53 protein-coding genes, 5 tRNA genes and 3 rRNA genes are annotated in these 55345 nt (G+C 42.5%); 57 read left to right on the forward strand and 4 right to left on the reverse strand.

The window, feature by feature from the left end; all coding sequences use genetic code 11:
* The first annotated feature begins 175 nt into the window (after positions 1–175).
* The 11 genes from AC623_RS20045 to rsmI all read left to right on the forward strand — a co-directional run bounded on the left by AC623_RS20045 (position 176) and on the right by rsmI (position 7669).
* Complete coding sequence (locus AC623_RS20045) at positions 176–367, forward strand: sigma factor G inhibitor Gin (RefSeq protein WP_049665993.1); 192 nt, start codon at positions 176–178, stop codon at positions 365–367.
* Positions 368–428: 61 nt separating this feature from the next.
* Positions 429–1871, forward strand: a complete 1443-nt coding sequence (locus AC623_RS20050; protein ID WP_049665995.1) for an aminotransferase class I/II-fold pyridoxal phosphate-dependent enzyme — start codon at positions 429–431, stop codon at positions 1869–1871.
* Between the two features lie 13 nt (positions 1872–1884).
* On the forward strand, positions 1885–2538 hold the full coding sequence (gene tmk / locus AC623_RS20055) for a dTMP kinase (RefSeq protein ID WP_049666838.1): 654 nt from the start codon (positions 1885–1887) through the stop codon (positions 2536–2538).
* A gap of 112 nt (positions 2539–2650) precedes the next feature.
* Complete coding sequence (locus tag AC623_RS20060; RefSeq protein ID WP_049665996.1) at positions 2651–2980, forward strand: cyclic-di-AMP receptor; 330 nt, start codon at positions 2651–2653, stop codon at positions 2978–2980.
* A 15-nt stretch (positions 2981–2995) separates the two neighbouring features.
* Positions 2996–3436 carry a YaaR family protein gene (locus AC623_RS20065; protein ID WP_049665998.1) on the forward strand — a complete coding sequence of 147 codons (441 nt, stop codon included), beginning with the start codon at positions 2996–2998 and terminating at the stop codon, positions 3434–3436.
* Positions 3437–3448: 12 nt separating this feature from the next.
* Complete coding sequence (gene holB, locus AC623_RS20070) at positions 3449–4450, forward strand: DNA polymerase III subunit delta' (protein WP_442853546.1); 1002 nt, start codon at positions 3449–3451, stop codon at positions 4448–4450.
* Positions 4443–5270 (forward strand): PSP1 domain-containing protein, encoded by an 828-nt coding sequence (locus AC623_RS20075; RefSeq protein WP_049666001.1) that lies wholly within the window; start codon positions 4443–4445, stop codon positions 5268–5270. Before holB ends, AC623_RS20075 begins: the two co-directional genes overlap by 8 nt.
* Before the next feature lie 13 nt (positions 5271–5283).
* On the forward strand, positions 5284–5652 hold the full coding sequence (gene yabA, locus AC623_RS20080; RefSeq protein WP_049666003.1) for a DNA replication initiation control protein YabA: 369 nt from the start codon (positions 5284–5286) through the stop codon (positions 5650–5652).
* Between the two features lie 146 nt (positions 5653–5798).
* Positions 5799–6545, forward strand: a complete 747-nt coding sequence (locus tag AC623_RS20085) for a tRNA1(Val) (adenine(37)-N6)-methyltransferase (protein ID WP_049666004.1) — start codon at positions 5799–5801, stop codon at positions 6543–6545.
* Complete coding sequence (locus tag AC623_RS20090) at positions 6529–6825, forward strand: GIY-YIG nuclease family protein (RefSeq protein ID WP_049666007.1); 297 nt, start codon at positions 6529–6531, stop codon at positions 6823–6825. The genes AC623_RS20085 and AC623_RS20090 overlap by 17 nt, the downstream gene beginning before the upstream one ends.
* Positions 6797–7669, forward strand: coding sequence for a 16S rRNA (cytidine(1402)-2'-O)-methyltransferase (rsmI, locus tag AC623_RS20095; protein ID WP_049666840.1), 873 nt, complete (start codon positions 6797–6799; stop codon positions 7667–7669). The genes AC623_RS20090 and rsmI overlap by 29 nt, the downstream gene beginning before the upstream one ends.
* 28 nt (positions 7670–7697) lie before the next feature.
* Here rsmI and AC623_RS20100 read toward each other — a convergent pair whose 3' ends face one another.
* The gene (locus AC623_RS20100) at positions 7698–7982 is read right to left on the reverse strand and encodes an AbrB/MazE/SpoVT family DNA-binding domain-containing protein (protein ID WP_049666009.1); all 285 of its coding nucleotides are present in this window, start codon (positions 7980–7982) and stop codon (positions 7698–7700) included.
* A 432-nt stretch (positions 7983–8414) separates the two neighbouring features.
* Here AC623_RS20100 and metG point away from each other — a divergent pair, with 432 nt between their 5' ends.
* The 25 genes from metG (at position 8415) to AC623_RS20225 (ending at position 32505) form a co-directional block, all read left to right on the forward strand.
* Positions 8415–10421 carry a methionine--tRNA ligase gene (gene metG, locus AC623_RS20105; protein WP_269429932.1) on the forward strand — a complete coding sequence of 669 codons (2007 nt, stop codon included), beginning with the start codon at positions 8415–8417 and terminating at the stop codon, positions 10419–10421.
* 89 nt (positions 10422–10510) lie between these two features.
* Positions 10511–11281, forward strand: a complete 771-nt coding sequence (locus AC623_RS20110) for a TatD family hydrolase (protein WP_049666012.1) — start codon at positions 10511–10513, stop codon at positions 11279–11281.
* A gap of 8 nt (positions 11282–11289) precedes the next feature.
* Positions 11290–11847, forward strand: a complete 558-nt coding sequence (gene rnmV, locus AC623_RS20115) for a ribonuclease M5 (RefSeq protein WP_049666014.1) — start codon at positions 11290–11292, stop codon at positions 11845–11847.
* Positions 11844–12719, forward strand: a complete 876-nt coding sequence (rsmA, locus tag AC623_RS20120; RefSeq protein WP_049666017.1) for a 16S rRNA (adenine(1518)-N(6)/adenine(1519)-N(6))-dimethyltransferase RsmA — start codon at positions 11844–11846, stop codon at positions 12717–12719. The genes rnmV and rsmA overlap by 4 nt, the downstream gene beginning before the upstream one ends.
* 135 nt (positions 12720–12854) lie before the next feature.
* On the forward strand, positions 12855–13733 hold the full coding sequence (yabG, locus tag AC623_RS20125) for a sporulation peptidase YabG (protein WP_049666018.1): 879 nt from the start codon (positions 12855–12857) through the stop codon (positions 13731–13733).
* Between the two features lie 185 nt (positions 13734–13918).
* A complete protein-coding gene (veg, locus tag AC623_RS20130) occupies positions 13919–14173 on the forward strand; it encodes a biofilm formation stimulator Veg (protein WP_049666021.1) in 255 nt (84 codons plus the stop codon).
* A 330-nt stretch (positions 14174–14503) separates the two neighbouring features.
* Positions 14504–14680, forward strand: coding sequence for a small, acid-soluble spore protein, alpha/beta type (locus AC623_RS20135; RefSeq protein ID WP_049666022.1), 177 nt, complete (start codon positions 14504–14506; stop codon positions 14678–14680).
* Between the two features lie 167 nt (positions 14681–14847).
* The gene (gene ispE, locus AC623_RS20140; protein WP_049666024.1) at positions 14848–15717 is read left to right on the forward strand and encodes a 4-(cytidine 5'-diphospho)-2-C-methyl-D-erythritol kinase; all 870 of its coding nucleotides are present in this window, start codon (positions 14848–14850) and stop codon (positions 15715–15717) included.
* A 67-nt stretch (positions 15718–15784) separates the two neighbouring features.
* Positions 15785–16618, forward strand: coding sequence for a pur operon repressor (purR, locus tag AC623_RS20145; RefSeq protein WP_049666027.1), 834 nt, complete (start codon positions 15785–15787; stop codon positions 16616–16618).
* A gap of 12 nt (positions 16619–16630) precedes the next feature.
* On the forward strand, positions 16631–17005 hold the full coding sequence (gene ridA / locus AC623_RS20150) for a 2-iminobutanoate/2-iminopropanoate deaminase (protein WP_049666028.1): 375 nt from the start codon (positions 16631–16633) through the stop codon (positions 17003–17005).
* A gap of 231 nt (positions 17006–17236) precedes the next feature.
* Positions 17237–17530 (forward strand): septation regulator SpoVG, encoded by a 294-nt coding sequence (gene spoVG, locus AC623_RS20155; RefSeq protein WP_041101893.1) that lies wholly within the window; start codon positions 17237–17239, stop codon positions 17528–17530.
* A gap of 222 nt (positions 17531–17752) precedes the next feature.
* Positions 17753–19126, forward strand: coding sequence for a bifunctional UDP-N-acetylglucosamine diphosphorylase/glucosamine-1-phosphate N-acetyltransferase GlmU (gene glmU, locus AC623_RS20160; protein WP_049666031.1), 1374 nt, complete (start codon positions 17753–17755; stop codon positions 19124–19126).
* Between the two features lie 16 nt (positions 19127–19142).
* Positions 19143–20102 (forward strand): ribose-phosphate diphosphokinase, encoded by a 960-nt coding sequence (locus AC623_RS20165; RefSeq protein ID WP_049666033.1) that lies wholly within the window; start codon positions 19143–19145, stop codon positions 20100–20102.
* 712 nt (positions 20103–20814) lie between these two features.
* Complete coding sequence (locus tag AC623_RS20170; protein WP_049666035.1) at positions 20815–21441, forward strand: 50S ribosomal protein L25/general stress protein Ctc; 627 nt, start codon at positions 20815–20817, stop codon at positions 21439–21441.
* Positions 21442–21592: 151 nt separating this feature from the next.
* On the forward strand, positions 21593–22159 hold the full coding sequence (gene pth / locus AC623_RS20175) for an aminoacyl-tRNA hydrolase (protein WP_049666038.1): 567 nt from the start codon (positions 21593–21595) through the stop codon (positions 22157–22159).
* Positions 22160–22232: 73 nt separating this feature from the next.
* Positions 22233–22463, forward strand: coding sequence for an anti-sigma-F factor Fin family protein (locus AC623_RS20180; RefSeq protein ID WP_049666040.1), 231 nt, complete (start codon positions 22233–22235; stop codon positions 22461–22463).
* Between the two features lie 113 nt (positions 22464–22576).
* Positions 22577–26092 carry a transcription-repair coupling factor gene (gene mfd / locus AC623_RS20185; protein ID WP_049666042.1) on the forward strand — a complete coding sequence of 1172 codons (3516 nt, stop codon included), beginning with the start codon at positions 22577–22579 and terminating at the stop codon, positions 26090–26092.
* Between the two features lie 131 nt (positions 26093–26223).
* Entirely contained in the window at positions 26224–26760 is a 537-nt protein-coding gene (spoVT, locus tag AC623_RS20190; protein ID WP_049666043.1) for a stage V sporulation protein T, read from the forward strand.
* A 280-nt stretch (positions 26761–27040) separates the two neighbouring features.
* On the forward strand, positions 27041–28627 hold the full coding sequence (locus tag AC623_RS20195; RefSeq protein WP_049666046.1) for a putative polysaccharide biosynthesis protein: 1587 nt from the start codon (positions 27041–27043) through the stop codon (positions 28625–28627).
* Between the two features lie 33 nt (positions 28628–28660).
* Complete coding sequence (gene mazG, locus AC623_RS20200; protein WP_049666048.1) at positions 28661–30124, forward strand: nucleoside triphosphate pyrophosphohydrolase; 1464 nt, start codon at positions 28661–28663, stop codon at positions 30122–30124.
* A 23-nt stretch (positions 30125–30147) separates the two neighbouring features.
* Positions 30148–30408, forward strand: coding sequence for an RNA-binding S4 domain-containing protein (locus AC623_RS20205; protein ID WP_049666842.1), 261 nt, complete (start codon positions 30148–30150; stop codon positions 30406–30408).
* Positions 30409–30656: 248 nt separating this feature from the next.
* Positions 30657–30956 carry a sporulation protein YabP gene (yabP, locus tag AC623_RS20210; protein ID WP_049666051.1) on the forward strand — a complete coding sequence of 100 codons (300 nt, stop codon included), beginning with the start codon at positions 30657–30659 and terminating at the stop codon, positions 30954–30956.
* Positions 30953–31564 (forward strand): spore cortex biosynthesis protein YabQ, encoded by a 612-nt coding sequence (gene yabQ, locus AC623_RS20215; RefSeq protein ID WP_049666054.1) that lies wholly within the window; start codon positions 30953–30955, stop codon positions 31562–31564. The genes yabP and yabQ overlap by 4 nt, the downstream gene beginning before the upstream one ends.
* Before the next feature lie 16 nt (positions 31565–31580).
* Entirely contained in the window at positions 31581–31979 is a 399-nt protein-coding gene (locus tag AC623_RS20220; RefSeq protein WP_049666058.1) for an FtsB family cell division protein, read from the forward strand.
* A gap of 82 nt (positions 31980–32061) precedes the next feature.
* Positions 32062–32505, forward strand: coding sequence for a S1 domain-containing RNA-binding protein (locus tag AC623_RS20225; RefSeq protein ID WP_049666060.1), 444 nt, complete (start codon positions 32062–32064; stop codon positions 32503–32505).
* A gap of 99 nt (positions 32506–32604) precedes the next feature.
* Here the strand turns inward: AC623_RS20225 and AC623_RS20230 are convergent, their stop codons facing one another.
* The 3 genes from AC623_RS20230 to AC623_RS20240 all read right to left on the reverse strand — a co-directional run bounded on the left by AC623_RS20230 (position 32605) and on the right by AC623_RS20240 (position 33535).
* Positions 32605–33021, reverse strand: coding sequence for a VOC family protein (locus AC623_RS20230; RefSeq protein WP_331457013.1), 417 nt, complete (start codon positions 33019–33021; stop codon positions 32605–32607).
* 249 nt (positions 33022–33270) lie between these two features.
* A tRNA-Glu gene (locus AC623_RS20235) sits at positions 33271–33342 on the reverse strand.
* 119 nt (positions 33343–33461) lie between these two features.
* Positions 33462–33535: transfer RNA gene (locus tag AC623_RS20240), tRNA-Met, on the reverse strand.
* Between the two features lie 198 nt (positions 33536–33733).
* Between AC623_RS20240 and spoIIE the strand changes: the two genes are divergently transcribed.
* From spoIIE to AC623_RS20340, 21 genes are all read left to right on the forward strand, one after another.
* Complete coding sequence (gene spoIIE, locus AC623_RS20245; RefSeq protein ID WP_049666067.1) at positions 33734–36229, forward strand: stage II sporulation protein E; 2496 nt, start codon at positions 33734–33736, stop codon at positions 36227–36229.
* Between the two features lie 85 nt (positions 36230–36314).
* Entirely contained in the window at positions 36315–37049 is a 735-nt protein-coding gene (locus AC623_RS20250) for a VWA domain-containing protein (RefSeq protein WP_049666068.1), read from the forward strand.
* A complete protein-coding gene (locus tag AC623_RS20255) occupies positions 37024–37983 on the forward strand; it encodes a protein kinase domain-containing protein (protein ID WP_049666069.1) in 960 nt (319 codons plus the stop codon). Before AC623_RS20250 ends, AC623_RS20255 begins: the two co-directional genes overlap by 26 nt.
* A 77-nt stretch (positions 37984–38060) precedes the next feature.
* Positions 38061–39440, forward strand: coding sequence for a tRNA lysidine(34) synthetase TilS (gene tilS / locus AC623_RS20260; RefSeq protein WP_049666071.1), 1380 nt, complete (start codon positions 38061–38063; stop codon positions 39438–39440).
* Positions 39441–39452: 12 nt separating this feature from the next.
* The gene (hpt, locus tag AC623_RS20265) at positions 39453–40007 is read left to right on the forward strand and encodes a hypoxanthine phosphoribosyltransferase (protein WP_049666072.1); all 555 of its coding nucleotides are present in this window, start codon (positions 39453–39455) and stop codon (positions 40005–40007) included.
* Between the two features lie 114 nt (positions 40008–40121).
* A complete protein-coding gene (gene ftsH / locus AC623_RS20270) occupies positions 40122–42119 on the forward strand; it encodes an ATP-dependent zinc metalloprotease FtsH (RefSeq protein WP_049666074.1) in 1998 nt (665 codons plus the stop codon).
* A gap of 287 nt (positions 42120–42406) precedes the next feature.
* A complete protein-coding gene (locus tag AC623_RS20275; protein ID WP_049666078.1) occupies positions 42407–43171 on the forward strand; it encodes a type III pantothenate kinase in 765 nt (254 codons plus the stop codon).
* Between the two features lie 18 nt (positions 43172–43189).
* Positions 43190–44071 (forward strand): Hsp33 family molecular chaperone HslO, encoded by an 882-nt coding sequence (gene hslO / locus AC623_RS20280; RefSeq protein ID WP_049666080.1) that lies wholly within the window; start codon positions 43190–43192, stop codon positions 44069–44071.
* 153 nt (positions 44072–44224) lie between these two features.
* On the forward strand, positions 44225–45151 hold the full coding sequence (gene cysK, locus AC623_RS20285) for a cysteine synthase A (RefSeq protein ID WP_049666084.1): 927 nt from the start codon (positions 44225–44227) through the stop codon (positions 45149–45151).
* Positions 45152–45251: 100 nt separating this feature from the next.
* Positions 45252–46067, forward strand: coding sequence for a dihydropteroate synthase (gene folP, locus AC623_RS20290; protein WP_049666088.1), 816 nt, complete (start codon positions 45252–45254; stop codon positions 46065–46067).
* Between the two features lie 4 nt (positions 46068–46071).
* Complete coding sequence (folB, locus tag AC623_RS20295; RefSeq protein WP_049666090.1) at positions 46072–46446, forward strand: dihydroneopterin aldolase; 375 nt, start codon at positions 46072–46074, stop codon at positions 46444–46446.
* Positions 46436–46963 carry a 2-amino-4-hydroxy-6-hydroxymethyldihydropteridine diphosphokinase gene (gene folK / locus AC623_RS20300; protein ID WP_049666093.1) on the forward strand — a complete coding sequence of 176 codons (528 nt, stop codon included), beginning with the start codon at positions 46436–46438 and terminating at the stop codon, positions 46961–46963. The genes folB and folK overlap by 11 nt, the downstream gene beginning before the upstream one ends.
* Positions 46915–47127, forward strand: coding sequence for a helix-turn-helix domain-containing protein (locus tag AC623_RS21305; RefSeq protein ID WP_077247261.1), 213 nt, complete (start codon positions 46915–46917; stop codon positions 47125–47127). The genes folK and AC623_RS21305 overlap by 49 nt, the downstream gene beginning before the upstream one ends.
* 13 nt (positions 47128–47140) lie before the next feature.
* On the forward strand, positions 47141–48139 hold the full coding sequence (gene dusB, locus AC623_RS20305) for a tRNA dihydrouridine synthase DusB (RefSeq protein WP_049666096.1): 999 nt from the start codon (positions 47141–47143) through the stop codon (positions 48137–48139).
* A gap of 36 nt (positions 48140–48175) precedes the next feature.
* Complete coding sequence (lysS, locus tag AC623_RS20310; protein ID WP_049666101.1) at positions 48176–49660, forward strand: lysine--tRNA ligase; 1485 nt, start codon at positions 48176–48178, stop codon at positions 49658–49660.
* A gap of 325 nt (positions 49661–49985) precedes the next feature.
* Positions 49986–51539 (forward strand): 16S ribosomal RNA (locus AC623_RS20315).
* A 335-nt stretch (positions 51540–51874) separates the two neighbouring features.
* Positions 51875–54806, forward strand: a 23S ribosomal RNA gene (locus AC623_RS20320).
* A gap of 108 nt (positions 54807–54914) precedes the next feature.
* Positions 54915–55030, forward strand: a 5S ribosomal RNA gene (rrf, locus tag AC623_RS20325).
* Together the 16S, 23S and 5S rRNA genes with 3 tRNA genes alongside form the textbook arrangement of a ribosomal RNA operon.
* 9 nt (positions 55031–55039) lie before the next feature.
* Positions 55040–55115, forward strand: a tRNA-Val gene (locus tag AC623_RS20330).
* Positions 55116–55134: 19 nt separating this feature from the next.
* Positions 55135–55207, forward strand: a tRNA-Thr gene (locus tag AC623_RS20335).
* A 31-nt stretch (positions 55208–55238) separates the two neighbouring features.
* A tRNA-Lys gene (locus AC623_RS20340) sits at positions 55239–55314 on the forward strand.
* Positions 55315–55345 lie beyond the last annotated feature (31 nt).

The following is a 55345-nucleotide window of genomic DNA, read 5'->3' on the forward strand; positions in this document are numbered from 1 at the left end:
ACGTTGCCAGTGAAAAAAGAACAGCATTTAGCTGTTCTTTTTTTGTGTTTAGGTCCTGTTAAAGGGGTTCCTCGGAAAGCGATTTAAAACGTGCTCTTAAGAATCTATAGAAAATCACTAGATTCGTATATTTTTAACAAACAAAGGACATACTAGCTTTCAGGAGGTGGAGAAGTTGAAAAAATTGTATAAAGGGAAGACTTGTGTAGTATGTGAAGAAGAGAAAGAAGACGGTATGTATGTATATACTGCTTTTGTTTGTTGGGAATGTGAAAGAGAAATTGTTCAAACAGAACCTGGAACTGAAAAGTACGAACAGCTTGTGAAAAAACTGGGCAAAATAAGAAAGCCTTCTGTTTTCTCGTGATCTCCTCGCTCTAGTATGTTAGGCTAAGAGAAAAGTATAGATAGAAAAGGCAGGATATTCATTGAAATTAAAGCAAACACATACCCCACTTATTCATGCATTACAACAACATATAAAGCAGCAGCCGTTGTCTTTTCATGTACCTGGCCATAAAAATGGTATGTTAACGAAGGAATGGCTGCCTGCAGATTTTCGAAACTTTTTACCTTATGACGTAACTGAAATTACAGGTCTGGATGATCTTCACTCACCCGAAGGCTGCATTTTAGAAGCGCAGCAGTTGCTAACAGACTTATATAACACGAGAAAAAGTTATTTTTTAGTGAACGGCAGTACAGTTGGGAATCTAGCAATGGTGATGTCTGTATGCGAAGAAGGAGATATTGTTTTCGTACAGCGTAATTCCCACAAATCCATTTTTCATGCCTTGAAATTGGCGAAGCTAAAGCCAGTATTTTTAGATACTGCATATGATAGCCGTATACAGGCGGCTGGACAAGTTAGTTTAGATGCGATTAGGGAAGCGTATAGCCGTTTTCCTTCTGCAAAAGCGGTTATCTTCACGTATCCTACTTATTATGGAATGACAGGAGAGCTTGAAGAAATAATTAGACTGGCAAAGCGGCACGGTTCCTTTGTCCTTGTCGATGAGGCTCATGGTCCTCATTTCACACTGCGCTCTCCTTTTCCAAAAAGTTCTTTAAGATTAGGGGCAGATATTGTTGTTCATTCCGCCCATAAAATGCTTCCAGCCATGACAATGGGCTCTTACCTTCACGTGCAATCAGAGAAAGTACCGATTGCGAAACTAGAGTTTTATCTGCAAGCGTTACAATCGAGTAGTCCCTCTTACCCTATTATGGCTTCATTAGATGCAGCCAGGGCTTATTTAGCGAGTATAACTGAAGAGGATCAATCTTTTATGCTGCAAATGAGAGAAAAGCTGTCTTTGCAGTTTCATAAGAAAGGAATAGTAGTTATGTTTTCTGATGATCCTTTAAAATTATTGCTTAGAAAGCGGGGATATAGTGGTTATGAATTACAAAAAAGATTAGAAGAGGCAGATATCTACACAGAGATGGCGGATCCAGTACAAGTGCTATGTATACTTCCTTTAGTGAAACAAGGAGAAATTGGATTTTTTAGTGACGTGGAGAAAAAGTTATCAAAGTTTATAATAGAGGAGAGGGAAGAAAGTTTTCTCTCTACTGTACCAGTGCCCAGTCAGAAGAAAGTTTCTCCTCTTGCTTTGTCGTATAGAGAGCAGGAGAATTATCAAATTGAGTGGATACCTGTACGAAAAGCAGCAGGCAGGATTGCAGCAGAAACCATTATTCCTTACCCTCCAGGTATTCCGTTAATTATAGCGGGAGAAAAAATATTTACAGAACAGGCGGCTGCAATGGAGAAATTGCTCGCGGAAGGGGTACATATACAGGGAGGGCAGCAATTGCAAGAAAAGAAACTAGCTGTTTTTGCTGGGGAAAGTGACAATCATGAATAATGCGGAGGATTATATGAGACAAGGCGTTTTTATTACTATTGAAGGACCAGAGGGAGCCGGCAAAACAAGTATTATCCAAAAGCTCAAACAAGGGCTTGAAGAAAAAGGACAAGTCGTTATGGCAACCCGGGAGCCAGGCGGTATTGCGATTGCTGAACAAATTCGGGAAGTGATCTTAAATAAAGAAAATATTTCAATGGATGGGCGAACGGAAGCTTTATTGTATGCGGCAGCGAGAAGGCAGCATCTCGTCGAGAAGGTGAGTCCTGCCCTTAAGGAAGGACACATCGTGCTTTGCGACCGCTTTATCGATAGTTCCCTTGCTTACCAAGGATATGCGCGAGGGTTGGGAATAAAGGCCGTATATGAGATCAATCGATTTGCGATTGGCGAGCTTATGCCTCATTTAACCTTATTATTTGATGTTCGCCCGGAAGTGGGGCTAGAGCGCATTAAAGCGCATAAGGAGCGGGAGGTAAACCGTTTAGACTTAGAGGCCTTGTCATTTCATGAGAAGGTAAGAGAAGGATATTTGCAGCTGGCAGATAAATTCCCTGAACGTATAGCCGTTATAGATGCAGAGGCTCCTATTCAATCAGTTTATCAGGAAAGCCTAAAATTGATTTTGGCTAAAGTTGAAGAACAATCTCTCGGCCAGCAATGTTAAAAGAATTCCTGTAAAAGGAGTTCTTTTTTATTAATATTGTTTGTACAATTCAAAAAAACACTCTTTTTCTTGGTATAATAGAAGAAAGAGGAAAGAAAGAGGAGGAAGAGGAATGAAATTAATTTTGGCAGTGGTACAGGATCAGGACAGCCATCGTTTATCACAAGCTTTGATAGAAAATAACTTTCGGGCCACAAAACTTGCTACGACAGGCGGGTTTTTAAAAGCTGGAAACACAACCTTTATTATTGGGACAGATGATATTCGGCTTGATCGGGCACTTGCTATTATTAAAGATAATTGCCAGTCACGGGATCAGATGGTAGCACCTGTTTCCCCAATGGGAGGCAATGCGGATTCTTATGTTCCTTATCCTGTGGAAGTTCCGGTAGGCGGAGCGACTGTATTTGTCTTGCCAGTGGAGCAATTTCATCAATTCTAACAGGGGAAATATTCAATGAAAATCAACAAGGATCTAAATTTTAATATAGATAAACCGTGGACAGACCAGAAGCCTGGACAAACAGGCCAATCAAAGTTTGCAGGACTGGTTCAGCACCAAGGCCAACAGATGAAAACAGAACAGCTGACGAAATTGCTTGTTGATATCGAGGGAGCGGGAGAAAGATTAGCCCGCTCGCGAACATTTCAAGATATGGCAAAATATAAAACACTTGTACGACGCTTTATTAAAGAAGCTGTAGACTTTGGCATGAATTTAAAAAATTCTCATACGTGGAATCAATTTGGTGAAGGACGTAAATTAAAAACAGTTGAAACAATTGACGAGAAATTGATTGAACTGACAGAGGACGTCATGAATCGGGAAAAATCATCCGTCGATTTATTAGACAAAATTGGCGAAATTAAAGGACTCATTATAAATTTATACACATAGGCGGGGATGAAAGTGTCCGATATATGGAAAGATTTAAATGAACTGCAGCCTATTGTACTCAAAATGATAACCAATAGCCTGACAAAAGATCGAGTGGCTCACGCTTATTTATTTGAGGGCGACCCGGGAACAGGCAAGAAGAAAACCGCTTTTTATTTTGCAAAAAGCTTACTTTGTGAAGAAGCAGGTGACAGGCCTTGCAACGAGTGCACCAATTGCCGTCGGATTGATAGCGGCAACCATCCGGATGTCCATATGGTCGAACCTGATGGTCTATCGATAAAAAAACAACAGATTGTGTACTTACAGCAGGAATTTAGTAAAACAGCTGTAGAATCAAACAGAAAAATATATATTATCAATCACGCAGATAAAATGACAGCTAGTGCCGCTAATAGCTTGCTGAAGTTCTTAGAAGAGCCAGCAGCCGACACAGTGGCGCTGCTCTTAACTGAACAGGCGCAGCGAATGCTTCCAACGATTCTGTCCCGTTGCCAGCTCCTCTCTTTTAAACCGCTGCCTCCCGCTCTCCTAAAAAATAAATTAATTGAAAAAGAAGTTTCCCTGCCGATGGCTGCACTGGTTTCAAGGCTGACAAACAATTTTGACGAAGCGTTTCGTCTGGGTACCGAAGAGTGGTTTGCACAGTCACGTAAGATAGTGTTAAAATTATACGAAGTCCTGCTAAAAAACCCATTAGAAGCAATGGTGAAATTACAGGAGGACTTTAACGGGCATTTTAAAGATAAACAACAAGTCAGCGTTGCACTCGATCTTTTGTTGCTGCTTTTCAAAGATTTGCTGTCTATCCAGACAGGAGAAGAGCAAGGTCTTGCTTATCCTGACCAGCTTGCCTTGCTCAAGAATACGGCTCTTCATTCTTCCATTGTAAATACAACAGAGCAGATAACTGCTATTTTAGAAGCAAAGCGGAAACTTGATGCTAATATGAATCCACAGCTGCTAATGGAGCAGCTTGTGCTAAAATTGCAGGGGGGAGCATCCTTTGTATGATGTAGTAGGAGTACGCTTTAAAAAAGCGGGTAAAATATATTATTTTGATCCAATGGATCTAGGCGTTGAGAAAAATGACCATGTCATTGTGGAAACTGCCAGAGGTGTAGAACACGGCGAAGTAGTTGTAGGGCCGAAGAAGGTGGATGATGATGATATCGTCCTTCCTTTAAAGAAAGTCATCCGTAAAGCTGACCAGAAAGACCGCTTAATTGTGGAAGAGAATAAGTCAGCAGCAGCAGAAGCTTTTGAAATATGCTGCCAGAAAATTTCTGAGCATCAGTTGGATATGAAGCTTGTTGATGTTGAATATACGTTTGATCGCAACAAAGTGATCTTTTATTTTACAGCAGATGGAAGAGTGGATTTCCGGGAGCTTGTAAAAGATTTAGCCGCTATTTTCCGAACAAGAATTGAACTTCGGCAAATTGGGGTCCGTGACGAAGCTAAAATGCTTGGTGGAATCGGGCCATGTGGCAGAATGCTTTGCTGCTCGACTTTTCTAGGAGATTTCGAGCCAGTTTCAATAAAAATGGCGAAGGATCAGAACCTCTCATTAAATCCGACTAAAATTTCAGGTTTGTGTGGTCGTTTAATGTGCTGCTTGAAATATGAAAACGATGAATATGAAGCAGCAAAAGAGCTTCTTCCTGATATAGGTACGAAAGTGAACACCCCTCATGGTGCTGGAAAAGTTGTCGGTTTGAATATTCTAGAACGGGTGCTTCAAGTAGAGGTATTCAATCACGAACGAATCCTTGAGTTCACCATGGATGAAATTGGGGCGGAAGGTGCCGTGTCAGTACAAGCCACAGAGTGATGGGGTGGAACGGGTGGAAAAAAAAGAATTTCTTGATTCGGTCAGCGATATGGAAATGCAGATTGGCCAGCTGTATAAACAGCTGGGAGAGTTGAAAAAAGGTTTAGTAAAAATGATGGAAGAAAACCATTCATTACAATTGGAGAATGAACATTTACGACGCCGCCTTGAAGAGATTGAACTTTCTCATGATCAAGCTGGACAAGAATTGGACAAAGAGACTAGCAGCAAAAGCTTCTCAAAACTAATGGATATAGGCGAGGGATATGATAACCTGGCAAGGCTTTATCAAGAAGGTTTTCATATTTGCAATATTCATTTTGGAAGTCCGCGCAAAGACGAAGATTGCTTGTTTTGTTTATCGTTTTTAAATAAAAAATAATAGAGCATGTTGATGAGGCTGTCCACGGAGGCCGGTACCGGAACTGTCAATCATTTAAGAAGAGGTGACATCCTTCCTAAGTGAAGCAGCAGTCAGGCCTGTCGGGACAGTCTTTCTTTTTTGTAAAAACAGGAGGAAAGAAGGAAATGGTTCTATTAAAAGGTGATGAAAGGCTCGATTATTTGCTGGCGGAGGAACTGCGAATTATTCAAAGTCCGTCCGTCTTTGCTTTTTCTCTTGATGCTGTACTCCTTGCGAGATTTGCCTATCTTCCTGCTAAGAAAGGCTCGATTGTTGATTTATGCTCGGGAAACGGAGTGGTGCCGCTCCTAATGAGCGCTAAAACAAAGGTACCGATCATTGGCGTGGAGATTCAGGAGCGATTGTACAATATGGCTGTTCGCAGCATTGAGTACAACGGGTTAGAAGACAGAATTTCTATGGTACACGGCGACTTAAAAGAGGCTCCCGCACAATTAGGGTACGAAAAGCACAGCGTGGTGACGTGCAATCCTCCGTATTTTGTCACACCATCTGACAAAGAGTTAAATATGAATGAACATTTGGCCATTGCCCGCCATGAAATCTATTGTACGCTTGAGGATTGTATCCGCTCGAGCAGCGAGCTTTTAAAACAAGGAGGAAAAGCGGCATTTGTTCACCGTCCGGGAAGATTATTAGATCTAGTGACGCTCATGAGAAAATATCGCTTAGAGCCAAAGCGCCTTCGCTTTGTTTATCCGAAAAAGGGAAAAGAAGCCAACACGGTACTGATTGAGGGCATGAAAGATGGAGCGCCCGACTTAAAAATATTACCGCCATTGTTTGTGTACGATGGGCAAGGTGAATATACAGCAGAAGTAAGAGAGATGTTATATGGAGAAGAACAATGAACATTTTTTCTACGTGTTAGAGTGTAAAGATCACTCATTATATGGGGGCTATACGACCGATTTAGAAAAAAGACTAAAGGCCCATAACTCTGGAAAAGGGGCAAAGTATACACGAGGAAGAGGACCTGTGCGTCTGATTCATTCGGAAAAGTTTGACACCGTGACAGAAGCGATGCAGGCGGAATATGCTTTTAAACAGCTGACACGAAAGCAGAAGATTCATTATTTGCAAAGGGAGGGCTGCCACTATGATCAGGAAACAAAAAAGTTTTATCCATGAGGAAGGAGCTCTTTATTTAGTTCCTACACCAATTGGGAATTTAGAGGACATGACGTTTCGAGCGATTCGAATCATGAAGGAAGCGGATGTCATTGCTGCTGAAGATACCCGTAATACAAAAAAATTATGCAATTACTTCGAAATAGCTACTCCCATAACAAGTTATCATGAGCATAATAAAGAAGTGAGTGGCAAACACCTTCTTGAACGCATTAAGCAGGGAGAAAAAGTAGCCCTAGTAAGCGATGCAGGAATGCCATCTATTTCAGATCCAGGCTATGAACTGACCGCCGCTGTAATCAGAGAAGGCTTAACCGTTGTTCCGCTGCCTGGCGCAAATGCTGCGCTGACCGCTCTTATTGCTTCAGGTCTTGCTCCTCAGCCATTTTATTTTTACGGCTTTTTAAGCCGGCATAAAAAAGAAAAGAAATGGCAGCTAGCTGAGTTGAATAAAGTGCGTGACACGTTTATTTTGTATGAATCACCGCATCGCTTGAAGGATACCCTCTCCCTTATGGCTGAAATATTAGGAGAGAGCCGAAAAATTGTATTGTGCCGGGAACTGACAAAGAAATTTGAAGAGTTTCTGCGAGGAACCATTTCAGAGGCACTCGTTTGGTCAAAAGAAGAAGAAATTCTAGGGGAATTTTGTTTAATCGTTGAAGGGAACGAAGAGGCGGAGGAAGAGGAAGCCGATGAATGGTGGTCCTCTTACTCTGTGGTTGATCATGTTGACTATTACATTAATGAAAAGAATCTGTCTTCAAAAGAAGCTATTAAACAGACGGCTGTTGATCGGAATATGGGAAAACGGGATGTGTACCAAACTTATCATATAAAATAAAAAAACGAGCCGCACCGGCTCGTTTTTATTATTTTGTAGAAGCAAATGACTCGGAAATTTCTTTCATCAATTGTTCTGCACCTTCACGGCTAAGAATTAATTTTCCGCCTGCAAGCTTGATATTATCATCAGAAACTTCACCTGTAATGTGGCAAGTCATGCTAGGTTTATATTTTTTAAGAATGATTTTGTCGTCGTCTACGTAAATTTCTAACGCATCCTTTTCAGCAATCCCTAATGTACGGCGAAGTTCGATTGGGATAACCACCCGTCCTAATTCGTCAACTTTACGAACAATACCTGTTGATTTCATTTTTTTTGCTCCTTCCAAACTAATTTATTTAAAATATAAAGCTTAATCGTCAATTTTCGACATATTTTTCACTTATGATCTTATCATACCAGCTATTCCCAACGTCGTCAACAAGAAAATGTAATTTTACCAGGGAATGTAAAGCGCTTGAAATGCTGATATAACAAGGTTTTTAAGTTTTGAGTAATAAATTGGAAATGAAAAATAAAAAAAATGTCGAATTAATTGAGTTCCATGTCGAATCCTTTAAAATTAACTAAGATAAGAGAGTTTAATATTTACAATTGTCGTTGAATAAGAGAAAATAAAAGAAGTGGCTCTTTAACCATATCTTATGTATATTTTTTTTGTATAATAGTCATAATGTCAATAAAATTTAGTATGAATTGTCCGCTAGGGGCATGAATGTAAAAGAAAGCTCTCAACCGCCGGGTGAGGGCTTTTCTACATAAGAATCAGCGTTTTGAGGAGGGGTACAAGATGAATGATCAAAAGAACACATTTTATCTAACGACACCGATTTATTATCCGAGTGGAAATCTTCATATCGGACATGCTTATACAACGGTAGCAGGTGACGCTATGGCGCGTTATAAGAGACTTCGCGGATTTGATGTCATGTACTTAACAGGTACAGATGAGCATGGACAAAAAATTCAACGCAAAGCGGAAGAAACAGGCGTAACTCCGCAGCAATATGTCGACAATATTGTCTCTGGCATTCAAGAGTTATGGAACAAGCTAGACATCTCTTATGATGATTTCATTCGTACAACACAGACTCGTCACAAGGACATTGTCGAAAAAATCTTTAAACAGCTATTAGATCAAGGCGATATTTATCTAGACGAATATGAGGGCTGGTACTGTACACCGTGTGAGTCTTTCTTTACAGAACGCCAATTGGAAAATGGCAACTGTCCAGACTGCGGCCGCCCTGTTGAGAAGGTAAAAGAACAATCTTATTTCTTCAAGATGAGCAAGTATGCAGATCGTCTGCTAAAGTATTACGAGGAGAATCCAGACTTTATTCAGCCGGAATCTCGTAAAAATGAAATGATTAATAACTTTATTAAGCCAGGGCTAGAGGATTTAGCTGTATCCCGAACAACTTTTGACTGGGGTATCAAGGTGCCAGGGGATCCAAAGCATGTTATTTACGTATGGATCGATGCGCTTTCTAACTATATTACTGCTCTTGGATATGGAACGGATCATGATGAGAAGTACCAAAAATATTGGCCGGCTGATGTACACCTTGTCGGCAAGGAAATTGTGCGCTTCCATACAATTTATTGGCCAATTATGCTGATGGCGCTTGATTTGCCTCTTCCTAAAAAGGTATTTGCCCATGGATGGCTGCTCATGAAAGATGGAAAGATGTCGAAGTCAAAAGGCAATGTAGTCGATCCAGTTACGTTGATTGACCGTTATGGACTCGATGCTCTTCGTTATTATTTACTGCGTGAGGTGCCATTCGGTTCAGATGGCGTCTTTACACCAGAAGGCTTCGTTGAACGCATTAATTACGATCTAGCTAACGATTTAGGTAACTTATTAAATCGTACTGTTGCCATGATCAATAAATATTTTCATGGTGTAATCCCAACATACAAAGGGTCAACTGGAGAGTTTGATCAACAGCTTGAGCAAATGAACATGGAAACAGTGAAACAATATGAAGAAGCGATGGAGAAGATGGAATTTTCCGTTGCATTGTCAGCCCTCTGGCAGCTTGTTAGCCGTACGAATAAGTATATTGATGAAACACAGCCATGGGTACTTGCTAAAGCGGAAGAGAAAGAGAAACTCGGCGATGTCATGGTTCATTTAGCAGAATCTTTACGCAGAATGGCTGTTATGCTAAAACCATTCTTGACACAAACACCGAAGAAGATTTTCGAACAGTTGAACATTCAAGATGAACAGCTGCAATTATGGGACAGCCTGTCTCAATTCGGATTGATACCAGAAGGAACAACAGTCGTGAAAAAAGGAGAGCCAATTTTCCCTCGCCTTGATATTGAGGAAGAAATTGCCTACATCAAAGAGAAAATGCAAGGCACTCCCGAGAAAAAAGAAGAACCGAAAGAAGAGCCAAAGGTTGAACTAGCTGATGAAATTACCATTGATGACTTCATGAACATTGATTTAAGATCCGCAACGGTTATTGCTGCAGAGCCAGTTAAAAAAGCTGATAAATTATTAAAGCTTCAATTGGATCTTGGCTTTGAAAAGCGCCAGGTCGTTTCCGGGATTGCTGAATTTTACAAGCCAGAAGAACTAGTCGGCCGTAAAGTAATCGTCGTCGCTAACTTAAAGCCAGTTAAATTACGTGGGGAATTATCACAAGGCATGATCCTTGCTGGTAAAGCTGATGGCGTATTATCATTAGTTAGTGTGGATGAAAACTTGCCAAATGGTTCGCGGATTAAATAAATGAGTCGATTGAAAAACATAGAATGTTTCACGTGGAACAATTATTCGACGGAAACGTCTATGTTTTTCTTTTAGAAAGGATGAAAAGATTGTTATTCGATACACATGTTCATTTAAATGCTGAACAATATAAAGAAGATATAGCAGAAGTAATTGAACGGGCTCAAGAAGCAGGCGTAGAAAACATGGTCGTGGTCGGCTTTGATCGCCTAACAATTGAAAAAGCACTTGAACTAATTGAAAAGTATGACTTTTTATATGCAAGTGTCGGCTGGCATCCGGTTGATGCAATCGACATGAAAGAAGAGGATCTCGCTTGGCTGGAAGAGCTGGCGGCACATCCGAAAGTCGTTGCCTTAGGGGAGATGGGGCTTGACTACCATTGGGACAAGTCGCCCAAAGATGTTCAGAAAGAAGTATTTCGCAAGCAAATCCAGCTAGCTAAAAAAGTGAAGCTCCCCATCATTATTCATAATCGGGAAGCCACACAGGATATCGTTGAGATTTTGAAGGAAGAAGGAGCCGAGGAAGTAGGCGGCATTATGCATTGCTTCAGTGGCAGTGTTGAAACAGCCCGTGAATGTGTAGATATGAACTTTTACATCTCTCTTGGCGGTCCCGTGACCTTTAAAAATGCCAAAAAGCCAAAAGAGGTGGCAGCCGATATTCCACTTGATAAGCTGCTAATTGAAACGGACTGTCCGTATCTCGCTCCCCACCCTTATCGCGGCAAGCGCAATGAGCCGGCTTATGTAAAATTAGTAGCAGAACAAATTGCTGAACTGAAAGGAATAAACTACGAAGAAGTGGCACAAGCAACAACAGAAAATGCCCGTAAGCTGTTTCGTATTGAGCGGTGAGTGATAAGATGAAAATAAAAGAAATTATTGTTGTAGAAGGAAAAGACGATACAACAGCGATTAAGAGGGCAGTGAATGCCGATACGATAGAAACGAATGGTTCGGCGGTGTCAGATGCTGTGATTGAGAGAATTAAGCTGGCACACGAGACGAGAGGGGTTATTATTTTTACGGATCCCGATTATCCCGGAGAACGGATTAGGCACATTGTTGCCGAGCAGGTGCCCGATTGCAAGCATGCTTTCTTGCCAAAGCACGAAGCCATTGAAAAGAGAGGGAGAGGTGTTGGGGTCGAGCACGCATCTGTAGAAGCAATCCGCAAAGCCCTAAAAGATGCCCAGACGGTAGAAAAAGAAGCCGCAGAGCAAATTTCAAAAGAAGATTTGGTGGATGCTGGACTTATTGGAGGGCCTCAGGCAAAAGAAAGAAGGCAGAAGCTCGGCGAAAAGCTTCGGATTGGCTATACGAACGGCAAGCAGTTATACAAACGCCTGCTGATGTTCCAAATTACACAGGAACAGTTTGCTCGCGCTTTAAAAGAAGTGTTGCAGGAGGAAAAAACATGAAAGATATTGCCACCCCTACGCGAACGAAAGAGATCTTAGAAAAATACGGTTTTTCTTTCAAAAAGAGCCTAGGACAAAACTTTTTAGTCGACCCGAATATTTTGCGTAGAATTACAGAAACAGCTGAGCTGACAAAAGAAACAGGAGCAATCGAAATTGGCCCTGGAATTGGCGCTTTGACTGAACATTTAGCTCGTACGGCGGGAAAAGTAGTAGCCTTTGAAATTGACCAGCGGCTTTTGCCGGTTCTATCTGATACGCTTTCTCCTTATGATAATGTAAAAATCATTCACGAAGATATATTAAAAGCAGATGTGGCGCAAATCACGGAGCAAGAATTTTCCGATTTTGAACAGCTGATGGTAGTAGCTAATTTGCCTTATTATATTACAACACCCATTATCATGAAGCTGCTTGAAGACAAAGTCCCTTTTAAGGGGATGGTGGTGATGCTTCAAAAGGAAGTGGCTGATCGCATTTCAGCTAAGCCGGGCACGAAAGATTACGGCTCGCTTTCGATTGCTATTCAATATTATATGGAAGCAACGACCGCTTTTATCGTACCTAAAACCGTCTTTATGCCGCAGCCAAATGTTGACTCTGCCATTATTAAGCTGCTTAGAAGAGAGCGTCCGGCTGTAGAAGTGACGAATGAAGAGTTTTTCTTTACCGTTACCCGCGCTTCTTTTGCCCAGCGCCGGAAGACCATTTTAAATAACTTAACGAATCAATTGCCTGCCGGAAAGGAAAAAAAAGAGCAGATCTTAGAGGCGCTTCAGCAAGCCGAAATAGAACCGTCGAGGAGAGGAGAGTCCCTTTCACTTGAGGAATTTGCCCGACTCGCCAATGCTCTTTATCCTGTTTTTGATTAAGAAGTATCCGCCTCATTATCGGGGCGGATATTTTATTTTCAGGGCTGTTTTTTATCAGCTATATATCTGTATTCCCCAATTATACTTCTCTTGCATAGGATAACTAGAAGAGTAAAAATTAACGGGGATGATCACATGGTGATTCGTATTAATTCTATTGTTAGCCGCCCGTCTTATGGGAATGACATATTGTTCCGGGTAATGGAGATTAAAGAGACAGAGGAAGGCAAAATAGCGATTTTATCAGGAGAAGATTATCGGCTGATTGCAGATGCCCCGTTCTCCGATTTATTAGAAGTAGACCCCGATGAGCAGCAGAGAATGACACGTGATACGAGGATGCGTGAAGAACAATCGCTGCATTTATTTAGACAAGAACTAGAGCTAATTAAGGAAAGACAGGAGTACAGGGCAACAAAGTGTTATCGGAATGAAAATGACGTTTTTCAAATACCAGGCAGGGTACTCCACATGGACGGCGATCCTAACTATTTAAAAAAATGCTTAGCTGCTTATGAAAAAATCGGCCTTCCCGTTTATGGAGTACACTGCCTGGAAGAAGAAATGCCGCAGAAAATTTTATCGTTAATTGATGAATATCGTCCAGATATATTAGTCATCACTGGTCATGACTCTTATTCGAAAACGAAGGGAAGTAAATCAGATATAAATGCATATCGTCACTCAAAATACTTTGTTCAAACTGTTCGGCTGGCGCGAAAGAAAATTCCGCATCTAGATCAGTTAGTTATTTTTGCCGGGGCCTGTCAATCGCATTTTGAGTCCTTAATCCGGGCGGGGGCCAACTTTGCCAGTTCGCCCTTTCGTGTAAATATTCATGCACTCGATCCTGTTTATATTTCATCTAAAATCGGTTTTACGCCGTTTAACGAGCTTGTAGATGTACGCGAAGTACTTAGAAACACACTGACAGGAAATAAAGGGCTCGGCGGAATTGAAACGAAGGGATTGCTTCGGGTTGGCATGCCTTTTCAGCCTCCTGAAGAGGAATAAAGAACGCTAAAAAACAATTTTGTCATGGTTATTGAATTATTGGGCACGCTAAAAATATGATGAAAAAAGCAGGTTTTTGTAAAATAAAAAACGTTGACAAAAGGGGGCACTGGTTGATAAAATATTTTATTTATTTGACTTGCTATTTAAATCATGGTATTATAAAAATAGTGAGGTGGAAGCGGATGCCAAAAACATTAGCCGACATTAAAAAATCTCTTGATTCAAATTTAGGAAAAAGACTGTTGTTGAAGGCAAACGGGGGACGCCGAAAAACGATTGAGCGATCTGGTGTTCTAGCTGAAACATACCAAGCAGTCTTCGTAGTAGAGTTAGATCAAGATGAAAACGCATTTGAAAGAGTGTCATACAGCTATGCAGATGTGTTGACAGAAACAGTAGAATTAACATTTGAAGACGCAGCAGGAAGCGCCGTTTAAGTTTGCAGTAAACAATATTGTTTACTGCTTTTTTATTTGTTTTAAAAATAAAGGGATGTATTCTAATTTACTTTTGAGTCAACTAAGTGCTCCAGGAATACTTAACTTTTCCCTGTAGACGCCAAAAACAAACTTTTTGAGAGAGGAACATGGTCTGTCGGGACTGGTCAAGGCCTTCTGGATTGGTTGTCTTCCAGTTCTTCAGCCAGCTTGTCTTATGTTTGACGTCGATAATCGGTGCTCTCCGCATTTGATGCTTCCCTTCATTTTCCGCTAATCGTTTTAAACGGGCTGGTTAAGCTATAAATGGCGGCAGAAGGAGGAAAACGAATGGGCAGAAGAAGAGGGATTATGTCTGACCAATTGAAGGAAGAGCTTGCGAAAGAGCTAGGGTTTTATGACACTGTTCAACGGGAAGGCTGGGGCGGAATTACAGCTCGTGATGCTGGCAACATGGTAAAGAGAGCAATTGAACTTGCAGAAAACCACCTCGTTAACAAGCGCTGACACGGTAGTTGACTTCTAACTGAAACGCCGCTAAGAGATCGGGGAGGAAACCCGGTCTCTTTTTATATAGAAAATTACTCCATCCTACATCATATTTACAACTCCTAATCGACTTTATGATAAAATAAGCTAAACTAATTGTATTGTGCACAAAGTAGGTGGCTATTGTGAAGATAATGATGAAAGCACCAGCGAAAATTAACTTAACGCTTGATGTGCTGCATAAACGTGCGGATGGATACCATGAAGTTGAAATGATTATGACAACGGTGGATCTGGCGGACCGCATAGAACTGGAACCGCTCGCAAAAGATGAAATTAAAATTATATCCCATAACCGTTTTGTTCCGGACGATAAACGGAATTTAGCTTATCAGGCAGCCATGCTGCTGAAAGAAAGATACAGCATTCGTTCAGGTGTAGCAATCGGCATTGAAAAGGTTATTCCAGTAGCTGCCGGTTTAGCAGGAGGCAGCAGTGATGCTGCGGCGACATTAAAAGGGTTAAACCGAATGTGGAATTTAGGATTAAACCTGGATGAATTAGCAGCGCTTGGATCAGAGATTGGTTCCGATGTTTCTTTTTGTGTGTATGGCGGCACAGCTTTAGCAAAGGGACGTGGAGAAAAAATACAGCATCTTCCGTCTCCGCCAAACTGTTGGGTGGTCCTGGCCAAGCCGACCATTGGAGTATCAACAGCAGAAGTATATAAAAACTTAAAAATCGATGGGCTCCGTCATCCTGATACAAAAGCGATGATGACTGCGATTCAAACGAAGGATTATCAAAAGATGTGCGCTAACCTTGGCAATGTTCTAGAATCTGTTACCTTAAAGCTCTATCCGGAAGTGGCGCAGATTAAAGAACAGATGGAACGCTTTGGGGCAGATGCGGTACTGATGAGTGGAAGCGGACCGACTGTTTTTGGACTCATCCAGCATGATTCTAGAATGCACCGGGTTTGCAACGGCTTAAGAGGATTTTGTGACCAGGTATACGCAGTCCGACTGTTAGGAGAAGGGATTCCTGTTGATTGAATCCGTATATTAAGTTATATTTAAAATTAAATATTCGGATTTACTCCTTAGGAGGGTAGAGTAAAACATGAAGTTTCGTCGAAGTGAACGGTTAATTGATATGACACATTACTTATTAGAACATCCGCAGCAGCTAGTTTCACTTACTTTTTTTGCTGAACGGTACGGATCAGCAAAATCGTCTATTAGTGAGGACTTGTCTATTGTGAAGGAAACGTTTGAACAGCGTGGCATCGGCTCGCTTCAAACTATTCCCGGAGCAGCTGGCGGTGTGAAGTATTTCTCGAAAGTCAGTGAAATGGAAGCACGAAAGTTTATCGCAGAGCTCTGTGAGCAAATTGAAAATCCAGAAAGGCTGCTTCCGGGCGGTTATCTATATATGATGGATTTGCTTGGTCATCCGCAAGTTATTCACCAAGTTGGCAAGCTCCTTGCCTCAGCGTATGCAGGAATGGACATCGACGCCATTATGACAGTTGCCACGAAAGGCATCCCTATTGCCCATGCTATTGCTTCGCATTTAAATGTTCCAGTCGTTGTGGTTCGCAGAGACAGCAAGGTAACAGAAGGTCCAACTGTAAGCATTAATTACGTATCAGGATCTACGAAGCGAATTCAGACGATGGTGCTGGCGAAGCGTAGTTTGAAGGAAGGTTCCAAAGTGCTGCTTGTCGATGATTTTATGAAAGCAGGCGGAACCATTAATGGAATGATCAGCCTGCTCGCTGAGTTTAATGCATCAGTAGCGGGAATTGCTGTGCTAGTGGAAGCGGAGCATGACGAGGAAAGACTCGTGGAGGACTACATATCTCTTGTTAAGCTTCAAGATGTAAATGTTCGTACGTCTGCTATTTCTGTAGTAGAAGGAAATTATTTTTCCGAAAATATACAGTTTTCATAAGGAGAGGTTAACATGAAAGTAGTAGCAACAAACCAAGCACCAGCGGCTATTGGGCCATATTCTCAAGGGATTATTGTCAACAATATGTTTTACAGCTCTGGTCAAATTCCATTAACACCTGCAGGGGAACTAGTGAATGGAGATGTAACAGAGCAAACTCACCAAGTATTCAAGAATCTTCAAGCTGTACTGGCTGAAGCAGGCGCTTCACTAGATAGCGTTGTAAAGGCGACAGTTTTTATTGCGGATATGGAAGAGTTTGCGGCAGTAAACGATGTGTATAGCCAATACTTTGGCGATCACAAACCAGCTCGCTCTTGTGTAGAGGTAGCAAGATTGCCGAAAGATGTAAAAGTAGAGATTGAAGTCATCGCACTCGTAAAATAACAGCAAGTATGAGCTTTAAGACAAACGCTCTCTTTCTTTATTGTTTTTTGATCAGGCAAGCGTTTTCAAAACAAACATAGAGATAATCTGTATTCTGACACTCGTGAAACAATCACGAGTGTTTTTTATATAAAAAAAAGTAAAATTTTTTCAAAAAAAAGAAGGAATATTTAAAATATTATTGAATAGTTAGTTTAGGCTTTTTATATAGGGGAAAAAGGGGTGAACAGAGTGGAAGTAACTGATGTGAGACTAAGACGTGTAAATACGGACGGCCGCATGAGAGCGATTGCATCTATTACGTTGGACAATGAATTTGTTATTCATGATATCCGTGTAATTGATGGCAACAATGGTTTATTCGTAGCCATGCCAAGCAAACGCACACCAGATGGAGAATTTCGTGATATTGCTCATCCGATCAACTCCAACACACGCGGTAAAATCCAGGATGCTGTTTTAGCTGAGTATCACCGTTTGGGAGAATTAGAAGAAGTGGAATTAGAAGAAGCAGGAGCTTCATAAAATTAAATGCAACAAGAGCCTACTTCAAATGTATGGCTCTTTTTTAGTGCGGAAATTTCCTCTTTTTCCACTCTTTTTATCCTCTTGGAATCTTCTTTCTTCGCTTCCTTTAAAAAATTCGAATATTCATTGACAAAAATTTGTCGTTTTTTAAGCTGTCTTGAAATAAGAGCCCTTTTAAGATATAGTCAATAAGGATAAAAAGTTATAGGGGGACCCTCAATGACGAATATTTATGCTGTCATTCTTGCAGCAGGAAAAGGCACGCGTATGAAGTCTAAGCTTTATAAAGTGTTACACCCTGTCTGCGGTAAACCGATGGTAGAACATGTAATTGATCAAATATCCGATTTACATACACATAAAATTGTTACAATTGTTGGCCATGGAGCAGAGAAAGTCAAAGGCTATCTTGGAGAGAAAAGCGAGTTTGCTTTGCAAGAAGAGCAGCTTGGCACCGCTCATGCAGTCATGCAGGCGGAAGAGATCCTCGGTAAAGAAGAGGGTTGTACACTTGTTGTTTGTGGTGATACACCTCTTATTAAGTCTTCCACTATGGAGGCGCTTGTAAACTTTCACACGGAACAACAGGCAAAAGCGACTATTTTAACAGCTTATACGGATCGGCCTGATGGTTACGGGCGAATCATCCGCAATGAGCAAGGAATGGTTGAGAAAATCGTTGAGCATAAAGATGCAACAGACGAGGAACGGAAAGTGAAAGAAATTAATACAGGCACTTATTGTTTCGATAATCGTTATTTATTTGAGACGTTGAAGAAAGTATCGAATGATAATGCCCAAGGCGAATATTATTTGCCAGATGTTATTGAAATCCTTCAGAAGGCCGGAGAGAAAGTAGCCGCCTATCAAACAGACGATTTCAATGAAACACTTGGTGTAAACGATCGTGTAGCTTTAAGCCAAGCAGAAAAAATTATGCGTGAACGTATTAATGAGCAGCACATGCGCAATGGAGTGACTCTCGTCAGTCCAGAAAATACATTTATCGGTCCAGACGTAGTGATTGGTTCAGATACTATTATTCATCCTGGAACAGTATTGTCTGGAAACACTTCTATTGGTGCTGATTGCGAAATCGGTCCAAATAGTGAGATTAACAATTGCCAAGTTGGAGATAGCACCGTTATTCGCCATTCTGTGGCTGCTGATAGTGAAATTGGATCTCGTGTGGCGATCGGGCCATTTGCACACATTCGTCCAGCATCTCAAATCAGCGATGAAGCGAAGATCGGTAATTTCGTTGAGATTAAGAAATCTGTCTTTGGAAAAGGCAGCAAAGCCTCTCACTTAAGCTATATTGGCGATGCTGAAGTGGGAAGTGGCGTTAACCTTGGCTGTGGTTCTATTACAGTGAATTACGACGGAAAAAATAAATTCTTAACTAAGATTGAAGACGATGCATTCATCGGCTGCAATTCTAACCTTGTAGCTCCTGTTACGGTAGGCAAAGGGGCATATGTAGCAGCCGGCTCTACTATTACGAACGATGTGCCTGGTGAAGCTTTAGCCATTGGCCGCGCTCGTCAAGTGAACAAAGAAAAGTATGTAGAAAAGTTAAATCTTAAAAAATAAAGGCGGAGGTCCACCCATGCATAATCAGTATTTAGACCCTAAGTTGAAAATCTTTTCTCTCAATTCTAACCGCAAACTCGCTGAAGAAATTGCCGAAATTATTGGCGTAGAATTAGGGAAATGTTCAGTGAAACGTTTTAGCGACGGAGAGATACAAATTAACATTGAAGAGAGCATTCGCGGCTGCGACGTATACGTTGTTCAATCAACGAGTGCACCGGTCAATGAAAATCTAATGGAACTACTCATTATGATTGACGCTCTAAAAAGAGCTTCTGCTAAAACGATCAATATTGTTATTCCTTACTATGGTTATGCACGTCAGGACCGCAAAGCCCGCGCTCGCGAACCAATCACTGCAAAATTGGTAGCTAACTTACTTGAAACAGCTGGAGCAACTCGCGTAATTACGCTTGATCTACATGCACCGCAAATTCAAGGATTCTTTGATATGCCAATTGATCACTTAATGGGTGTACCAATCTTGTCTGATTACTTTAAAGGGAAAAACTTCAGCGGAGATGACGTTGTTATCGTTTCCCCAGATCATGGTGGAGTAACACGTGCACGTAAAATGGCCGACCGTTTAAAAGCACCAATTGCTATTATCGACAAGCGCCGTCCAAGACCAAATGTAGCTGAAGTAATGAACATCGTTGGGAATATCGATGGAAAAATTGCTATCTTGATTGACGATATTATCGATACAGCTGGTACCATTACACTTGCAGCTAATGCGCTGGTCGAAAACGGAGCAAAAGAAGTATATGCTTGTTGTACGCATCCTGTACTTTCAGGCCCAGCGATCGAACGTATTCAAAACTCTAACATTAAAGAACTTGTTATTACAAACTCAATTGCTCTCCCAGAAGAGAAAAAGACTGACAAAATTGTAGAGCTTTCCATTGCACCATTAATCAGTGAAGCCATCATTCGTGTTCACGAAGAACAATCCGTCAGCACATTATTTGATTAATAGAAAAGCGGAGGGCGCTTGTTCAGCACGATAGCGGATTGGAGCTCTCGACGAGAAGTTGTTTTCCAAACTTCGACAGAGAGAGCGAAATCAGCGTACGTGCTAGCGTCTGCAGCTGGACAATAGAAAAGTGGAAGGTGCTCGATCAGCACGATAGGAGGTTGGAGGAATTTCTGTTGGAGTCGTTCTTTGACTCCTGCAGAAATTCCGAAACCGCCGTACGTGCTAGCGCCTGCAACTGGACAAGGAAAAGCGAAGGGCGCTTGTTCAGCGGCGTATGGACTGGACGGCTCCGCATGAGATAAAGGAAATACGAAGAGCGACAGCGATTCGATGTTGACTTATCGCAAGAAGGAGCAGGAAGTCCACTGGCCGCTAAGCACCTGTAGCTGGACAATAGAAAAGCGGAGCCGACTGTTCTGGGGCGACAAGCATAAGCCAAGCCGAATACTCTCGCTCTAATAAATAGCCTTTCCTTCAAAAATCCATTTTTTGGATATAAGGGGAAAGGCTATTTATTTTGACTTTGTAGGAGACTAGAGTAGTCAAGCGATGGGGGTACTGCCAATATGTATATAACTGAAAGAACCGTCAAGCAATAAAAAGGTCTTATCTACGCTTTTTATGTTTAGCCACGACACAATAAGGGAATAGATGGTTTAGGACAGAAGTTTCAGACAGAGATCATAATACAGGAAGGTGAGTTTCTCTAATGAGTTCAGTACTTGAAGCAAGAAAGCGTAATGAATTTCAGCGATCGGCTAAAACCGAGCTGCGAGAGAGTGGAAATTTCCCTGCTGTTGTTTATGGGAAAGATGTTGAGTCAGAGTCCGTTTTTGTGAATGAAGGAGATTTCTTCAAAGTGATTAAAGAAGTTGGCCGTAACGGGGTCATTGCTTTAGCCGTAGACGGAAAACAACATAACGTTATTTTACACGATTATCAACAAGACCCAATTAAAAATTATATCGTTCACGCTGATTTCCTGGCAGTAGATTTATCATCTGAGATGACGTCCAATGTTCGAGTTGATTTAGAAGGAGAAGCCGCTGGGGCAAAAGAGGGCGGAGTCGTTCAGCAGCCGCTATTCGAGCTTTCAGTGACAGCAAAGGTTAGTGAGTTTCCTGAAAGTGTGGCAGTGGATGTTTCTAATTTAAATATCGGTGACAGTCTGTCTATCAGTGATATCCGCAATAGCCAGCCATTTACTATTAATCATGAAGATGATGAAGTCATCGTATCTGTGCTTGCTCCGCGTGTCGAAGAAGCGTCTGAGGAAACTAATCAGGAAGCTTCAGAAGCAGAGACTGAAACGGAAGCGAAAGCTGAGCAAGAATAATATAAAGAGAGAGGTCCCTCCTTTCCGTAATGGAGCGGGCCTCTTTTTTGCGAAAGAAAGAAGATAGGGTTTATAATTAAGCGTATAATTTCTGACTCATGTGCGTTATACTTAAATTAATTTATTGAAGAAAAAATTCGAGGTGCGCAAAATGAAGCTAGTCGTTGGTCTCGGCAATCCGGGAGCAAAATATGCAGGTACGAGGCATAATATCGGTTTTGATGTAATTGAAGAGTTAGCCGAGCGGTTTAATTCACCCCTTACAGAAGCAAAGCATAAAGGCATTTATTCCATTGTGCGGAAGGGGACAGAGAAAGCTATTTTACTTAAGCCGCTTACATATATGAATCTGTCAGGAGAAAGCATTGGAGAGGTCATGCGCTATTACGACGTGGCAGCAGAAGAGGTAGTCGTGATTTACGATGACTTGGACTTGCCGGTCGGTCGTATTCGTCTCCGTCAAAAAGGCAGTGCAGGCGGGCACAATGGAATTAAGTCGACCATTGCTCATCTTGGCACGCAGAATTTTAATCGTATCCGTATTGGCATTGACCGTCCAACTCCGCCTATGAAGGTTGTTGATTACGTATTAGGAAGATTTACAGAAGAAGAACAAGAGAAAATGAAGCAAGCCGTTTCAAAAAGTGCAGACGCAGTAGAAGCATGGCTGGAAAAACCGTTTCTTGAAGTAATGAACGAATATAACATTCAGATATGAATAAATGCTTTCTTCTTTGCCTATACTAACGTTAGCCATACATAACAAAAGTGAGCAGCAAAGGAGGAGGCACATGGCCATTCATTACGTTTGCCGCCATTGCGGAACGATGGTTGGAAGCCTTAAGCAACCAGTTGTATCTAGCCGCCGGCTTGGCATCAATGCACTGACGGAGGACGAAAGAATAGAGATGGTTCATTACGACTCTGAAGGAAACGTAAAGATCATGACAATATGTGAAGATTGCGAGGAATCTCTTCAAAGAAACCCTGATTTTCACCAATATGATTACTTTATACATTAAAAACAGCTTTGGACAGCGATCCAAAGCATTTTTCTGTTTTCTGCCGGGGCAACAAATAGAAAGCCTTGGTTGGAGGGGCAGTAAAAGTGTCCATTTAAGGGGAGGAAGAAAGCGTGAATAGTTTACAACAAATTCTCTTACGGAATCATGATATTCAATCTATTCTTGATGGGGTATCAGGCGGGCTAAAAGAACAATTAGCTGCCGGTCTTTCGGGATCATCTCGAGCCCTTTTTATAGCGGCTGCTTATGAGAAAACAGGCAGGCCTACCGTCGTCGTAACGTATAACCTGCTTCAAGCTCAAAAGCTGTACGACGATTTACTTCAGTTTGTTGACGAGCGAGAAGTGTATTTATATGCAGCGAATGAGTTAATAGCCGCTGAAATTAGCGTGGCAAGTCCTGAGCTGCGAGCGCAGCGAATTGAAGTGCTAAATCATATGGTTCATCAGGCAAAAGGGATTTATATCGTGCCTGTTGCTGGACTGCGAAAACTGCTGCCGCCTAAAGAGAGATGGGCCAGCTTGCAAAAAACAATTGAACTTGGAAAAGAAATTGATTTGGACGAAACGATCCATCAGTTCGTGCAAATGGGTTATCAACGCACGGATATGGTATATGCACCTGGAGAATTCAGTGTGCGCGGCGGTATTATTGATATTTACCCATTGACGATTGAGCACCCTGTTCGCATTGAGCTATTTGATACAGAAGTAGATTCGATTCGTACATTTTCTATGGAGAACCAGCGCTCTATTGAAAATAAGAATAAGATTGATATTAGCCCTGTTACAGAAACGCCGTATTCTTCGGAACAGCTTTTAGTATTATCACAACGGTTAGAGGAAGTTTTACAAGACTCACTGAAAAAAGTTAAAAAGGCTGAAACGAAACAGCTGATGAAAGAAAATATCGGCTTTGAAATTGACCGTTTAAAGCAAGGCATCCTAATAGAAGGATTAGCTAAATACACGGCCTTAATGTATGAAAACCCAATGAGTTTAACCGATTATTTACCAGATGACGGCCTTGTATTCTTCGATGAGATTAGCCGAATTAATGAAATGAATGATTCCCTGCAACAAGAGGAAGCTGAATGGTATACATCGCTGTTAGAAGAGGGGAAAATCCTCCATGACATTAAATTGTCTTACCATTTTGGAGAGTTGTTATCCACTATCCGTCAGCCAATTATTTACCTTGCGCTGTTTTTGCGTAAGGTTGCTCATACGCGCCCTGAAAATATTGTTAATTTTTCCTCGCGGCCAATGCAAGATTTTCACGGTCAGATGAATGTGCTTCATGCAGAAGTAGAGCGCTGGAAAAAGCTTGGAATGACCGTTGTATTTCTTGGCGAAAGTGAGGAGCGGATAGCTAAAATTCAACGTGTTTTAGCAGATTATGAGATTGAAGCCTCTAGTTCACTAGAGAAAAACAGTATTATAGAACAGGCTGTGCAAGTCAGCCGCGGAACTTTAACAGCAGGGTTTGAATTTCCTGCGCTACATCTTGCGGTTATTACAGAGAAGGAATTATTCAATAAAAAACCAAAAAGCAGCAAGCGGCGTCAAAAACTGTCTAATGCCGAGCGAATTAAAAGCTATTCGGAACTAAAGCCGGGAGATTACGTGGTTCATGTGAATCATGGTATCGGAAAATATTTAGGGATTGAAACGCTTGAAATTAAAGGAGTACACAAAGACTATTTAAATATTAAATATCAGGGAACAGACCAGCTGTATGTTCCGGTTGAACAAATTGAGCTCGTTCAGAAATACGTAGGTTCAGAAGGAAAAGAGCCAAAAGTATATAAATTAGGCGGCAGCGAATGGAAACGGGTTAAGAGCAAAGTTCAATCATCCGTTCAAGACATTGCAGATGATTTAATCAAACTTTATGCCGAGAGAGAAGCGGCTAAAGGATACGCATTCTCGCCTGATGGAGAAATGCAGAGGGAATTCGAAGCAGCTTTTTCCTATGAAGAAACAGAAGATCAAATTCGTTCAATTAACGAGATTAAAATGGACATGGAAAAAGAACGGCCAATGGATCGCCTTCTTTGTGGAGATGTTGGATATGGAAAAACAGAAGTAGCCATTCGAGCCGCTTTTAAAGCCATTGCTGACGAGAAACAAGTCGCTTTTCTTGTGCCAACCACTATTCTGGCTCAACAGCATTTTGAAACGTTAAGCGAGCGTTTCCGGGACTTTCCGATTGAGATTGGTCTACTGAGCCGCTTCCGTTCCCGAAAACAACAAACCGAGACGATTAAAGGCCTTAAAAATGGCACGGTAGATATCGTTGTCGGCACACACCGCTTGTTATCGAAAGATATTCAATACCATGATCTTGGGCTGTTAATTGTGGATGAAGAGCAGCGTTTTGGTGTGACACATAAAGAGAAAATCAAACAGCTGAAGACAAATATAGATGTCTTAACACTGACAGCGACACCGATTCCACGGACTCTTCATATGTCCATGCTTGGTGTTCGGGACTTATCTGTTATTGAAACGCCACCAGAGAATCGTTTTCCTGTACAAACATACGTAGCAGAACTGAATCCTGCCTTAATTAGAGAAGCGATTGAGCGAGAGCTCGCCCGGGAAGGACAAGTATTTTACTTGTATAACCGTGTAGAGGATATTGAACGAAAAGCAGATGAAATTGCTATGCTTGTCCCAGATGCCAAAGTGGCTTACGCACACGGCCAGATGACGGAAAGAGAGCTTGAAACAGTGATCTTAAGCTTTTTAGAAGGGGAATATGATGTCCTTGTCACGACGACGATTATCGAAACAGGCGTTGATATTCCGAATGTTAATACACTCATTGTCCATGATGCAGACAGGATGGGACTATCCCAGCTTTATCAAATTCGCGGGCGCGTTGGGCGCTCCAATCGGGTAGCCTATGCTTATTTTATGTATCGTAAGGACAAAGTATTATCTGAACAGGCTGAGAAGCGCTTGCAGGCGATTAAAGAATTTACTGAGCTAGGTTCCGGCTTTAAAATTGCCATGCGCGACCTGTCTATTCGTGGGGCAGGAAATTTACTTGGTTCCCAACAGCATGGATTTATCGACTCCGTCGGATTTGATTTATATTCTCAAATGTTGAAGGAAGCCATCGAACAAAAACAAGGAGCAGACAAAAAAGAGACAAAGTCATCGTTTGAAGCGGAAATTTCTATTGATGCTTACATCCCTGATTCTTATATTAAAGACAGCCGTCAGAAAATTGAGATGTATAAACGGTTCAGAAGTATAGAATCATTAGAAGAAGTAGAGGAGTTAAAAGAAGAAATGGTAGACCGTTTTGGTGACTATCCACGTGAGGTGGAAGATCTCTTCAAGGTGGCAGAGATGAAGGTTTATGCGGTTGCTGCTCAACTAGAGTTAATTAAACAAGAAAAAGACTCTGTGTATATATTGATGAATGAAGACGGAACGAAACAAATTGATGGCTCAAAAGTATTCAATATTTGCAATAAACATGGACGAGCAGTGGGGCTTGGAATGGAAGATAGTAAGCTCAAACTGACTATCGATATTAAAAATATGGCAACGGAGACGTGGTTTGGAATTGCCTTCGATATTATAAAAAATTTAGAAACAGCGAAAAAATAGTGGGAAAAACACAACAAAATGTATAGAACTTCCCAGATGATAAATAATAACAATCACAAGGGCAATATCATCGGTCAGGTATCGTTGATTCATTGTCAATCCATCATCTGAGGAAAGTGAGGCAACATAAGATGAAAGCAACTGGTATCGTTCGTCGAATCGACGATTTAGGACGGGTCGTTATCCCAAAAGAAATCCGCCGCACGTTAAGGATCAGAGAAGGGGATCCGTTAGAAATTTTCGTTGATCGCGATGGAGAAGTTATTTTAAAAAAATATTCCCCTATTAGTGAGTTAGGCGATTTCGCTGAGGAGTATGCAGAGGCACTGAATGACAGCTTAAACACGGCTGTATTAATTTGTGACCGTGATGCCATTATTTCGTCTGCTGGAGTATCGAAGAAAGAATATGTAAACAAAAGCATTGGAGAAGTTATTGAAAAAGCAATGGATGATCGGCAAAGCGTACTGCAGCATCCACAATCTCAAGTATCATTTGTAGATGGCCGCGAAGAAAAAGTTCAATCTTACACACTCGCCCCTATTATTGCAGGCGGTGATCCAATTGGAGTAGTCGTTATTTTCTCTGATGAACGCTCAATAGGTGAAGTAGAGAGAAAATCAGCAGAAACGGCTGCCAGCTTCTTAGCTAAACAAATGGAAAGTTAATTGGGAAAGGAAGCAGGAGAAGCACTGCTTCCTTTTTTATGGACAAAAACGTTGAGTGGAGAGAGCGTGTGCTAGTCCGGGGCTAAACAAGGCACTTGCACTTTTCTTGTCCAGTTCCAGTGCCTAGCCCCTCGAGGTCAAATGTTCTGCACCCAAGGAAGTCAAAGAACGACCTCCTGGGTACAGAACATTTGCTAGTCGGGTCTAAACAAGGCACTTGCACTTTTCTATGTAAATATATTAAGTTGGAAGCAGCATGTTTAGAAGGGCAGAGTGCTATATGTTGCCATGGAGAGAGAAAAATTCATTAATGCAGGGAGCAGCCATCTTAACGATAGCGGCTGTGTTTATAAAAGTGTTAAGTGCGGTATACCGGGTCCCATTTCAAAACATCGTTGGTGATATTGGTTTTTATATTTATCAGCAAATATATCCTTTTTACGGAATTGCGAATGCATTAGCTACATATGGGTTTCCTGTTGTTATTTCCAAATTAATAGCTGAATCGGCGGGTGATCCGCGGCGCAGACAAGAAGCTATCCGTCTTTCTTATTATGTAACAAGCTGTACGGGCATTTTACTATGGGGAATTGTTTTTTTCGGGTCAGGCTTTATATCCGGTAAAATGGGAGATCCGTCTTTGCAGCCGCTCCTCCAGATTGTTGCTTTTTCTTTTTTATTCATTCCGTTATTAACAGTGTGGAGGGGCACATTCCAAGGAGATGGAAATATGGTTCCGACAGCTGTTTCACAAACGGTGGAGCAATCAATACGGGTTGGAGCTATTTTATTATTCTCTTATATTCTAATCGGAAGAGGTGCCTCGCTTTACATGGCAGGATCAGGTGCCTTTGCAGGATCGATAGCCGGCAGTTTCGCTGCGATGGCGGTTCTGTTGTACTTCGTGCACAAGAGCGGTTTGATCTCTGAAAGAACAATAAGGCTTGAAAGTACTATAAAGAAGAAAGAAATTCAGCTGCTCTTCATTCAGGCAGCCGCTATTTGCCTGTCGAGTATGGGAATTGTATTATTTCAATTAATTGATTCATTTAATCTATATCATGGATTAATAAAAGAAGGCATGGGGGAATGGGAAGCTAAAATGGCTAAAGGAACGTATGATCGCGGTCAGCCACTTTTGCAGCTTGGCACGACAGCGGCTGCTTCCCTTGCCTTGACCATTGTACCGCTCGTGACATCGGCTTATCGCAGAAACTTTCGTCAGGAGCTGGACAATTATATTCAGCTGGCATTGAAGGTAAGCTTTACATTCGGGCTGGCGGCTACAGCAGGACTCATAAATATTATGGAATCGGTTAATACGATGCTTTTTGAAAACAGCAATGGCTCCTTTGTGCTGTCTGTTTTTTGCACGTCCATTCTCTTTAGTTCGCTTGTGCTTACATTGACGGGGATATTGCAAGGGTTCGGCAAAGACTTTGCACCTGCTTTGGCTGTGTTAACAGGTATGCTTTTTAAATATATTGGCAACGTCGTTCTGATTCCTCTGTTTGGAACAGCTGGAGCAGCTGCTGCTACGTTGTTAGCCTTTGCTTGGATGTCTGTCTTTTTAACCGTTGTTCTTCGGAAAAAGTGGAAAACCGCCTTCATAAAAAAAGAAGCAGCAGGCAAAGCCTTGTTTGCCGTTTTTTGTATGACAGCTGTCTTGCAGGCATGGAGAGTGTTATGGGAGTACATTTTGCCTCTAGAAGAGAGCAACCGAGCAGCAATGGTCGGAATGGCGTTAAGCAGTGTCGCTATCGGAGCATTTATTTTTATTTATTTAATTTTAAAATTAAAGCTTTTTACGGAAGAAGAACTTCAGCAAATTCCTTTCGGCAGCAGACTGAGTAAAAGAATCAGTTAAGCTAAAAAATTACAATAGAAAGAGAGAGGGAACATGACGCCATCTATTACGATTGCCGGTCTCGGCGCCGGAGATATAAACCAGCTGCCTCTTGGTATATATCGTCTATTATTACAATCTGGGAAGGTTTTTACCCGTACACTTGAGCATCCAGTTATTGACGAACTGGAGAAAGAAGGAGTTCGTTTTGAGAGCTTTGATCACATATATGAAAAGCATGATCAATTTGAAGCTGTCTATGAAGAGATTGTTTCCTTATTAATCACGCAAGCTCGGGAACAAGGAAATATTATTTATACAGTTCCAGGGCACCCTATTGTGGCTGAGAAAACAGTGCAGCTTTTACTTGAGAAAGGGCACGTAGGTGAACTGGAAGTCAACATCGCGGGGGGCCATAGTTTTCTTGATGACTTGTTTGCTTCGGTTGGAGCCGATCCAATAGAAGGGTTTCAGTTTCTTGACGGTACAGCCTTAAAAAAGGAAGACATCAATATTTTTCAGCACATTGTCATTGCGCAAGTGTATGATGCATTTGTTGCTTCCGATGTGAAATTAACCTTAATGGAAAAGTATCCAGATGATTATGAAGTGACGATTGTGACAGCCGCAGGAAGCGCACAGCAGCAAACGCAGACGCTGCCTCTTTATGAGTTAGATCGCCAGGTCACGCTGAATAACCTCACGTCCTTATACGTGCCGCCTGTGCGAAAAGAGGAAGACACGTACAAAGAGTTTTCTGTGTTGCGTCAAATCATCGCCACGTTACGTGGACCAGATGGCTGTCCATGGGACCGGGAGCAAACACATACGTCTTTAAAGAAATACTTGATTGAGGAAGCCTATGAATTGCTGGATGCGATTGATCAAGAAGACGATGATCATATGATTGAAGAGCTGGGGGATGTGCTGCTGCAAGTTCTGCTTCATGCGCAAATTGGTGAAGATGAGGGCATGTTCTCCATCGAGGATGTAATCGAATCAATTTCCCGGAAAATGATTCGCCGTCATCCACATGTATTTGGTAATGCAGAGGCAGAAAATGCCGAAGCGGTGGTTTCAAACTGGCAAAAGATCAAGAGTGAGGAAAAAGGAGAAAAACAAGCTTTCCGACTCGATGAAGTAGAAAAAGGACTGCCTGCTTTGCTGCGCGCCTACGAATTCCAAAAGAAGGCGGCCAAAGTAGGATTTGATTGGGATGATGCCAACGGAGCGATTGAGAAGGTATTAGAAGAGTGGCAGGAGTTTCTGGATGAAGTGAAGAATGAAGACAGCAGCAAACAGCTCGATGAATTCGGCGACGTCCTTTTTGCGCTTATTAACGTGGCGCGGTTTTATCATATTCATCCGGAAGAAGCACTCGCTAAAGTGAATGAAAAGTTTTACCGTCGTTTTTCTCATGTAGAAAAACGGGTAAAAGAGAGCGGACGTTCATTTGATGATTTTACGCTAGATGAGCTGGATGCATTTTGGGATGAAGCTAAAAATATAGGTTTGTAAAGGGAGAGAGAACCATGTCGACGATGAGACTCGATAAGTTTTTAAAAGTTTCACGATTGATTAAACGGAGAACATTGGCAAAGGAAGTAGCCGATCAAGGAAGAATTACCATTAATGGGACTACCGCGAAAGCGAGCTCTAATGTGAAGGAAGGGGACGAGCTGTCTATTCGGCTCGGACAGCGTGTTCTAACTGTAAAAGTACAAAAATTGCAAGAAACGACAAAAAAAGAAGAAGCCGCCGGTATGTATGAGTTATTAAAAGAAGAGAGAATCAATGAATAAAAGAGCAGGCTGGTAAATAAAAAGTACTCATAGAGCAAGCCTTTGTGAGTACTTTTGTTTTTGCTAAAAAGTTGGGAGCGAGGAACAAATAGGTGTGAACGTGAATAAAAAGCTGAGAGAGATAAACAAAGCAGAACGATCGTAAACACGGCCCGGCGCTTTTAAATTTTTTCTTCCCTCTCATAGTTTTGCTATTGGCTGCATACATTTAGTGGCAAAGCTTGTACTTTGCAGTGAGGGGGAGAAAAATGAATCAGATGTATGATTCTACTAATAGTCGCTCAGCTGACGGTCATGATATTGTCATGCAAGGCAGAAAGATCATGGAGATCACTGGAGTAAAGCAAGTAGAAAGTTTTGATAGCGAGGAATTTTTACTGATGACTGTTATGGGCATGCTCGTGATTAAAGGTGAAAATTTGCAGATGAAAAACTTAGATGTAGACCGTGGTCTCGTAGCGATTAAAGGGCGCATCTCTAGTTTGGTTTACACAGATCAGTCTGCGGGCGATAAATCAAAAGGATTGTTCAGTAAGTTGTTCAAATGACATTAACTGTTCAATTTGAAACGTTATTGTCGATGATCGCTATGGGAATCTTTTTCGGCGCCCTGTTGGACACTTATCAAAGATTTTTAAAGCGGCAGACCCGCCCGCGAGTTATCTCTTTTTTTACAGATATTTTGTTTTGGTGTGTGTTTGGTTTATTAATATTCTATTGCTTATACCAGGTTAATTTCGGTGAAGTCCGTCTGTATCTTTTTCTCGCCTTGCTTTGTGGGTATTCAGCTTACCAGGCTTTATTTAAAGGGTTTTATATGCGGCTTCTTGAGCAGATCATCTTAACAATAGTGAATATTTTCCTTTTCTTAAAAAAGTGTTTTTATTTTCTTATTATCCTCCCTATTAAGTTGATGATAAAAGCAGTTATCACCATTGCCACCATAGTGGGCCAGTCTTTTCTACTTCTTGCCAAAACTACCCTTTCCCTATTATTATGGATAGGAAAGATTGTTTTTTCGCCTATTCTTTTGATTTGGCGCTTTTTTCCTGAAAAATTACAAAAAAAAGCAACTACTTTAAAAGGGAAACTGGCAGGATTTTTCTTATCAATCAAGAATAAGGTTAGGAATCAAGCAAATCGTTGGAAAAAATGAGCCGGGAGGAAGGGAAATGAGCGGTTTGAACAAAAGTAAAGTAACTGCCTTGAAAAACGCCTTTGTCTTCAGCCGTGCGAGAAAAGACTTATTTATGGCAAGGCACAAAAAGAAGCTGTACAGGAGGCTGATTGCCTTTGTTGTCGTAGCTCTGATGATTTCTGTGGGCTTAATGTCGACTCTTTATTCACGGACGGCCCATCTAGAAGAACAAAAGCTGGCGAAAGAAAAAGCAGAAGCATCGCTGGCAGAGCTGAAGCAGCAACAGAAACGATACGAGGAAGAATTAAAGAAACTAGAAGACGATGAATATATTGCGGAACTCGCAAGAAAAAAGTACTTTTTATCTGATGATGGAGAGGTTATATTTAACCTTCCTGAATCAGAGGAAAGCAATGGGAAAAGTAAAGAATAAGAAGGGTTATATTGACACCTTTTTTTTTCGTAATATAATAAAGGTTAAAGTTTGATCATTTCTAAGGAGGAACATTTTTTTTATGTCAATCGAAGTAGGCAGCAAGTTACAAGGTAAAGTGACAGGGATCACTAAATTTGGAGCGTTTGTTGAACTGCCAGAAGGCTCAACTGGATTAGTACACATTAGTGAAGTAGCGGACAACTATGTAAAAGACATCAACGACCATTTAAAGGTCGGCGATGAAGTAGAGGTAAAAGTCATTAATGTGGAAAGCGACGGAAAAATTGGTTTGTCCATCCGCAAAGCGAAAGACCAGCCGCAGCAACAGCAATCCTATCGTCCCCGTCCAAGAAATAATGATTTCCGTTCTAAAGGACCAAGAGGAGGAGGAAGCTATTCATCTCCGAAAGAAAACTTTGAACAAAAAATGGCCCGCTTTCTCAAGGAAAGTGAAGATCGTCTGTCTACCTTGAAACGCCAAACAGAATCGCGCCGCGGCGGTAGAGGAGCGAAAAGGGGTTAATTGCTGTCTATTTAACTATAATTATGAACTGATCGGAAAACATTCAGCAGCAAAAAAGCTGCCTTGCAAGGCCTTATAAGCCTTGCAAGGCAGCTTTTTTTATTGTTTAGGGCAGTCTAGCTGCCAGATAACGCCAAATTTATCCTGTAATTTAGCGTATGTAGAGCCCCAAAATGTATCTTGCAATTCCATTTGAATGGTTCCTTCTTGCTGTAACTTCTCATATACAGATTGGATTTCTTCTTTGCTCTCAAAAGTTAATGCCAGAGAAATATGGTTTCCGATCTGAACATCTTGTCCTGGAAAAGTGTCGGAGACCATTATAAGAAAATCTCCTTTACTTAAACGAGCATGCATCACTCGATCTGCCGCTTCCGGAGGCGTTGGATAATCTGCTTCTCCAAATGTTTGAAGTCTTTGTATTTCAGCTTGGAAGGCTTGTGCGTAAAAAGTAAGTGCTTCTTTGGCGTTGCCGTTAAATGTTAAATAAGGCGTAGCTTGTCCCTTCAATTCCATCACCTCTTTTTATTTTAATATGGAAAATATAGATGCACAGCTGAACATTGTCAACTTTAAAAAGAGAAAGACGTCAATAAACCGAGCAAGAAATTGCATAAAAAGCGATAAGATAAGAGGATACAAGAAAAAGCGGCAAAAAGAGCCGCTTTTTTTATAACGTATAGAAACTGACAAATGATAGGCAAAATAAAAAACCAGATCTCTGACAGACCGCTTGGATCCGTAGAAATCTGGTTTTTTTGCCGATGACCCGTACGGGATTCGAACCCGTGTTACCGCCGTGAAAGGGCGGTGTCTTAACCGCTTGACCAACGGGCCAATGTAAAAAATAGAATGATAAACATAGATTACGAGTTTGAATAGACAAGTAAAGCATAGCTGTCTACTTTTTCTAGAAGCTGATACAAAAACTCTATTAAATAAAATTTGGTTTTTAATAGCGGCGGAGGGGATCGAACCCCCGACCTCACGGGTATGAACCGTACGCTCTAGCCAGCTGAGCTACACCGCCATGATAAATAGAAATTCAAACACAATGACTATAATACTGAGGATAAACTGAGTTGTCAATCTCTTTTTTATGGTTTCTGAAAAAAGTGGCTTTTCTTGCTGTCGAACGGTTTTTTGACAAGCCTTCTCTTTTTGACAAACTTTGAAACTGTTGTTTTGTATAATGACAGCAAAGAAACGTGGATGGGAGTTGTTAACTGTGGAGAAAGCGGAAAGAAGTTTAACAGAGCCGGTCAATCATGTGGGATTAGAAGAGACGAAGGTGGAGGTATTCAAAGGGCTTAAACAGTTTTTTACTCATTTGCAAGTACTGCTGCTTGAAAAAGGGTTTATTTTACTGATTATAGGCTTTTTGTTAGGCCGAGCATTAATCTTGTCTCATTTAACGCCGTTTGGCCTTCCTTTTTTTGCCGCTGCTTTCATGCTAAGGCGTGACTGTGCACCACTTGCTTTGATAGGCTTGCTTGCCGGATCTTTAACCTTGTCCATTGAGCAAATGAGCTATTCCTTTTTTTCTATAGCTGTCTTCCTAGTCGTCTATCGAATGCTAAAAAACTTTCATAAAGAAGATATAGTGTCACTGCCATTTTTTGTTTTTTTTACGGCTATGGGGGTGAAAATAGGCTTTGCTTATTTTCAAAATGCCCAGCAATTTGTCCCTTATGATTTGTTAATGGCTGTAATTGAATCTTCTTTGGCCTTTGTACTTACACTCATCTTTATGCAAACGATTCCTTTTTTATCACTGAAAAAGCGAATTAAAGCATTAAAAACTGAAGAGATTGTCAGTTTGATTATTATGCTTGCTTCCATTACATCGGGTACGATCGGCTGGTCTCTCTATGGTTTATCGATTGAACACATCTTTTCTAGATATTTGGTGCTTATTTTCTCGTTTATTTCCGGCGCTGCGGTCGGGTCTACTGTCGGTGTAGTCACCGGACTGATCTTTAGTCTCGCCAGTGTTTCTAGTTTCTTTCAAATGAGCCTGCTTGCTTTCGCTGGTTTGCTTGGCGGATTGTTAAAAGAGTGGCGGAAAGCAGGAGCGGCAGGAGGGCTTATCATTGCCACCTTGCTCGCGGGAATGTACGGGGAGCAAGGTGTCCCTCTTACCCAAACATTGTATGAATCATTAGTGGCTGTGGCGCTCTTGTTTTTAACGCCTAAAATTCTTACCGATCAGCTCGCAAAGCTTATACCGGGGACAGCTGAGCATTCAAATGAACAGCAACAATATTTAAGGAAGATGCGGGATGTAACAGCGAGCAGGGTAGAACAATTCTCCGAAGTGTTCCAAGCGCTGTCAAAAAGTTTTTCTCAGTACAATATTGAAGCGCTGGATAATTACGAAGAGCGGGAGTTAGATATGTTTTTAAGCCATGTAACAGAAAAAACATGTCAAACATGCTTTAAGAAAGAACAGTGTTGGACAAAAAATTTCCACCACACTTATCATTTAATGAAAGATGTTCTGTATGAATTAGATGAAGGACAAGCAGGGTTAAGCCAAAGACTGGCAAGAGAGCTGGATACTCATTGTTTCCGCCCAGGCCGAGTGGAAGAAGCCATTAAGCAGCAGCTAACTTATTATCAGGCCAATCAAAAGTTAAAAAAGCAAGTTCATGATAGCCGGAAGCTTGTGGCAGAGCAGCTGCGAGGGGTTTCTGAAGTCATGAGTGACTTTGCGGATGAAATTCAACGGGAACGAGAAAATCATTACAATCAGGAAGAACAAATATTAGAAGCCATCGAGTCATTTGGATTGGAGATTGATTACGTCGATATATATAGTCTGCAAAAAAGCAATGTAGACATTGAAATTAGCCTGCCCGCTTCTTGCAATAACCATGGAGAATGTCAAAAGGTGATCGCCCCTATGCTCTCTGATATTTTAGGCGATAATGTCATCGTTCATAAGGAAGACTTTGAAGGGGGACCTGCTGGCATGTGCCATGTGATTTTCCGTTCTGCTAAAGCTTTTGCTGTACAAACGGGAGTAGCTCATGCGGCTAAGGGCGGCGGATTAGTTTCGGGAGACAGCTATTCCACCATTGAGCTCGGGGCAGGGAAATATGCTGTTGCGATTAGTGACGGAATGGGGAATGGAGAAAGGGCCCATTATGAGAGTCATGAAACGCTTCGGCTGCTGCAGCAAATTTTAAAATCAGGTATCGAGGAAAAGGTGGCTATTAAATCGGTCAACTCTATTCTGTCTTTGCGAACAACCGATGAAATTTTTTCCACTCTTGATCTTGTAATTATTGATTTGCAGGATGCCGTAGCTAACTTTTTAAAAGTAGGGTCGACACCAAGCTTTATTAAACGAGGCAGCAAAATAATGAAAATAGAAGCAAGCAATCTGCCAATCGGTATTTTACAGGAATTCGAAGTGGATGTAGTCAGTGAACAACTTAAGTCTGGAGACTTAATTATCATGATGAGTGACGGAATCTTTGAAGGGCCAAAAAATGTAGAAAACAAGGACCTGTGGATGAAGAGGAAAATACAAGAAATGGAAACGGATGACCCGCAAATGATTGCTGATTTACTTATTGAAGAAGTTATCCGGACAAGATCTGGAGAGATTGAAGATGATATGACGGTTGTAGTGGCAAAAGTAGAACACAACCTGCCAAAATGGACATCCATTCCAATGCAGTTCGGTTTTTCAAAAAAGAAAAAGAAAATTTCTTAAGATAGTGAATTTGCCCCTCTATAAGTATAATTTTCCTTCTTTGTGGCGAGGCTGGTCATAACTCGTGAAGGTTGGAGGGGTTATGATGAAACAAGGGACAATTAAGCAAATTTTGCTGCTAACGGATGGCTGCTCAAATCATGGAGAAGATCCAGTTGCTATGGCTGCTTTAGCCCGGGAGCAGGGAATTACCGTTAATGTTATTGGAATGATAGATGATCAAGCTACAGATCAGCGAGGACTTCAGGAAATTGATCAGATTGCTCTTTCAGGAGGAGGGATCAGTCAAACTGTTTATGCCAAGCAGCTTTCCCACACAGTGCAGATGGTGACAAGACAAGCTATGACGCAGACGCTGCAAGGAGTAGTGAATGAACAATTAAAGAAGATATTGAATAAGGATACTGGTATGGAGTCGTTGCCGCCGGATACGCGTGGCGAGGTAATGGAAGTAGTGGACGAGCTCGGTGAAACAGCTAACTTAGAGGTATTGATCTTAGTTGATACGAGCGCCAGTATGAAAAGCAAGCTGCCGACTGTAAAAGAAGCGTTGCTTGATTTGTCACTAAGCATGAATGCGAGAATGGGGAGCAATCTCTTTTCCTTATCAATATTTCCTGGGAAAAGAAAAGATACGGAACAGCTCCTTGACTGGACACCTAAGTTAGACTCCTTAACATCTCTGTTCTCGAAGCTGTCTCCGGGAGGATTAACACCAACTGGACCTGCTATTCGCGAAGCTATTTCCCAATTTAAAAAGAAACGAAGCAGGAAAGGCTGGTTATCAGGTGGCGATGAATACATCGAGAAATCAGTTTAATATTGGCCGGGGAGCTGTCATACATGGGAAATGGCATAGTCAAGCTTACTTGGTGGAGCGGCTGCTCGGCCGGGGAGCTACCGGTACAGTCTATTTAGTGAATGGGCCAGACGGGGCTGCTGCGCTGAAATTCAGTAACTCATTATCCATCACAGCTGAAATGAACGTTTTGAAGGCGTTTGCTAAGGTCCAGGGGTCTTCCCTTGGACCTTCTTTGTTAGATGCTGATGATTGGGAGAGCGGGTACGGAGTGCAGCCATTTTATGTGATGGAATACATACAGGGACCAACACTGTCTGCTTTTATTCGGATGAGAGGTTCATCATGGATTGGTGTTTTGCTGTTACAGCTGTTAGAAAACTTACAGACGCTTCACGAAGCTGGCTGGATCTTTGGTGATATTAAACCGGATAATTTAATCGTCTCAGGTCCGCCTTTTGCTCTCCGTTGTATAGATGTGGGCGGCACAACTAAAATGGGGCGGGCTATCAAAGAGTATACAGAATTTTTTGACAGGGGTTACTGGCGTGCAGGATCTAGAAAAGCAGAGCCTTCTTATGATTTATTTGCCGCTGCGATGGTAGCCATCAACCTAGTGTATCCAGAGCGATTTTCACGAAATGAGGAAGGCATAAAACAATTAGAAGCTAAAGTTAGGCAAAAGAGGGAGCTGCAAGCTATTGCTCCTGTATTAATAAAAGCGCTGCAAGGAAAGTATTCTTCCGCCAGTGCTATGCGAACAGAGCTGCTAGTTTCTCTTAATAGCGATACAAAGAAAAAAGAACCGGTAAATAGGAGGTCAGCTGTCCGTAAAAACAACGGAAGAGCGATTTATAAACAAAAGAGGAAAGAGCGGGGCTTATTTACTTTAGCGGCTGTTTTGCTTATTGCCGTTGTGTATGTCCTCTACGTGCTGACAGAACTGCTTATTTAAAGATAAACTTTTTCTTTTTGTTTGTTATCTTTAGAAAGTGTTAATATAGTCAATAAAAAGAGCAGGAAGAGGAATAGATGCTGGCATATGAAGAGAACGTTAAACAATTTATTACTCATCACGAATTAATCAGCAAGGGCGACAAAATTGCTGTCGGTGTATCAGGCGGTCCAGATTCTTTATCGTTGCTTTCTTATTTGGAGAGAAAACGTAAAGAGTTCAATATTGAAGTGTTTGCTCTCCATTTGGATCATATGTTCAGAGGAGAGGAGTCTTACCGGGAGTTACAGTTTGTTGAACAATTTTGTGAAAGCAGAAAGATTCCTTTTTATGCAGAAAGAATTAATATAGCAAAGGAATTGGAGGAAGAAGGCGGGGGCTTACAGGAAGTATCTCGTCGAGTACGATACGAATTTTTTGAGCGAGGCTTAGAGAAGTTTTCAGCTAACAAGCTGGCACTTGCCCATCATGGAGATGATCAGATAGAAACGGTTATGATGCAGCTCGTGAAAGGATCAAGCAGCCGAACAGGAATTCCTATTTGCAGAGCTTTCGGAAAGAGAGAAATTATTCGGCCGCTGCTTTCTGTAAACAAGGATATGATTGAAGAATATTGCCTTCATTATCAACTTAATCCACGCAGGGATCCAAGCAATGAGAAGCCTGTCTATACCCGTAACCGTTATCGACTTGAGCTGCTTCCTTTTTTAAAAGGGGAAAACCGCAAAGTTCATGAGCATTTCCAGAGATTTAGTGAAGAATTGAATGAAGATAACAGTTTTTTGGAAGAATTAACAAAGGAGAAAATGAAGAATATATGGCAAAAGGATGACAGTATGTCCTCCCTTGAAATTGAGAGCTTTCAGTCAATGCCTTTGCCTTTACAAAAAAGAGGGATTCATCTAATATTAAACTATCTTTATAAAGGAAAAAAGCCCTTCTCTTACATACATATTCAACAGATTTTACAGCTTTTAAAGGAAGACAAATCCTCATGGAAATTGGACTTGCCGCATGGGCTGAAAGTCTGCCGGGAATACCAATTATGTGTCTTTAGATTTAAGGCTTCAGAAAAAAGGGAATATACTTTTAAGCTGAACTGTGGAGACCAGGTTTCTTGGCCGTATGGAGGCCAGTTTCTATTGACTGATAAAGCCCCCGAAGTGACGGGTGAATATGAATACATGATGCTTGAGGAGAAGGTGAAGCTCCCACTTTATATTCGAACAAGGAAAAAAGGCGATAAAATTCAGCCAAAGGGCATGAACGGGTCGAAAAAATTGAAAGACTTATTTATCGATGAGAAAGTGGTCCTTGCAAGGCGTGATCAGTGGCCAATCGTAACAGATAACGAGGGGAAACTGCTCTGGGTGCCTGGGTTGAAGAGATCTAGGTATGAAAAAGCCGGTTCTAATGGCAACCATTTAATATTAATTTATATACGCAATCACTTCTAGGAGGCTAACAAATTGTTAAATCAGGATATCGAGAAAGTACTGATTACCGAGGAAGAAATTCAAGAGACAGTGAAGGAGCTTGGTCGTCAGCTTACAGAAGAGTATAAAGATAAGTTTCCCCTCGTTATTGGAGTTTTAAAAGGGGCTTTGCCTTTCATGTCTGATTTGATTAAGCGCATGGATACTTATTTAGAAATGGACTTCATGGACGTTTCGAGTTATGGCCGCTCCACTACTTCATCAGGGGAAGTAAAGATTGTAAAGGATTTAGATACTTCAGTAGAAGGCAGAGATATACTAATCATTGAGGATATCATTGATAGTGGCTTGACGCTGAGCTATCTAGTGGAGCTTTTCCGATACAGAAAAGCAAAATCCATTAAAATTGTGACGCTTTTAGATAAGCCAACGGGCAGAAAGGCAAAGATTGAAGCTGACATCGTTGGGTTTAATGTGCCTGATGAATTCGTTGTCGGTTACGGACTTGACTTTGCAGAGAAATATCGAAACCTTCCTTATATCGGCGTTTTAAAACCGGAAGTATATACGGAAGAGGATAACGGTTAAGAAAGGTTGATCAGCATACATGAATAGGCCGATCTACATGCCAAATAGTTGTAATACCAAGATTTTCTATGATAGTATTGAATACAGTATTTTTACCGTGGGAGGAGGTAAGGGATGAGCCGAATTTTTCGTTACACCATATTTTATTTATTAGTTTTCCTTGTCATTATTGGGGTTGTCAGTTATTTCAATAACAATAATGAACCGAATAAGAATATAACGTACAATGAGTTTGTTTCCTATCTGGAAAAAGATCAGGTAGACTCATTCTCCATGCAGCCGGAAAGAGGGGTCTATGAAATTCGCGGGCAACTCAAGGGTGCACAAGAAGGTGAATTTTTTCTTACTTACGTAATGAACAGTGAGAATATGCTGAACCGCATTGATAATGCAGCAAAGGATTCTAAAGTAGAAATCTTGCCTGCCAAAGAGACCAGCGGCTGGGTATCTTTCTTCACAACAATTATTCCTTTCTTAATTATTTTCCTTTTGTTCTTCTTCTTATTGAATCAGGCGCAGGGCGGCGGCAGCCGAGTGATGAACTTCGGAAAAAGCAAAGCCCGCTTGTACAATGATGAAAAGAAAAAAGTACGCTTTAAAGATGTAGCAGGGGCAGATGAAGAAAAGCAAGAACTCGTAGAAGTAGTTGAGTTTTTAAAAGACCCACGTAAATTCTCCGAGTTGGGTGCAAGAATTCCAAAGGGAGTTCTTTTAGTTGGACCTCCGGGAACTGGTAAAACGTTGCTTGCACGAGCAGCAGCAGGAGAAGCAGGGGTACCGTTTTTCTCCATCAGTGGTTCTGATTTCGTAGAGATGTTCGTCGGGGTCGGGGCTTCCCGTGTACGTGATTTATTTGAAAACGCGAAAAAGAACGCTCCTTGTATCATTTTCATTGATGAGATTGATGCAGTAGGCCGTCAGCGTGGCGCCGGACTTGGTGGCGGACATGATGAACGCGAACAGACGTTGAATCAGCTTTTAGTTGAAATGGATGGGTTTAGTGCCAATGAAGGAATCATTATTATTGCTGCAACAAACCGTCCTGACATCTTAGACCCTGCCTTATTGCGTCCAGGTCGTTTTGACCGTCAAATTACAGTTGATCGTCCGGATGTAAATGGCCGTGAAGCGGTATTGCGTGTTCATGCGCGCAACAAGCCGCTTGATGACTCAATTGATTTAAAAGCTATTGCGATGAGAACACCAGGTTTCTCAGGTGCAGACCTTGAAAACTTACTAAACGAAGCAGCACTTGTAGCTGCCCGTCGCAATAAGAAGAAAATTGATATGCGTGATATTGACGAGGCGACAGATCGAGTGATCGCAGGACCTGCTAAAAAGAGCCGTGTTATTTCTCAGAAGGAGAGAAAGATTGTTGCTTTCCATGAAGCAGGGCATACTGTGATTGGTCTTGTGCTTGATGAAGCCGAAATGGTTCATAAAGTAACCATTGTTCCACGCGGCCAGGCTGGCGGCTATGCTGTTATGCTGCCGAAGGAAGACCGTTACTTTATGACAAAGCCGGAGCTTCTTGATAAAATCACCGGCTTGCTAGGTGGCCGTGTAGCCGAGGATATCATTTTTGGTGAAGTATCTACTGGTGCCCATAATGACTTCCAGCGCGCGACAGGCATCGCCCGCCGAATGGTAACTGAATTTGGAATGAGTGATAAACTCGGTCCGCTTCAATTTGGCCAGACTTCAGGCGGTCAAGTATTCCTTGGACGCGACTTTAATAACGAACAAAACTATTCAGATGCGATTGCGTATGAAATCGATCTTGAAATCCAAAGAATTATTAAAGAGTGTTACGAACGTGCGAAGAATATCTTAACTGAGAACCGCGATAAATTAGAGTTAATTGCTAATACTCTTCTTGATGTAGAAACGTTAGATGCTGCTCAAATTAAACATCTCGTTGACCATGGTACATTGCCAGAGCGCAAGTACGAAACGGATGAAGGAGCAGAAACGCTCAAGCTTTCTAAAGACGAGCAAATGGTTGTTAATGTACAGAAGAAGGAAGAACCTTCTGAAACTGACCATACTACACCTGTCTCGGAAGAGAAAGAACAGCAGCCGAATGATCGGGAAGATGACCCGAGAGTTTAATCGAAAACGTCGATTTCAATCAGCCTAATGCTGTACAGAAAAGATTTTTTGTATACTTTAGAGCGCCGATTGAATCGGCGTTTTTTTATTTTATGGGGAATGATAAACTAAAATAGGTTTTTTTATTTCGCAGGTTTGACCGTCTCTCGATTTTCACAGGATAAAATCGGGCCTATACCTTTTTAAAAAAATCCTTTGTTCTGGAAGGCATGACATAATGATGTCACCGCTTTTATGTGATATGATGAATGGCAGCAATAAAAGTTTAAATGAGTGTGGTGAGAGTCTTGATATTTGTGTTGGATGTAGGGAATACAAATACTGTGTTGGGCGTTTATGAAGAGGATGAGTTGAAATTTCACTGGCGGATTGAAACGAGCCGTAATAAAACAGAAGACGAATACGGCATGATAGTCAAAAATCTTTTTCAGCATGAGGGAATTACGTTTGATCAAATTGAAGGAATTATCATTTCTTCTGTAGTACCACCCATTATGTTTTCATTAGAACAAATGTGCCAGAAATATTTTAATATAAAGCCGATGATTGTTGGTCCGGGAATGAAAACCGGTTTAAATATCAAATATGAAAATCCGAGGGAAGTAGGGGCGGATCGGATTGTTAATGCAGTGGCCGCTATTCATGAATATGGCAGCCCTTTAATTATCGTAGATTTTGGAACTGCTACTACTTATTGTTATGTTGATGAAGAAGGCAACTATATGGGCGGTGCGATTGCCCCAGGAATTAATATTTCTACGGAGGCCCTTTATTCAAGAGCGGCTAAATTACCCCGTATAGAAATCATCAGACCCGATCATATTGTTGGTAAAAATACTGTAGCGGCCATGCAAGCTGGGATTCTGTATGGATACGTAGGCCAGGTAGATGGCATAGTGAACCGAATGAAAGAGCAGAGTAAAAAGCAGCCGACTGTAGTAGCAACTGGAGGACTGGCTCCTTTAATTGGAGAGGAAGCACAGTCAATTGATATTATTGATCCGCTATTAACGCTTAAAGGGTTATGCCTAATTTATAAACGCAACCTTTAAGAAGAAAGGAGTTTTCCTATGAAAGATTATTTAGTAAAAGCATTAGCCTTTGATGGCCAAGTGCGTGCTTATGCGGTAGATACAACAGAAACGATAAATGAAGCACAAAGAAGACATCATACATGGCCGACTGCTTCTGCTGCCATGGGCCGAGCGATGACAGCTGGTGTTATGATGGGTGCGATGCTAAAAGGTGAAGAAAAAATCACCATCAAAATAGAGGGTGGCGGTCCTATTGGAGCGATCCTTGTGGACGCCAATTCGAAAGGTAAAGTTCGTGGATACGTGACGAACCCGCAAACTCATTTTGACTTAAATGAGCATGGCAAGCTGGATGTACGCCGTGCAGTTGGAACAGATGGGCTGCTTACAGTCGTGAAGGATCTTGGTCTCCGTGAACACTTTAGCGGCCAGACTCCGATCGTTTCGGGAGAGCTTGGAGAGGATTTTACTTATTATTTTGTCGCTTCAGAACAAGTTCCGTCTGCTGTTGGGGTAGGGGTGCTTGTTAATCCAGATAACTCCATTTTAGCGGCAGGAGGGTTTATTGTTCAAATTATGCCAGGGGCAGAAGAAGAAGTGATTTCTTTAATTGAAGAGAAAGTTTCCAATATGACTCCGATTTCGAAGTTAATTGAACAAGGAATGTCTCCTGAAGAAATTCTTTATTATGTGTTGGGAAAAGAAAACGTAAAGATTCTTGAGCAAATGCCAGTCAGCTTTGAATGTACTTGCTCAAAAGAACGGTTCGGCAATGCAATGGTTAGTCTTGGAAAAGAGGAAATCCAAGAAATGATTGATGAAGACGGACAAGCAGAGGCCCAATGCCATTTCTGTAATGAGAAATATCTTTTCACAAGAGAAGAACTTGAAGAATTAAAAGAAGCTGCTTCTATTTAATCGAATAAACGGAAAAAACCTGCTGACAAAGAATGTTTTGCAGGTTTTTTCATAATTTGCTCGTATATTAAGAAGTAAAACGATTGACTTTTAGCAAAAAAATTGGTAAATTCTATATAACCAATAAAAATACTCGGTATTGAGGTGGATGAAATGGTACGTGTGGCAAATTCAGTGGCTGAACTAGTCGGCCAAACTCCTATTGTGAAATTAAATAATGTAGTAAGTGAAAATAGTGCAGATGTGTATTTAAAGCTAGAATACATGAATCCGGGAAGCAGTGTAAAAGATCGGATTGCCTTGGCAATGATCACAGCAGCAGAGAAAAGCGGCGGTCTTAAAAAAGGCGGAACGATCATTGAACCAACGAGCGGTAACACAGGAATCGGGCTCGCGATGATCGCAGCAGCAAAAGGATATCGTGCTATTTTAGTAATGCCGGAAACGATGAGTATGGAACGTCGTAATTTGCTTCGTGCTTATGGAGCAGAACTTGTGCTAACACCTGGCCCTGAAGGAATGAATGGAGCGATTCGCAAAGCAAAAGAACTTGCTGAAGAGCACGGTTATTTCATGCCGCAGCAATTTGAAAACGAAGCGAATCCAGAAATACACCGGAAAACAACAGGGAAAGAGATTGTTGAACAGATGGATCAATTGGATGCTTTTGTTTCCGGTATCGGTACAGGCGGAACGATCACAGGAGCCGGCCAAGTGTTGAAAGAAAAGTTTCCTGAAATAAAAATCTATGCAGTTGAGCCAGCTGATTCTCCAGTTCTTTCTGGTGGAAAGCCAGGTCCTCATAAGATTCAAGGGATCGGCGCTGGATTCGTTCCAAAAGTGCTAGACACGGAAGTGTATGATGAAGTCATTACAATCGAGAACGAACAAGCGTTTGAAACAGCTCGAAAAGTTGCTCGCGAAGAAGGAGTTCTAGGTGGAATTTCTTCAGGTGCGGCCATTGCTGCTGCATTGCAAGTAGCTGAAAAGCTAGGAAAAGGAAAGAAGGTACTTGCCATCATTCCAAGTAACGGAGAACGTTATTTAAGTACTCCATTGTATGATTTTGAGGAAAAGTAAAGAAATCGAAAAAGCAGGCTGAGAAATCAGCCTGTTTTTATTTTTGTATCGTTTAGACATGATAAAATAAAAAGGATTGAAAGATGGAAGGGGTAAAAAAATGAAAGTTTCAGCAGGAGCCTATGAACTAGATTTCACAAAAAAAACCTATATTATGGGTATTTTAAATACAACGCCTGATTCCTTTTCTGACGGCGGCCGTTTTAATGAGATAGAGACAGCTGTTCACCATGCAAAAGAGATGGTGAAGGATGGGGCTCATATTATTGATGTCGGCGGCGAATCTACGCGGCCAGGTTATACAGCTATTTCAGCAGAAGAGGAACTGGAGCGAGTCGTTCCTGTTATTGAGGCGGTCTCGTCCAGTATAGATGTACCACTTTCGATTGATACGTATAAAGCGGAAACTGCGAGACGGTCATTAGAAGCAGGAGCTCATATTATCAATGACATTTGGGGAGCGAAAAAAGATCCTGAGATCGCAGCCGTAGCAGCTGAAAAAAATGCTCCTATTATTCTTATGCATAATAGAGACGACATGAATTATGAATCCTTTATTAGGGATGTATTGCTTGATTTATATGACAGTATTAACATTGCCGTTAAAGCAGGTGTACCTGAAGAAAAGATTATTCTTGATCCTGGAATTGGATTTGCTAAAGATATGGACCAGCATATACTCATGCTGCAAAATCTAGATAAAGTGTCAGCTCTTGGATTTCCGGTACTTCTTGGTGCTTCTCGAAAAAGGATAGTGGGACATGTTCTGGACTTGCCGGTAAAAGAACGAATGGAAGGAACAGGGGCTATCTGTTGTTTCGGTATTGAAAAAGGCTGCCATATTCTTCGTGTTCATGATGTAAAGCCAATTAGCCGGATGGCAAAAATGATGGATGCAATCGTTGGGAAGGAGTGAAGGTATGGATAAAATTTATGTAACAGGTATGGAGTTTTATGGTTACCATGGAGTATTTCCGGAAGAAAACAAGCTTGGCCAGCGCTTTCGAGTGGACGCTGCACTCGACGTTTCTTTGCAAAAGGCCGGACAGTCAGACGACCTGGAAGATTCCGTGAATTACGGGGAGATTTATAAAGTATGCAAGGAAATCGTAGAGAACCGAACATTTAACTTATTGGAAGCGGTAGCTGAACATATTTCTTTCGCTCTGTTAGAAAGCTTTCCTAAAGTAGCAGCTTGTACGATTAAAGTCATTAAACCTGATCCGCCCATTCCTGGACATTACAATCATGTAGCTGTTGAAATAACGAGGAGAAGAACGAGAGATGAAGAATAAGGCCTTTTTATCGTTAGGAACTAATCTGGGAGATCGCTTTGCTAATTTACAAGCTGCGCTGCACTTACTTCAATCGTATGAAGCGGTTACAGTAGAAGTGCTTTCTTCTATTTATGAAACAGAGCCTGTTGGCTACACGGATCAGCCTGCTTTTTTAAACATGGTTATTCAAGTAACCACCTCTTTATCCGCAGAAGAGCTGCTTGATTTATGTTTATCTATTGAGCAAGAACTTGGTAGAATTAGGGAGTTTAAATGGGGTCCGCGAATAATAGACCTTGACATTTTAATGTATAATCAAGACAATATTGAATCAGAGAAACTTATCGTTCCGCACCCAAGAATGCATGAACGTGCTTTTGTACTTGTTCCTTTAATAGAAATAAACCCAAACATTTGTTCTCCGGAGAGTGATATGCCACTTGAAGAAGCACTTTCAAGTATTGAGGAAAGGAAAGGTGTGCGCCTGTGGAAACAGATCAATCGGGAAGACGAATTCGGGCTTTTAGGAAGCTGAAGGGTTTTACTCAAGAGCGATTGGCTCACCAGCTTGGAGTATCAGTTTCTGTTCTCGGTGAGGTGGAAAGAGGCAGTCGTCCGCTGTCAGATGAGTTATTGAAGGAAATATCGAAAGTTTTGCATATATCGACTGAGGAATTGTGTCCGCCGGAAAAAAACTAGAAAGGTGATCAGTATGTTAAAGATCGGAAACATCGAGATAAAGAATCCGGTTGTTCTTGCACCGATGGCGGGAGTTTGTAATTCTGCTTTTCGTCTGACAGTAAAAGAGTTTGGTGCCGGACTCGTTTGTGCCGAAATGGTTAGTGACAAAGGAATCGTTCTTCAGAATGAGAAAACGATGAACATGCTTTATATTGATGAAAGAGAAAAACCACTGAGCCTGCAGATCTTTGGAGGAGAGAAAGAGACGCTTGTACAAGCTGCAAGCTTTGTTGATAAAAATACAAATGCCGATATTATTGATATTAATATGGGCTGCCCTGTTCCTAAAATCACAAAATGTGATGCTGGAGCGAAATGGCTTCTTGATCCCAACAAGATTTACGAGATGGTAGCAGCTGTAGTAGATGCTGTTGACAAGCCCGTTACAGTTAAAATGCGAATGGGCTGGGATGAAGATCACATTTATGCAGTCGAAAATGCTCGGGCGGTAGAGAGAGCAGGCGGACAGGCAGTAGCTCTTCATGGACGGACTCGCGTTCAAATGTATGAAGGAACAGCAAACTGGGATATCATTAAAGAAGTAAAACAATCAGTCAACATCCCGGTAATCGGAAATGGCGACGTAGAAACTCCGCAGGACGCTAAGCGGATGCTGGAGGAAACAGGCGTGGATGGCGTTATGATTGGCCGCGCTGCCCTCGGTAACCCCTGGATGATTTATCGTACGGTCAAATTTTTAGAAACAGGCGAATTAATTGGAGAACCTACAGCACGTGAAAAAATAGACGTTTGTTTATTGCATCTCGATCGCCTTATTGCTTTAAAAAATGAAAATATTGCCGTGCGTGAAATGCGGAAGCATGCTGCCTGGTATTTAAAGGGTATTCGTGGCAATGCTAGTGTACGCAAGGAGGTCAATTCCTGCGAGACGAGAGAACAATTAGCCAGCTTGCTGTCTAAATTTGTTCAAGAAGTAGAAGAGAAAGAAGCGGCTGTTCAAGCCGGATAACTTGTAAGGGCGATCATAGGAATAGGAGTGAATAAAATGAGTGAGGAATTAAACGATCAGTTGCTGGTTAGAAGAGAAAAAATGCAGGCGCTAAGAGATAAAGGACTCGATCCTTTTGGCAAACGCTTTGAACGTACGCACACAGCCAAAGGCATTATTAGCGCTTATGAAGAGCTTTCTAAAGAAGAGCTAGAAGAAAAAGAAATAGAAGTGAAAATTGCTGGACGTATTATGACAAAGCGCGGAAAAGGAAAAGCAGGCTTTGCTCATGTACAAGACTTAACGGGACAAATCCAGATCTATGTGCGTAAAGATGCAATCGGAGACGAAGCGTATGAAATATTTAATATGACCGATCTCGGTGATCTTGTCGGCGTGACTGGTACAATTTTTAAAACAAAAGTGGGAGAGCTGTCGATCAAAGTCAGCCAGTATGAATTCCTGACAAAGGCTTTGCGTCCGCTTCCTGACAAGTTCCATGGATTAAAAGACGTTGAACAGCGTTATCGACAACGTTATTTAGATTTAATTATGAGTCCAGAAAGTCAGCAGACGTTTATCACTCGCAGCCGCATCATTCAGTCAATGAGACGTTATTTAGACGATCATGGCTATTTAGAGGTAGAAACACCAATGATGCATTCCATCGCGGGGGGAGCTTCAGCACGTCCATTTATTACGCATCATAATGCGCTTGATATGGAGCTTTATATGCGTATTGCGATCGAACTTCATTTAAAGCGCCTAATCGTCGGTGGTATGGAAAAAGTATATGAAATCGGCCGTGTATTCAGAAATGAAGGCGTTTCTACTCGTCACAATCCAGAATTTACGATGATTGAATTATATGAAGCCTACGCGGATTATCAAGATATTATGCGTTTGACGGAAAACTTAATCGCTCACATTGCACGGGAGGTACATGGTACTACAACGGTCACTTATGGGGAATATGAAGTGAATCTAGAACCACAATGGCGCCGTTTGCATATGGTGGATGCTGTTAAAGAATATACAGGTGTGGATTTCTGGCAGGAAATGACGGATGAACAAGCCCGTGCACTAGCTAAAGAGCATGGCATTGAATATAAAGAAACAATGCAATACGGACACATTGTTAATGAGTTCTTTGAACAAAAAGTAGAGGAAAAACTAATCCAGCCTACGTTCATTTATGGTCACCCAGTTGAAATCTCTCCTCTTGCGAAGAAAAATGAGGAAGATCCACGTTTTACAGATCGTTTTGAGTTATTTATTGTAGGACGCGAGCATGCGAACGCGTTTACGGAACTAAATGATCCGATCGATCAGCGTGAACGCTTTGAAGCGCAATTGAAAGAACGAGAGCAAGGAAACGATGAAGCACATGAAATGGATGATGACTTCATCGAAGCATTGGAATACGGACTGCCGCCAACAGGTGGACTAGGTATAGGAGTTGACCGTCTTGTTATGCTGTTAACAAACTCTCCTTCTATTCGAGACGTACTTCTCTTCCCATTAATGAGACATAGAGATTAATTTCTAAAGGATCGCTTCTGGCGATCCTTTATTTTTTGAAAAAAAGAGCAGCATAAGGTTTAAAGGATAACTTTTTAGGTTAAATAAACTATTTTAAAAAAGTACTTGCATACGAGAAAAAGAGATGGTATATTTATATTCGTTGCTAACGACGAACATCATTCGATTAAAAAACATTTGAAAAAAGTTGTTGACAACGAAGTTGGAAAATGATATATTTAAGAGGTCGCCAAAAACGACAAAAGAAAAATTGATCTTTGAAAACTGAACAAAATACATGCCAGTAAGTTAATTCTTATTTTTAATTATGAGCAAGTCAAACATCTTTTTGGAGAGTTTGATCCTGGCTCAGGACGAACGCTGGCGGCGTGCCTAATACATGCAAGTCGAGCGGACTTGACGGAGCTTGCTCTGTTCAAGTTAGCGGCGGACGGGTGAGTAACACGTGGGTAACCTGCCTGTAAGACTGGGATAACTCCGGGAAACCGGGGCTAATACCGGATATTCTTTCTTCTCCGCATGGAGAAGGATGGAAAGGCGGCTTCGGCTGTCACTTACAGATGGACCCGCGGCGCATTAGCTAGTTGGTGGGGTAATGGCCCACCAAGGCGACGATGCGTAGCCGACCTGAGAGGGTGATCGGCCACACTGGGACTGAGACACGGCCCAGACTCCTACGGGAGGCAGCAGTAGGGAATCTTCCGCAATGGACGAAAGTCTGACGGAGCAACGCCGCGTGAGTGAAGAAGGTTTTCGGATCGTAAAGCTCTGTTGTTAGGGAAGAACAAGTACGGGAGTAACTGTCCGTACCTTGACGGTACCTAACCAGAAAGCCACGGCTAACTACGTGCCAGCAGCCGCGGTAATACGTAGGTGGCAAGCGTTGTCCGGAATTATTGGGCGTAAAGCGCGCGCAGGCGGCTTCTTAAGTCTGATGTGAAAGCCCACGGCTCAACCGTGGAGGGTCATTGGAAACTGGGAGGCTTGAGTGCAGAAGAGGAGAGCGGAATTCCACGTGTAGCGGTGAAATGCGTAGAGATGTGGAGGAACACCAGTGGCGAAGGCGGCTCTCTGGTCTGTAACTGACGCTGAGGCGCGAAAGCGTGGGGAGCGAACAGGATTAGATACCCTGGTAGTCCACGCCGTAAACGATGAGTGCTAAGTGTTGGAGGGTTTCCGCCCTTCAGTGCTGCAGCTAACGCATTAAGCACTCCGCCTGGGGAGTACGGTCGCAAGACTGAAACTCAAAGGAATTGACGGGGGCCCGCACAAGCGGTGGAGCATGTGGTTTAATTCGAAGCAACGCGAAGAACCTTACCAGGTCTTGACATCCCGCTGACCGGTCTGGAGACAGATCTTTCCCTTCGGGGACAGCGGTGACAGGTGGTGCATGGTTGTCGTCAGCTCGTGTCGTGAGATGTTGGGTTAAGTCCCGCAACGAGCGCAACCCTTGATCTTAGTTGCCAGCATTCAGTTGGGCACTCTAAGGTGACTGCCGGTGACAAACCGGAGGAAGGTGGGGATGACGTCAAATCATCATGCCCCTTATGACCTGGGCTACACACGTGCTACAATGGATGGTACAAAGGGCTGCAAGACCGCAAGGTTTAGCCAATCCCATAAAACCATTCTCAGTTCGGATTGCAGGCTGCAACTCGCCTGCATGAAGCCGGAATCGCTAGTAATCGCGGATCAGCATGCCGCGGTGAATACGTTCCCGGGCCTTGTACACACCGCCCGTCACACCACGAGAGTTTGCAACACCCGAAGTCGGTGGGGTAACCCTTACGGGAGCCAGCCGCCTAAGGTGGGGCAGATGATTGGGGTGAAGTCGTAACAAGGTAGCCGTATCGGAAGGTGCGGCTGGATCACCTCCTTTCTAAGGAAATTGTGAAATGTGACAGGCTCGTCCCCACAGAGTAGCAACAGAGAACATCGTTCTCACAAACGAATTAACGGCACTGTTTTTTGTTCAGTTTTGAAGGATGAATTCCTTCTATATAGGTAAGCAAACTTGTTCTTTGAAAACTGGATAATATCGTATAAAAGTAACCAAGCAATAACCGAGTAATCGCCATTTTAGGTATTTTTCAAAGAAAGAAGAGAAGCAAGCAGTTCTAGGAAGCAACTGAGTGACTGACCGAGCGTATTTGCATACGTGAGGGAAGGAATGAAGGAAGCTGACGACGAAATGCCAAGCTTTATTTTTTCTTAGGTTAAGTTAGAAAGGGCGCACGGTGGATGCCTTGGCACTAGGAGCCGAAGAAGGACGGGACTAACTCCGATATGCTCCGGGGAGCTGTAAGTAAGCATGGATCCGGAGATTTCCGAATGGGGAAACCCACTGTTCGTAATGGAACAGTATCCCTGCCTGAATACATAGGGCAGGAGAAGGCATACCCGGGGAACTGAAACATCTAAGTACCTGGAGGAAGAGAAAGCAAACGCGATTCCCTGAGTAGCGGCGAGCGAAACGGGAACAGCCCAAACCAGAAGGCTTGCCTTCTGGGGTTGTAGGACACTCTATACGGAGTTACAAAAGAACGGTGTAGGCGAAGAGGTCTGGAAAGGCCCATCAGAGAAGGTAACAATCCTGTAGCTGAAACATCGTTCTCTCCAGAGTGGATCCTGAGTACGGCGGAACACGTGAAATTCCGTCGGAATCCGGGAGGACCATCTCCCAAGGCTAAATACTCCCTAGTGACCGATAGTGAACCAGTACCGTGAGGGAAAGGTGAAAAGCACCCCGGAAGGGGAGTGAAAGAGAACCTGAAACCGTGTGCCTACAAGTAGTCAGAGCCCGTTAATGGGTGATGGCGTGCCTTTTGTAGAATGAACCGGCGAGTTGCGATTTCATGCGAGGTTAAGCCGTAAAGGCGGAGCCGCAGCGAAAGCGAGTCTGAATAGGGCGTATGAGTATGAGGTCGCAGACCCGAAACCAGGTGATCTACCCATGTCCAGGGTGAAGGTAAGGTAACACTTACTGGAGGCCCGAACCCACGCACGTTGAAAAGTGCGGGGATGAGGTGTGGGTAGCGGTGAAATTCCAATCGAACCTGGAGATAGCTGGTTCTCTCCGAAATAGCTTTAGGGCTAGCCTCAAGGGAAGAGTCTTGGAGGTAGAGCACTGTTTGGACTAGGGGCCCCCCTCGGGTTACCGAATTCAGACAAACTCCGAATGCCAAAGACTTATCCTTGGGAGTCAGACTGCGAGTGATAAGATCCGTAGTCAAGAGGGAAACAGCCCAGACCACCAGCTAAGGTCCCCAAGTATACGTTAAGTGGAAAAGGATGTGGAGTTGCTTAGACAACCAGGATGTTGGCTTAGAAGCAGCCACCATTTAAAGAGTGCGTAATAGCTCACTGGTCGAGTGACTCTGCGCCGAAAATGTACCGGGGCTAAACGTATCACCGAAGCTGTGGATGGACACCATGTGGTGTCCGTGGTAGGAGAGCGTTCTAAGGGCTGTGAAGCAGGACCGGAAGGACCTGTGGAGCGCTTAGAAGTGAGAATGCCGGTATGAGTAGCGAAAGAAGGGTGAGAATCCCTTCCACCGAATGCCTAAGGTTTCCTGAGGAAGGCTCGTCCTCTCAGGGTTAGTCGGGACCTAAGCCGAGGCCGATAGGCGTAGGCGATGGACAACAGGTTGATATTCCTGTACCACCTCTTCACCATTTGAGCAATGGGGGGACGCAGGAGGATAGGGCAAGCGCACAGTTGGTTGTGCGTCCAAGCAGTTAGGCCGGTGACGAGGCAAATCCCGTCACCATCAAGGCGGAGCTGTGACGGCGAGGGAAATTTAGTACCGAAGTTCCTGATTCCACACTGCCAAGAAAAGCCTCTAGCGAGGTGAAAGGTGCCCGTACCGCAAACCGACACAGGTAGGCGAGGAGAGAATCCTAAGGTGAGCGAGTGAACTCTCGTTAAGGAACTCGGCAAAATGACCCCGTAACTTCGGGAGAAGGGGTGCTCTTTGGGGTGCATAGCCCTGAGGAGCCGCAGTGAATAGGCCCAGGCGACTGTTTAGCAAAAACACAGGTCTCTGCGAAGCCGTAAGGCGAAGTATAGGGGCTGACGCCTGCCCGGTGCTGGAAGGTTAAGAGGAGGGGTTAGCTCACGCGAAGCTCTGAATTGAAGCCCCAGTAAACGGCGGCCGTAACTATAACGGTCCTAAGGTAGCGAAATTCCTTGTCGGGTAAGTTCCGACCCGCACGAAAGGCGTAACGATCTGGGCACTGTCTCAACGAGAGACTCGGTGAAATTATAGTACCTGTGAAGATGCAGGTTACCCGCGACAGGACGGAAAGACCCCGTGGAGCTTTACTGCAGCCTGATATTGAATTTCGGCACAGCTTGTACAGGATAGGTAGGAGCCTTTGAAACCGGAGCGCCAGCTTCGGTGGAGGCGTCGGTGGGATACTACCCTGGCTGTGTTGAACTTCTAACCCGCACCCGTGATCCGGGTGGGAGACAGTGTCAGGCGGGCAGTTTGACTGGGGCGGTCGCCTCCTAAAGAGTAACGGAGGCGCCCAAAGGTTCCCTCAGAATGGTTGGAAATCATTCGCAGAGTGTAAAGGCACAAGGGAGCTTGACTGCGAGACCTACAAGTCGAGCAGGGACGAAAGTCGGGCTTAGTGATCCGGTGGTTCCGCATGGAAGGGCCATCGCTCAACGGATAAAAGCTACCCCGGGGATAACAGGCTTATCTCCCCCAAGAGTCCACATCGACGGGGAGGTTTGGCACCTCGATGTCGGCTCATCGCATCCTGGGGCTGTAGTCGGTCCCAAGGGTTGGGCTGTTCGCCCATTAAAGCGGTACGCGAGCTGGGTTCAGAACGTCGTGAGACAGTTCGGTCCCTATCCGTCGCGGGCGCAGGAAATTTGAGAGGAGCTGTCCTTAGTACGAGAGGACCGGGATGGACGCACCGCTGGTGTACCAGTTGTCTTGCCAAAGGCATCGCTGGGTAGCTATGTGCGGACGGGATAAGTGCTGAAAGCATCTAAGCATGAAGCCCCCCTCAAGATGAGATTTCCCATAGCGCAAGCTAGTAAGATCCCTGAAAGATGATCAGGTAGATAGGTTCGGGGTGGAAGCGTGGCGACACGTGGAGCTGACGAATACTAATCGATCGAGGACTTAACCAAGAACTAAACGCCGCACGGCGTAAAAGCAATAAACCATGGCACGGTATTGCCGGTTACTGAAACATATTATCCAGTTTTGAAAGAATAAACTCTTTCAACTTTATAGAGTCTGGTGGCGATAGCGAAGAGGTCACACCCGTTCCCATCCCGAACACGGAAGTTAAGCTCTTCAGCGCCGATGGTAGTGAGGGGCTTCCCCTTGTGAGAGTAGGACGTTGCCAGGCATACATATTGGAGGATTAGCTCAGCTGGGAGAGCACCTGCCTTACAAGCAGGGGGTCGGCGGTTCGAACCCGTCATCCTCCACCATACTTATTAATACGTACATGCCGGTGTAGCTCAATTGGTAGAGCAACTGACTTGTAATCAGTAGGTTGGGGGTTCAAGTCCTCTTGCCGGCATTTTACCTTGTTTAACTCGTCTTCATAAGACGAGCCATTAGCTCAGTCGGTAGAGCATCTGACTTTTAATCAGAGGGTCGAAGGTTCGAGTCCTTCATGGCTCACCATTTATATGCGGGTGTGGCGGAATTGGCAGAC

The organism is Bacillus sp. FJAT-27231 (assembly GCF_001183975.1).
Lineage (GTDB): Bacteria > Bacillota > Bacilli > Bacillales > Domibacillaceae > Pseudobacillus > Pseudobacillus wudalianchiensis.

Bases quoted from the DNA above. Each gene is read 5' to 3' on its own strand.
- AC623_RS20180 (WP_049666040.1), top strand. From the start codon at position 22,233: ATGGCCATTCATTACGTTTGCCGCCATTGCGGAACGATGGTTGGAAGC.
- AC623_RS20100 (WP_049666009.1), bottom strand. From the start codon at position 7,982: ATGAAATCAACAGGTATTGTTCGTAAAGTTGACGAATTAGGACGGGTG.
- AC623_RS20065 (WP_049665998.1), top strand. From the start codon at position 2,996: ATGAAAATCAACAAGGATCTAAATTTTAATATAGATAAACCGTGGACA.
- yabQ (WP_049666054.1), top strand. From the start codon at position 30,953: ATGACATTAACTGTTCAATTTGAAACGTTATTGTCGATGATCGCTATG.
- ftsH (WP_049666074.1), top strand. From the start codon at position 40,122: ATGAGCCGAATTTTTCGTTACACCATATTTTATTTATTAGTTTTCCTT.
- AC623_RS20090 (WP_049666007.1), top strand. From the start codon at position 6,529: ATGGAGAAGAACAATGAACATTTTTTCTACGTGTTAGAGTGTAAAGAT.
- tmk (WP_049666838.1), top strand. From the start codon at position 1,885: ATGAGACAAGGCGTTTTTATTACTATTGAAGGACCAGAGGGAGCCGGC.
- pth (WP_049666038.1), top strand. From the start codon at position 21,593: ATGAAGCTAGTCGTTGGTCTCGGCAATCCGGGAGCAAAATATGCAGGT.
- folB (WP_049666090.1), top strand. From the start codon at position 46,072: ATGGATAAAATTTATGTAACAGGTATGGAGTTTTATGGTTACCATGGA.
- AC623_RS20170 (WP_049666035.1), top strand. From the start codon at position 20,815: ATGAGTTCAGTACTTGAAGCAAGAAAGCGTAATGAATTTCAGCGATCG.
- dusB (WP_049666096.1), top strand. From the start codon at position 47,141: ATGTTAAAGATCGGAAACATCGAGATAAAGAATCCGGTTGTTCTTGCA.
- AC623_RS20230 (WP_331457013.1), bottom strand. From the start codon at position 33,021: ATGGAATTGAAGGGACAAGCTACGCCTTATTTAACATTTAACGGCAAC.
- tilS (WP_049666071.1), top strand. From the start codon at position 38,061: ATGCTGGCATATGAAGAGAACGTTAAACAATTTATTACTCATCACGAA.
- AC623_RS20060 (WP_049665996.1), top strand. From the start codon at position 2,651: ATGAAATTAATTTTGGCAGTGGTACAGGATCAGGACAGCCATCGTTTA.
- AC623_RS20085 (WP_049666004.1), top strand. From the start codon at position 5,799: ATGGTTCTATTAAAAGGTGATGAAAGGCTCGATTATTTGCTGGCGGAG.
- AC623_RS20250 (WP_049666068.1), top strand. From the start codon at position 36,315: ATGAAACAAGGGACAATTAAGCAAATTTTGCTGCTAACGGATGGCTGC.
- spoVT (WP_049666043.1), top strand. From the start codon at position 26,224: ATGAAAGCAACTGGTATCGTTCGTCGAATCGACGATTTAGGACGGGTC.
- AC623_RS20205 (WP_049666842.1), top strand. From the start codon at position 30,148: ATGAGACTCGATAAGTTTTTAAAAGTTTCACGATTGATTAAACGGAGA.
- AC623_RS20195 (WP_049666046.1), top strand. From the start codon at position 27,041: ATGTTGCCATGGAGAGAGAAAAATTCATTAATGCAGGGAGCAGCCATC.
- yabG (WP_049666018.1), top strand. From the start codon at position 12,855: ATGGTGATTCGTATTAATTCTATTGTTAGCCGCCCGTCTTATGGGAAT.
- AC623_RS20220 (WP_049666058.1), top strand. From the start codon at position 31,581: ATGAGCGGTTTGAACAAAAGTAAAGTAACTGCCTTGAAAAACGCCTTT.
- folP (WP_049666088.1), top strand. From the start codon at position 45,252: ATGAAAGTTTCAGCAGGAGCCTATGAACTAGATTTCACAAAAAAAACC.
- purR (WP_049666027.1), top strand. From the start codon at position 15,785: ATGAAGTTTCGTCGAAGTGAACGGTTAATTGATATGACACATTACTTA.
- AC623_RS20135 (WP_049666022.1), top strand. From the start codon at position 14,504: ATGGGCAGAAGAAGAGGGATTATGTCTGACCAATTGAAGGAAGAGCTT.
- veg (WP_049666021.1), top strand. From the start codon at position 13,919: ATGCCAAAAACATTAGCCGACATTAAAAAATCTCTTGATTCAAATTTA.
- ridA (WP_049666028.1), top strand. From the start codon at position 16,631: ATGAAAGTAGTAGCAACAAACCAAGCACCAGCGGCTATTGGGCCATAT.
- AC623_RS20255 (WP_049666069.1), top strand. From the start codon at position 37,024: ATGAATACATCGAGAAATCAGTTTAATATTGGCCGGGGAGCTGTCATA.
- folK (WP_049666093.1), top strand. From the start codon at position 46,436: ATGAAGAATAAGGCCTTTTTATCGTTAGGAACTAATCTGGGAGATCGC.
- AC623_RS20225 (WP_049666060.1), top strand. From the start codon at position 32,062: ATGTCAATCGAAGTAGGCAGCAAGTTACAAGGTAAAGTGACAGGGATC.
- mazG (WP_049666048.1), top strand. From the start codon at position 28,661: ATGACGCCATCTATTACGATTGCCGGTCTCGGCGCCGGAGATATAAAC.
- yabP (WP_049666051.1), top strand. From the start codon at position 30,657: ATGAATCAGATGTATGATTCTACTAATAGTCGCTCAGCTGACGGTCAT.
- cysK (WP_049666084.1), top strand. From the start codon at position 44,225: ATGGTACGTGTGGCAAATTCAGTGGCTGAACTAGTCGGCCAAACTCCT.
- lysS (WP_049666101.1), top strand. From the start codon at position 48,176: ATGAGTGAGGAATTAAACGATCAGTTGCTGGTTAGAAGAGAAAAAATG.
- AC623_RS20165 (WP_049666033.1), top strand. From the start codon at position 19,143: ATGCATAATCAGTATTTAGACCCTAAGTTGAAAATCTTTTCTCTCAAT.
- rsmA (WP_049666017.1), top strand. From the start codon at position 11,844: ATGAAAGATATTGCCACCCCTACGCGAACGAAAGAGATCTTAGAAAAA.
- hslO (WP_049666080.1), top strand. From the start codon at position 43,190: ATGAAAGATTATTTAGTAAAAGCATTAGCCTTTGATGGCCAAGTGCGT.
- glmU (WP_049666031.1), top strand. From the start codon at position 17,753: ATGACGAATATTTATGCTGTCATTCTTGCAGCAGGAAAAGGCACGCGT.
- rnmV (WP_049666014.1), top strand. From the start codon at position 11,290: ATGAAAATAAAAGAAATTATTGTTGTAGAAGGAAAAGACGATACAACA.